45 protein-coding genes and 2 pseudogenes (1 of these 47 only partly in view) are annotated in these 57,671 nt (G+C 28.5%); 39 read left to right on the plus strand and 8 right to left on the minus strand.

Features of this window, described 5'->3' with window-relative positions; genetic code table 11:
- Positions 1-846, plus strand: the final stretch of a protein-coding gene (locus tag I2E98_RS04500) for a cation-transporting P-type ATPase (RefSeq protein ID WP_195467772.1). 1,806 nt of this gene lie to the left of the window's left edge; 846 of the gene's 2,652 nt are visible here — the last part of the coding sequence; its start codon lies off the left edge, out of view; the stop codon is at positions 844-846.
- A 105-nt stretch (positions 847-951) separates the two neighbouring features.
- Here I2E98_RS04500 and abc-f read toward each other — a convergent pair whose 3' ends face one another.
- The 3 genes from abc-f to I2E98_RS04515 all read right to left on the minus strand — a co-directional run bounded on the left by abc-f (position 952) and on the right by I2E98_RS04515 (position 4,298).
- Positions 952-2,868 carry a ribosomal protection-like ABC-F family protein gene (abc-f, locus tag I2E98_RS04505; RefSeq protein ID WP_195467773.1) on the minus strand — a complete coding sequence of 639 codons (1,917 nt, stop codon included), beginning with the start codon at positions 2,866-2,868 and terminating at the stop codon, positions 952-954.
- A gap of 98 nt (positions 2,869-2,966) precedes the next feature.
- Positions 2,967-3,584 (minus strand): DUF4397 domain-containing protein, encoded by a 618-nt coding sequence (locus I2E98_RS04510; protein ID WP_195467774.1) that lies wholly within the window; start codon positions 3,582-3,584, stop codon positions 2,967-2,969.
- A gap of 9 nt (positions 3,585-3,593) precedes the next feature.
- Positions 3,594-4,298 (minus strand): hypothetical protein, encoded by a 705-nt coding sequence (locus I2E98_RS04515; RefSeq protein ID WP_195467775.1) that lies wholly within the window; start codon positions 4,296-4,298, stop codon positions 3,594-3,596.
- Between the two features lie 167 nt (positions 4,299-4,465).
- On the opposite strand from I2E98_RS04515, the gene I2E98_RS04520 reads away from it, so the two are divergent.
- On the plus strand, positions 4,466-5,761 hold the full coding sequence (locus tag I2E98_RS04520) for an aminotransferase class V-fold PLP-dependent enzyme (RefSeq protein WP_195467776.1): 1,296 nt from the start codon (positions 4,466-4,468) through the stop codon (positions 5,759-5,761).
- A 354-nt stretch (positions 5,762-6,115) separates the two neighbouring features.
- Here I2E98_RS04520 and I2E98_RS04525 read toward each other — a convergent pair whose 3' ends face one another.
- Positions 6,116-7,333: a 6-phosphofructokinase gene (locus I2E98_RS04525; RefSeq protein ID WP_195467777.1), complete on the minus strand. Its 1,218-nt coding sequence runs from the start codon at positions 7,331-7,333 to the stop codon at positions 6,116-6,118.
- Between the two features lie 239 nt (positions 7,334-7,572).
- Here I2E98_RS04525 and I2E98_RS04530 point away from each other — a divergent pair, with 239 nt between their 5' ends.
- Both I2E98_RS04530 and I2E98_RS04535 read left to right on the plus strand, forming a co-directional pair.
- Complete coding sequence (locus tag I2E98_RS04530; RefSeq protein ID WP_195467778.1) at positions 7,573-8,130, plus strand: manganese efflux pump; 558 nt, start codon at positions 7,573-7,575, stop codon at positions 8,128-8,130.
- A 194-nt stretch (positions 8,131-8,324) separates the two neighbouring features.
- The gene (locus tag I2E98_RS04535; protein WP_195467779.1) at positions 8,325-9,524 is read left to right on the plus strand and encodes a dicarboxylate/amino acid:cation symporter; all 1,200 of its coding nucleotides are present in this window, start codon (positions 8,325-8,327) and stop codon (positions 9,522-9,524) included.
- Between the two features lie 105 nt (positions 9,525-9,629).
- Here the strand turns inward: I2E98_RS04535 and I2E98_RS04540 are convergent, their stop codons facing one another.
- On the minus strand, positions 9,630-10,223 hold the full coding sequence (locus tag I2E98_RS04540) for an ATP-dependent Clp protease proteolytic subunit (RefSeq protein ID WP_195467780.1): 594 nt from the start codon (positions 10,221-10,223) through the stop codon (positions 9,630-9,632).
- 187 nt (positions 10,224-10,410) lie between these two features.
- Between I2E98_RS04540 and aat the strand changes: the two genes are divergently transcribed.
- From aat to I2E98_RS04580, 8 genes are all read left to right on the plus strand, one after another.
- A complete protein-coding gene (gene aat, locus I2E98_RS04545; protein ID WP_195467781.1) occupies positions 10,411-11,061 on the plus strand; it encodes a leucyl/phenylalanyl-tRNA--protein transferase in 651 nt (216 codons plus the stop codon).
- Positions 11,062-11,178: 117 nt separating this feature from the next.
- On the plus strand, positions 11,179-11,508 hold the full coding sequence (locus I2E98_RS04550; protein WP_195467782.1) for a DUF1648 domain-containing protein: 330 nt from the start codon (positions 11,179-11,181) through the stop codon (positions 11,506-11,508).
- A gap of 195 nt (positions 11,509-11,703) precedes the next feature.
- Complete coding sequence (gene asnB, locus I2E98_RS04555; protein WP_195467783.1) at positions 11,704-13,575, plus strand: asparagine synthase (glutamine-hydrolyzing); 1,872 nt, start codon at positions 11,704-11,706, stop codon at positions 13,573-13,575.
- Between the two features lie 191 nt (positions 13,576-13,766).
- Complete coding sequence (locus I2E98_RS04560) at positions 13,767-14,447, plus strand: ABC transporter ATP-binding protein (RefSeq protein WP_195467784.1); 681 nt, start codon at positions 13,767-13,769, stop codon at positions 14,445-14,447.
- Positions 14,447-16,957: an FtsX-like permease family protein gene (locus I2E98_RS04565; RefSeq protein WP_195467785.1), complete on the plus strand. Its 2,511-nt coding sequence runs from the start codon at positions 14,447-14,449 to the stop codon at positions 16,955-16,957. The genes I2E98_RS04560 and I2E98_RS04565 overlap by 1 nt, the downstream gene beginning before the upstream one ends.
- Positions 16,958-17,051: 94 nt before the next feature.
- On the plus strand, positions 17,052-17,756 hold the full coding sequence (locus tag I2E98_RS04570; protein WP_195467786.1) for a response regulator transcription factor: 705 nt from the start codon (positions 17,052-17,054) through the stop codon (positions 17,754-17,756).
- Between the two features lie 3 nt (positions 17,757-17,759).
- Positions 17,760-19,007 carry a HAMP domain-containing sensor histidine kinase gene (locus I2E98_RS04575; protein ID WP_195467787.1) on the plus strand — a complete coding sequence of 416 codons (1,248 nt, stop codon included), beginning with the start codon at positions 17,760-17,762 and terminating at the stop codon, positions 19,005-19,007.
- A gap of 11 nt (positions 19,008-19,018) precedes the next feature.
- A complete protein-coding gene (locus tag I2E98_RS04580; RefSeq protein ID WP_195467788.1) occupies positions 19,019-19,288 on the plus strand; it encodes a hypothetical protein in 270 nt (89 codons plus the stop codon).
- Positions 19,289-19,332: 44 nt separating this feature from the next.
- On the opposite strand, the gene I2E98_RS04585 is transcribed toward I2E98_RS04580, so the two are convergent.
- On the minus strand, positions 19,333-19,773 hold the full coding sequence (locus tag I2E98_RS04585) for a hypothetical protein (RefSeq protein WP_195467789.1): 441 nt from the start codon (positions 19,771-19,773) through the stop codon (positions 19,333-19,335).
- 394 nt (positions 19,774-20,167) lie between these two features.
- On the opposite strand from I2E98_RS04585, the gene I2E98_RS04590 reads away from it, so the two are divergent.
- The 14 genes and pseudogenes from I2E98_RS04590 (at position 20,168) to I2E98_RS04655 (ending at position 39,523) form a co-directional block, all read left to right on the plus strand.
- Positions 20,168-20,566 (plus strand): DUF6762 family protein, encoded by a 399-nt coding sequence (locus tag I2E98_RS04590; RefSeq protein ID WP_195467790.1) that lies wholly within the window; start codon positions 20,168-20,170, stop codon positions 20,564-20,566.
- A gap of 43 nt (positions 20,567-20,609) precedes the next feature.
- Positions 20,610-22,406 (plus strand): oligoendopeptidase F, encoded by a 1,797-nt coding sequence (pepF, locus tag I2E98_RS04595; protein WP_195467791.1) that lies wholly within the window; start codon positions 20,610-20,612, stop codon positions 22,404-22,406.
- Positions 22,407-22,408: 2 nt separating this feature from the next.
- Positions 22,409-24,031, plus strand: coding sequence for a rhomboid family intramembrane serine protease (locus I2E98_RS04600; RefSeq protein ID WP_195467792.1), 1,623 nt, complete (start codon positions 22,409-22,411; stop codon positions 24,029-24,031).
- A 185-nt stretch (positions 24,032-24,216) separates the two neighbouring features.
- The gene (locus I2E98_RS04605) at positions 24,217-24,744 is read left to right on the plus strand and encodes a phosphatase PAP2 family protein (RefSeq protein ID WP_195467793.1); all 528 of its coding nucleotides are present in this window, start codon (positions 24,217-24,219) and stop codon (positions 24,742-24,744) included.
- Between the two features lie 65 nt (positions 24,745-24,809).
- Positions 24,810-25,946, plus strand: a complete 1,137-nt coding sequence (locus tag I2E98_RS04610) for a glycosyltransferase (protein ID WP_195467794.1) — start codon at positions 24,810-24,812, stop codon at positions 25,944-25,946.
- Between the two features lie 235 nt (positions 25,947-26,181).
- On the plus strand, positions 26,182-27,528 hold the full coding sequence (gdhA, locus tag I2E98_RS04615) for an NADP-specific glutamate dehydrogenase (protein ID WP_195467795.1): 1,347 nt from the start codon (positions 26,182-26,184) through the stop codon (positions 27,526-27,528).
- 505 nt (positions 27,529-28,033) lie between these two features.
- Positions 28,034-29,602: pseudogene (locus tag I2E98_RS04620) on the plus strand (DNA topoisomerase IV subunit B); the annotation flags it as partial.
- Between the two features lie 790 nt (positions 29,603-30,392).
- A complete protein-coding gene (gene ltrA / locus I2E98_RS04625) occupies positions 30,393-32,276 on the plus strand; it encodes a group II intron reverse transcriptase/maturase (protein WP_195467796.1) in 1,884 nt (627 codons plus the stop codon).
- Between the two features lie 89 nt (positions 32,277-32,365).
- Positions 32,366-32,743, plus strand: a pseudogene (locus I2E98_RS04630) (DNA topoisomerase IV subunit B); the annotation flags it as partial.
- A 20-nt stretch (positions 32,744-32,763) separates the two neighbouring features.
- Positions 32,764-35,673, plus strand: coding sequence for a DNA topoisomerase IV subunit A (locus I2E98_RS04635; RefSeq protein ID WP_195467797.1), 2,910 nt, complete (start codon positions 32,764-32,766; stop codon positions 35,671-35,673).
- A 92-nt stretch (positions 35,674-35,765) separates the two neighbouring features.
- Positions 35,766-36,305: a DJ-1 family glyoxalase III gene (locus I2E98_RS04640; RefSeq protein WP_195467798.1), complete on the plus strand. Its 540-nt coding sequence runs from the start codon at positions 35,766-35,768 to the stop codon at positions 36,303-36,305.
- 157 nt (positions 36,306-36,462) lie between these two features.
- Positions 36,463-38,217 (plus strand): single-stranded-DNA-specific exonuclease RecJ, encoded by a 1,755-nt coding sequence (recJ, locus tag I2E98_RS04645; protein ID WP_195467869.1) that lies wholly within the window; start codon positions 36,463-36,465, stop codon positions 38,215-38,217.
- A 150-nt stretch (positions 38,218-38,367) separates the two neighbouring features.
- Complete coding sequence (locus tag I2E98_RS04650) at positions 38,368-38,823, plus strand: LytTR family DNA-binding domain-containing protein (RefSeq protein ID WP_195467870.1); 456 nt, start codon at positions 38,368-38,370, stop codon at positions 38,821-38,823.
- 1 nt (position 38,824) lies between these two features.
- Complete coding sequence (locus I2E98_RS04655; protein ID WP_195467799.1) at positions 38,825-39,523, plus strand: hypothetical protein; 699 nt, start codon at positions 38,825-38,827, stop codon at positions 39,521-39,523.
- A 64-nt stretch (positions 39,524-39,587) separates the two neighbouring features.
- Here I2E98_RS04655 and I2E98_RS04660 read toward each other — a convergent pair whose 3' ends face one another.
- Positions 39,588-39,770: an alpha/beta-type small acid-soluble spore protein gene (locus I2E98_RS04660; protein WP_195467800.1), complete on the minus strand. Its 183-nt coding sequence runs from the start codon at positions 39,768-39,770 to the stop codon at positions 39,588-39,590.
- A 300-nt stretch (positions 39,771-40,070) separates the two neighbouring features.
- Here I2E98_RS04660 and I2E98_RS04665 point away from each other — a divergent pair, with 300 nt between their 5' ends.
- From I2E98_RS04665 to I2E98_RS04705, 9 genes are all read left to right on the plus strand, one after another.
- Positions 40,071-41,150 (plus strand): undecaprenyldiphospho-muramoylpentapeptide beta-N-acetylglucosaminyltransferase, encoded by a 1,080-nt coding sequence (locus I2E98_RS04665; protein WP_195467801.1) that lies wholly within the window; start codon positions 40,071-40,073, stop codon positions 41,148-41,150.
- A gap of 140 nt (positions 41,151-41,290) precedes the next feature.
- The gene (locus I2E98_RS04670; protein ID WP_195467802.1) at positions 41,291-41,722 is read left to right on the plus strand and encodes a flavodoxin domain-containing protein; all 432 of its coding nucleotides are present in this window, start codon (positions 41,291-41,293) and stop codon (positions 41,720-41,722) included.
- 150 nt (positions 41,723-41,872) lie between these two features.
- Entirely contained in the window at positions 41,873-45,391 is a 3,519-nt protein-coding gene (gene nifJ / locus I2E98_RS04675) for a pyruvate:ferredoxin (flavodoxin) oxidoreductase (protein WP_195467803.1), read from the plus strand.
- 218 nt (positions 45,392-45,609) lie between these two features.
- Complete coding sequence (locus tag I2E98_RS04680) at positions 45,610-45,936, plus strand: DUF1292 domain-containing protein (protein WP_195467804.1); 327 nt, start codon at positions 45,610-45,612, stop codon at positions 45,934-45,936.
- A 276-nt stretch (positions 45,937-46,212) separates the two neighbouring features.
- Positions 46,213-47,040, plus strand: a complete 828-nt coding sequence (locus tag I2E98_RS04685) for a PHP domain-containing protein (RefSeq protein ID WP_195467805.1) — start codon at positions 46,213-46,215, stop codon at positions 47,038-47,040.
- A 13-nt stretch (positions 47,041-47,053) separates the two neighbouring features.
- Positions 47,054-48,247 (plus strand): pyridoxal phosphate-dependent aminotransferase, encoded by a 1,194-nt coding sequence (locus I2E98_RS04690; RefSeq protein ID WP_195467806.1) that lies wholly within the window; start codon positions 47,054-47,056, stop codon positions 48,245-48,247.
- Positions 48,248-48,309: 62 nt separating this feature from the next.
- Positions 48,310-48,948 (plus strand): HAD-IB family hydrolase, encoded by a 639-nt coding sequence (locus tag I2E98_RS04695; RefSeq protein WP_195467807.1) that lies wholly within the window; start codon positions 48,310-48,312, stop codon positions 48,946-48,948.
- A gap of 27 nt (positions 48,949-48,975) precedes the next feature.
- Positions 48,976-49,773 carry an aminotransferase class IV gene (locus tag I2E98_RS04700; protein WP_195467808.1) on the plus strand — a complete coding sequence of 266 codons (798 nt, stop codon included), beginning with the start codon at positions 48,976-48,978 and terminating at the stop codon, positions 49,771-49,773.
- 71 nt (positions 49,774-49,844) lie between these two features.
- Positions 49,845-50,015: a YvrJ family protein gene (locus I2E98_RS04705; RefSeq protein ID WP_195467809.1), complete on the plus strand. Its 171-nt coding sequence runs from the start codon at positions 49,845-49,847 to the stop codon at positions 50,013-50,015.
- 44 nt (positions 50,016-50,059) lie between these two features.
- Here the strand turns inward: I2E98_RS04705 and I2E98_RS04710 are convergent, their stop codons facing one another.
- A complete protein-coding gene (locus I2E98_RS04710; protein ID WP_195467810.1) occupies positions 50,060-51,697 on the minus strand; it encodes a putative manganese-dependent inorganic diphosphatase in 1,638 nt (545 codons plus the stop codon).
- A gap of 279 nt (positions 51,698-51,976) precedes the next feature.
- On the opposite strand from I2E98_RS04710, the gene I2E98_RS04715 reads away from it, so the two are divergent.
- From I2E98_RS04715 to I2E98_RS04730, 4 genes are all read left to right on the plus strand, one after another.
- Positions 51,977-54,526, plus strand: coding sequence for a calcium-translocating P-type ATPase, PMCA-type (locus I2E98_RS04715; RefSeq protein ID WP_195467811.1), 2,550 nt, complete (start codon positions 51,977-51,979; stop codon positions 54,524-54,526).
- A gap of 187 nt (positions 54,527-54,713) precedes the next feature.
- A complete protein-coding gene (thrC, locus tag I2E98_RS04720; protein ID WP_195467812.1) occupies positions 54,714-56,183 on the plus strand; it encodes a threonine synthase in 1,470 nt (489 codons plus the stop codon).
- Positions 56,176-57,075, plus strand: a complete 900-nt coding sequence (gene thrB, locus I2E98_RS04725) for a homoserine kinase (protein ID WP_195467813.1) — start codon at positions 56,176-56,178, stop codon at positions 57,073-57,075. The genes thrC and thrB overlap by 8 nt, the downstream gene beginning before the upstream one ends.
- Before the next feature lies 1 nt (position 57,076).
- The gene (locus tag I2E98_RS04730; protein WP_195467814.1) at positions 57,077-57,514 is read left to right on the plus strand and encodes an ACT domain-containing protein; all 438 of its coding nucleotides are present in this window, start codon (positions 57,077-57,079) and stop codon (positions 57,512-57,514) included.
- Positions 57,515-57,671: the final 157 nt, after the last annotated feature.

Here is a 57,671-nt window from a genome sequence, read left to right on the forward strand (position 1 = left end):
CAAGAATTAAATCTTGTATGTGGTATGACTGGTGATGGTGTTAATGATGCTCCTGCATTAAAGAGAGCTGATGTTGGTTTTGCAATGGGTAGTGGTACAGATGTAGCTAAAGAGGCAGGTTCAATAGTAATATTAGATGATAACTTTAAATCAATTGAAAATGCTATTTTATATGGTAGAACAATTTATAATAATATTTTAAAGTTTATAAAATTCCAATTAACTATAAATGTTGGAGCTGTTGCTGTATGTGCTATTGCACCATTCTTTGGAATTGAAGAGCCGTTAAAAATTACTCATATACTTTGGATTAACTTAGTTATGGATGGTCTTGGAGCATTAGCTTTAGGTTCTGAACCAGCACTTAAGAAGTATATGCTTGAAAAACCTAAATCAAGAACTCAAAGTATAGTTTCAGGTAAAATGATGAATCAAATTATTTTTGCTGGAGCTTGGGTAACTATATTAAGCTTTGTATTCTTAAAAGCTCCATATTTTGTAGAAATGTTTACTAATACTGAAGAGCATATGACAGCATATTTCTCAATGTTTGTACTTTGCGCAGTATTTAATGGATTTAATGTAAGAAGTGAAAATGCTAATATATTTGAACATATAAATGAAAATATGAGTTTCTTAAAAGTAATGGGAATAATAGTAGTAGTTCAAGTATTACTAACAATTATTGGTGGTGAAATGTTTAGTTGTACACCAATCTCTATAAGTCATTGGGGAGTTATAATACTTATGGCAATTACAATTATCCCGGTAGATATGATAAGAAAAGCTATAGTAAATACTTTTTCTAAAAAAACAGTTAAACAAAATGTAGTAGAAACTGCATAAAATGATATAGAAGAAGTTGTGCAAAGATGTGTAAAATAATTTAAGTTTTAGTTTGAAATAAAATAGTAAAAAGTCGGCAATGCCGACTTTTTATTTAATTATTAATTAAACTAGGTTTTCCCATTCTTCATAAAGTTGAGCAATAGTCTCCTCTAAATTTTTTATTTCACCATTAACTCTTTGACTTTCAGAAGGATTAGAATAAATAGATTCTAAACAAAGCTGCTCTTGTAAATTAGTTAATTCATCTTCCTTCTCAGAAATTGCTTTTTCAAGGTTTTTAATTTTAAGTTGAAGAGCTTTAGCTTCTTTTTCAGCTTCACGCTTTTTCTTCTTTTCATCTTTAAGCTGAGTTTTAGTTTTTCCATTAGCTAATTCTTCATAATCCTCAAAACGTGTAGGATTAAGTTTCTTTTCTTGATAGTAACTATAATTTCCAAGGTACTCAGAAACGCCATCTTCTTTAAGTTCAAGTATACGTCCAATTACTTTATTTAAGAAATATCTATCATGAGATATAACCATTAAAGTTCCATCATATTCTAATATAGCATCTTCTAAGGCTTCTCTAGAGATAATATCAAGATGGTTAGTGGGCTCATCTAGTAGAAGAAGATTAGATTTAGAAAGCATAAGCTTCAATAAATTTATTCTGCACTTTTCACCACCACTTAAAGTATTTATAACTTTAAATACATCATCACCAGTAAATAAGAAAGATGCTAGATAGCTTCTAAGCTTAGAAGTTGTTAAGTTAGGAAATTCATCCCAAACCTCATCTAATATTGTTTTATCTAAATTTAAATCTGATTGTTCTTGATCATAATATCCAACATTTACGTTAGTACCTAATACTTTAACACCTTTATCAGCTTGAACTTTATCCATTATTATTTTGAAAAGAGTAGTTTTACCTCTACCATTTTCACCAATTAAAGCAACTTTTTCCCCACGTTTTAAGTCAATATTTAAATTGGTGAATAATGTTTTTTCACCATAAGACTTAGCCATATCTTCTATATGTAAAACATCATATCCACTTTTTATAGAGGCTTCAAATTTAATTTTAGAACCCTCTTTTTCATGAGTTGGAGCTTCAATTCTTTCCATTCTATCTAATGCTTTTTCTCTACTTTCAGCAGCTCTTATACTTTTTTCTCTATTAAAAGAGCGGAACTTTTCAATAATTGCTTCTTGTCTTTTAATTTCAGCTTGTTGAAGATTATAAGCTTTAAGCTTTGCTTCATAGTTCTTTTTTCTAAGATCTATAAATTTAGAATAAGGAACATTATAGCACTCAACTTTTCCAGCAATAACTTCAAAAGTACTAGTTGTTACTGAATCTAAAAAGAATCTATCATGAGATATTACTAAAACAGTTCCTTTATAATTCTTCATATAATCTTCTAGCCAGCTAATTGCTTCTAAATCTAAGTGATTAGTAGGCTCATCAAGTAAAATAATATCTGGCTTACGTAATAATAATTTACATAAGGCAACTCTTGTTTTTTGTCCACCACTTAAAGTATTTATAGATTTATAAAAATCATCTTCAGTAAAGCCAAGACCTTTTAATACTCTTGATATTTCACCCTTATAGACATAACCACCTTTATGTGAATATATATCTTGAAGGGTAGTATAATCCTTTATAAGCTTGTCATGATATGAGGCATTATTTTCATCGTAAGGTTCATTCATTTTTATTTCTAAAGATGAAAGTCTTTCTTCAATATTTAGGAGTTCCTCAAATACAGAAAGAGTTTCTTCATAAATATTTTTATCAGAGTCTAATGCTAAATTTTGTGATAAATAACCTAAAGTTTTATTTTTATCTATAAATATTTCACCAGAATCTTGAGATATTTCTTTAGTTATTATTTTAAAAAGGGTTGATTTTCCTTCACCATTAGCGCCAATAATTCCAACCTTATCACCTTCATTAATTGAAAAGGTAATATCTTTAAGGACATCGCGTATTCCGTAACTTTTGCATATATCTTTACAACTTAGTATTATCATAATTTCCTCCAGTTAGACGAAGTTTTCCTTATAATTATACTATTATAGTAAATCTATATCAAATTAAAAAAGGAGATGTTTTTCAACAACTCCTTTTTTTAGATTGCATCATCTACAAAGAGATAGCCAAGTGGTGGTTTATCATTAAATAGTCCTATAATATAGATAGTATAGAATTTACCACCATCTAAGGTAATATTTTTGATATATTTTGTAGTTATTTGAGAAGAGCCTAAAAGCACTTCGAAATTATATATTCCTGGTGATAACTGATAATATCCTGTAGTTTCTAAATACTCCGCTTCATTAAATAGAGTAATACCATTAGGTAATGCTAAACTAAGCAAAGGGGCATTTGAAGATAAGTTAATAAATCTCAAGAATGCTTGGGATTTACTTACAGGGATATTATCATCTTTTAATCTAAATAAATATAAATTATTAGCTAGCGCAACTATTGAGGCTGTATAGTTAGCATTAGCTATTAATTGAACATTTTGACTTAATAAAGGCTTGTCATAAGTGCTAGCTTTGAATAGTTGAAATTCATATTCTCCAGATGATAATTGACTATATTTAGATATTTTTCCAAAGGCTAAGTTACTTGTTATAAGAGAGCCATTTAGATAAACATCAACATTTGGGGCATTAGGTACTGCATGAAGAATTCTTACACTAGTCTCAATTCGAGGAAGTGATTTTGAAAATTGTTCCATATAAAGCACCTACCTTTTATAGTTATCAAGAGAGATTTTTATTATCTTTTTTATTAACAATTTAGTAATAGGATAAGGAATCCTATAGGCTTTCATAGTTGCTAATATTCCAGGATTATCTTTTTCTATTAAAGAGAATATTTCATTAACCTCATCCTCTGTAGAATTATTTTTCCTAGATTCAGATGAAGAAAAGTCTAATGAGATATCAAAATTTCTTAAAACCTCTAGGATGTTAACAGAATCATCTATATATCTTTCATTAACTTTTTCCTCATTATATGAATAAAGAAAGCTATCATCTAGTTCACTTGGATATTCTAATCCAGTAGTATTGCTGTTATTTATAGTAGTATTATTGTTTGATTGATTATTTGTATTATTACTTTTTTTATTTAAAGATGTATTTGAATCCATAGTTGGTATATTCTTAGGATAAGGTGTAAGTGGAGCTAATTCAACCATTGGATTTGTGGTCAATGGTACTGGAGTCGGATTAATATTTAAATTCGGAAAACCTAATGATATAGTACCTAAAGTTTTAGTTAGAGAAATTCCTTCTATATCAAATTGTAATGGAAATTTTGTGCTATTAGGTGCTAAAGATGAGTCGATATTTAAAGGTATAAAAGTTAAATCATCATCATTATTATATTTTTCATTATTATATTTTTCAGTATTATTTTTTTCAGTATTATTTTTTTTGGAACTCATTATTACCCTCCAAATAATAATTTAATAATAATATATGTATTTTAAACACATATGTTACTTTATAGAATATGACTATAAAGAGAGGTATATTACAATTAAATAATATAATGTGTTTAAATAATCACAATAGATAAATAAAGGAATATATTATAGAGGAGGGGATTATTATGCATAAAGAAAATATAGATGATTTAAGAAAACTATTTATAGGGTTGGATAAAAAGGTTAATGTAGATGGAAAAGGAAGATTAATTCCTATAAATTTTGATAATGCAGCTACCACTCCACCTTTTAAAAGAGTTATGAAAAAGGTATTAGAAACTAGTGAGTATTATGGATCAATTGCAAGAGGGGATGGTAAAAAATCTCAATATTGCAGCGATTTGTATGAAAATTCTAGAAAATATATATTGGAATATTTTAACGCACCAGAGGATATATATACAGCAATTTTTGTTGCTAATACTACTGATGGATTAAATAAATTATCTAATATTTTAATTGAGGATAAGAATGATATAGTTATTACAACTAGAATGGAACACCATTCAAATGATTTACCTTGGAGAAGTAAGTGTGACTTAAGACATGTTGAAGTAGATAAAGATGGTAGAGTTAGAATAGAAGAAATAGAATATCTATTAGATAAGTATCAAGAAAAAGTTAAATATGTTACTATAACAGGTGCATCTAATGTTACTGGTTACGTAAATGATATAAAAAGAGTAGCAAAGGCAGCTCATAAATATGGAGCTAAAATAATTGTTGATGGTGCTCAATTAATTCCACATAAAAAAATATCTATGATACAAGAAGATATTAATGAGAATATAGATTTTTTAGTGTTCTCTGGTCATAAGGTATATGCACCTTTTGGAAGTGGAGTTATTATTGGTTTAAGGGAAATATTTAATGAAAAAGAACCAGCTTCAAAAGGAGGTGGAACTGTTCAAATTGTACTTGATGATCGACAACTATGGTTAGATACACCAGAGAAAAATGAAGCAGGAACACCAAACCTTTTCGGTGCTATAGCAATAGCAGAAGCACTTAGAGAAATGGATAAAATAGGATTTCAGACAATTGAAAATAATGAGAAGGAATTGCTAGTATATTTAATTAAAGAATTAAAGCAATTTGAAAAGATAACACTATATGGGGATAATGAAAATATAAATGATAGATTGGGAATTTTAGTATTTAATATTGATGGAATGACTTATGAAGAAGTTGGAGAAGCACTTGCTAATGTAAGAGGAATAGGGGTTAGACAAGGGGGATTTTGTGCACATCCATATACAAGAAGAGTTCTTGGAATAGCAGATAATGATTTGCAAAGATATATGAGTGAGGTTGGAACCCCAGGACTAGTTAGGGTAAGTTTAGGAATATACAATAGCAAAAAAGAAGCTAATATATTCTTAGATACAATTGAATATCTCTGTAGACGCTATGCAAAATAACTAAATTGTTCGTTAAGGCTTAAATGCCGTGATGCCGAAAAATTGATTATATAATCTCCGTGAAGGAATATAATTTCACTAAGAATTTATATTATTATTTCCATAAAATCTGCTAAAGCTTCGAAAGTCATTTCATTCCCTCAGCTTCTTAACGCAGATTTTATTCTAATAATAATTAAATTCTAAAGTTCATTATATAATTTTCCCTCCGATAATATAATCAATTTTTCTATATCACTGGCTTTTAAGATAAAAGATACAATTTTCTGAGCGATCCCCTTTAAAGATAACGACTTCTGCTATATTTAATAAGAAAAATCATTAATTTTTAGTATCCACGTGGGGAACAATATTTTATTTGTTAAAGACTTTAAATGATGGCATTGGTGTAGCTGAAATTATATCTGGAATTTCAGAAACTAGAGGAGCTATATATTCTAAAGCTTCTTCTTTTAAGTTATTTCCAGCTTCATTTATCCATTCAGTAGGGAAGTACTTAACATTATTAGCAACCTTATTAGCTTCGATTAAGAAGTAAGAAGATTTGTAAGGTGCGTTATTTTCTCTTTTTATTCCAATCATATATCCACATTTACCAAGACTAGCTTGTCTTAATGCTTCATATCCAACTTCATAAGCTTCTTCTAAATCTATATTAGAAGCACAGTGCATAGCACATCTTTGAAGAACTCCAAGTTCTAAAGATTTAACTCTACTAGTTATACCAGAAGATATTATTAAGTTCTTTAAGTAAGTACCAACACCACCTAATTGAGCATGACCAAACTTATCATGAGCTTGAGCGTGAGCCTCAGCAACAAATTTTCCTTCAGCAGTTCTTATTCCTTCAGAAACAACTATATAAACCTGATTTTGCTCCTCAAATTTATTTTTAACATCACATAAGAACTTATCTACGTCAAAAGCAGCTTCAGGTAAATAAATAAAATCTGCAACTTGTTTTCCGTTTAATTTAGCTAATGCAGCAGATGCAGCTAACCATCCAGTATCGCGGCCCATAGTTTCTAAAATAAATATTCCATTGTTTATGTACACAGATGAATCAAGGTAAGTTTCAAGTACACTTGTTGCAATAAATTTAGCTGCACTACCAAAACCTGGTGTGTGATCAGTGTACATTAAATCATTATCGATAGTTTTAGGGATACCTATAAACTTAACATCTATTCCAGTTTCTTTTGCATAAGCACTTAGTTTAGCTGTAGTATCCATAGAATCATTACCACCAACATAAAAGAAAGCTTTAATATCATTAGCTTTTAAGATTTCAAGTAGTCTATCATATTCTTCAGTAGATTCTTCAAGTTTTTTCATTTTATATCTACAAGAACCTAAACCTGATGAAGGTGTATATCTAAATCTGTTTATATCATCTTGAGAAAATGATGAAAGTTCTATTATATTACCATTTAAAATTCCTTCAATTCCATTTAAACCTGCATAAACTTTGTCAAAAACCCCTAAAGTGTTATTTGCTTCAACTAATCCAACAACACTTGAATTTATAACTGCTGTAGGACCGCCAGATTGTGCTATGATACAGTTTGCCATTAAAATACTCTCCTTTAAAGTTCAAATTAATTAAAATTTATAAATTAAAAAATATACATTAAATACTAGAAAATAGATATTAATGTGATATACTATTTCGCTTGTTATTGAATACAATATATACTATACAACAAAATAATATTAAATAAAAGATGTAAAAAAATAAAATTTACAATATGAATCATAGGTTGATAAAATTAATAATAAGATTATACAAATAATGTAAGCGTGGGGGGAATATGAATTTAAAAGATATAATTATAGTTGGAATTGCTTTAGCAATGGATGCTGTTGGAGTAACTGTTAGTATAGGGGTAAATCCTAAAGTTATACGTAGAAATAAAATAGCCTTCATTATGTCTTTTGCAATATTTCAGTTTTTATTCTTTCTTTTAGGAGGGATAGGAGGACATTTATTTGAAAAATATATAACCACTATTCCTAATATAGTTGGAGGTGTGGCTATAGCTATAGTAGGTATATTAATGATAAAGGAAGGGTTTGAAGATAATGAAGATAATGAAACATTATTATTAAAGAGAGAGATGGTGATAATACTTGGAATATCTGTTAGTATCGATGCTTTTGTTGTAGGCTTTACAGGGTTTAATTACATAAGTAGCGCTTTAAAGATGATAGGGGATTGTTCCATTGTAGGATTGATAACTTTAATACTATGTTCATTTACATTTTATTTATGCAGATATATAAGAAAAATCGGATTTATAGCAAAATATGCAAGTTTTTTTGGAGGAATAACATTAATTATCTTTGCAATAAAAATGATTTTCTTTTAAAAAAGTTAGCTACTTAAATATAAGGTGTTGAAAGTTAATAAATCTATAGTAATTATAAATTAGCATTATTATAGATTTTTTTACATTATAGATTTTTTTACAAATTAATTTGACAATAGTCAAAAAATGGGTTATAGTGAATTTAACGAAAGGACAAGCGTTCTTCTGTGAAGGACAATAAAGGGGGTAATTTAATGAAAAAACTATCTTTAATTACAAGAATAGTATTATGTTTAGTATTAGGAATTGGAGTTGGATTATTATGTGGGGCAAATAATATTCAATTTCCAGTAAAGATACTAGCGACTTTTAGTGGTTTATTTGGGAGCTTCTTATCATTTATAATTCCTTTAATTATTATTGGTTTTATAGTTCCAGGAATAGCATCATTAGGAAGCAAGTCAGGAAAAGGTCTTATAATAACTACGATAATAGCATATATTTCTACATTAGTAGCTGGATTTGCAGCATATTTAGTTGGGATAGGAATACTACCTAATTTAATAAAAAGTGAAGTTTCATTAAGTGAAGCAGGAAAATCCATAGAACCATATTTTAATATAGAGATACCAGCAATAATGGGAGTAATGTCTGCATTAGTATTAGCATTTCTACTTGGTATAGGTTTATCAAAAATTAAAAATAGTACAATGTTAAAAGTAGTAGATGAATTTAATTCAATCGTTTTAATGGTTGTTACTAATGTATTAATACCATTAGTTCCAATTTATATTGGATGTGTTTTTGCAAAGTTAAGTTATAGTGGTGAAATATTTAATACATTAAAGTCTTTTGGAATAGTATATGTAATATTATTTTCATTACAATTAGCATATATAGTTCTTCAATATTCTATTGCAGGAGCTATTAAAAAGGAAAATCCATTTAAATTAATAAGAAATATGATTCCAGCATACATGACTGCTGTAGGAACTCAATCCTCAGCAGCAACAATTCCAGTAACACTTCAATGTGTTAAAAAGAATGAAGTTAGTGAGGAAGTTTTAGATTTCGTTGTACCCTTAGGAGCAACAATACATTTAGCAGGTGATACTATTACTTTAGTTCTTACTTCTATGGCAGTTATGTATATGAATGGACAAACTCCTACTTTTGGAATGATAATGCCATTTATATTTATGTTAGGAGTTACAATGATTGCAGCACCAGGAGTACCAGGGGGAGGCGTTATGGCTGCCTTGGGATTACTTGAATCAATGCTTGGTTTTGGAGCTATAGAAAAACCGATTATGATTGCATTACATGCAGCACAAGATAGTTTTGGAACTGCAACTAACGTTACTGGAGATGGTGCTATAGCTATTGTTGTGGATTATATTGTAAATAAAAGAAATAATAAAAAAGAAGAAAAGAGTAAATTAAAAGCAGTTTAAAATAAATTTATGAGTAAATAAGTATTTAAACAAAAAATAGAATGAAAATGAAGTCATTTATAACTACTATTACTAAGTTACAAATGACTTCATTTTTGATTAGAATTATTCTAGTTGAGAATGACTTGATATTATTTTATTAACTATTCCGTACTCTAAGGCTTCTTCTGCATTGAGCCAATAGTTTCTATCGGTATCTTTATTAACTTTTTCTATAGGTTGACCTGTAGCTTCGCTTATAATACTATTAATTCTTTTGCGAACTCTTAATATTTCTTTAGCTTCAATTCCTATATCTGTAGCTTGACCATTAAAACCACCTAAAGGTTGGTGAATCATGTATCGAGTATTAGGAAGTGAATATCTATTTTCTTTATCTGCAGCAAGGTATATTGTTATTCCAGCACTTGCAACCCAACCAGTTCCTATCATTATAACTTTAGGTTTAACAAATTTAATCATATCATGAATTGTATCACCAGATTCTACATGGCCACCTTGGCTATTTATAAAAATTTTAATTGGATCATTACTCATTTCTTCAAGGATTAGAAGTTGAGCACAAACTTTTTCGGCTAAGGCTTGATTAATTTCACCAGAAATGATTATTGTTCTTGATTTTAGTAGTTTTTCCATAGCTATATCAGGTAAATCCTTTGTATTTTCTTTTTTTTCAGTTTCATTGTTATAAAGAAACATGTTATTTCCATCCTAAATATTAAATGGATAAATTCTCCTAATTAATATAATATCATTAAATTTTAATTGATGGTAGTTAAAAGTGTGTATAAATTAGATAAACTATAAATTGAAATTTTTATCTTTTATACATTTTAATATTATGATACTTTAAGATTATTAAATATTTGATTGAAAGGAAGATATTATGCCAATATATCAATTAACTGATGAAATAATGTTTCCAAATCCAGAATTAGCTGAAGAGGATGGATTATTAGCCATAGGTGGAGATTTAAGATGGGAAAGACTTGTATTAGCTTATTGTAATGGAATATTTCCTTGGTACAATGAGGATGATCCGATATTATGGTGGTGTACAAAGCCTAGATTTATTATAAAACCAAATGAAGTAAGAATATCAAAGTCAATGAAAAGAGTTTTTAATAGAGGTGAATTTAAAGTTACTTTTAATAATGATTTTGAAGGTGTAATAAGTAATTGTAAAGCACTTAGAGAAAAAGGTGAAGGAACATGGATTACTGATGATATGAAAGAAGCTTATATAAACTTATTTAATAAGGGATTTGCTTTAAGTGTTGAAGTATATAAGGAAAGTAAACTTGTAGGGGGGCTTTATGGAGTTAAAATAGGAAGATGTTTTTTTGGTGAAAGTATGTTTTCAATAGAAACAAATGCATCTAAAGTAGCTTTAATAAGTATTTGTAAAAAGCTTGAAAGGGAAAATTATTTATTTTTAGATTGTCAAATGCATACTAATCACTTAGAGAGTATGGGAGGAAAGTTTGTAAGTTGGGGAGAATTTAAAAGTATGTTACAAGAAGGAATTGATTTATAATTCTTATTAGAGTGTAATTAAAATAAATAACTTAGAAATATGAATTTGGTTTACGTTATTTTTCTATTGCTAATTAATATAATATAGAGTAATTATAGTATTTATGGAGGGGTAATAATGGATAAATGGAAAAGTGAATATCCATATAAAAATATAAATAAGTGCCTTGATATAGTAGGATTAATTTTAGTTATGGCTTTAATAATTATAACCTTTATTTATTGGAGCAAAGCACCTGATATAGTGCCAACTCATTTTAATTTTAATGGGGAGATTGATGCATATGGTTCTAAAAATACATTATTTATATTACTACCTATAGTAATAATATCTTATATAGTGCTAGCTATATTATCTAAGTATCCTCAAGTCTGTAATTATTGTATTGAAATAACCCCTATAAATAAGGATAAACAATATTCTTTAAATAATAAAAGGATGAAGTGATTTAAAATTACTTCATCCTTTTTTGAAAATTAAAGGTTTTATTAATCTTTTCTTAATATGAGATTAAGAAAAGATTAATAAAAAAATTAAAATTAATAATGGAAAACATGAAATGAAAATGAAAAATATGGCAATAATAATTAGAGAAAATAATTATATTATTTTAAAATTTTAATAAAACTAGGGGATGATAAAATGTGCGGTTATATATCCATATATTATAAAAATAAAAAAGCTGATGAATTACTTATAAGACAATTAACAGAAAAGATAATTCATAGAGGGCCAGATGATACAGGATATTTCATAAAAAATAATATTGCATTTGGATTCGATAGATTAAGTATAATAGATTTAGAAGGTGGTAATCAGCCATTTAAAAAGGAAAATAGAACAATTGTATTTAATGGCGAAATATATAATCATAAAGAATTAAGAACAGAGCTAAGAAAAAGTAATAAATTTATTACTAATTCAGATACTGAAGTTCTTTTAACATCATATATTAATTATGGTGAAAAATGTTTAGATAAGTTACGAGGAATGTTTACATTTATTATATATGATGAAGTAAGAAATATAATATTTGGTGCTAGAGATCATTTTGGAATAAAGCCTTTATATTATATAAATAATGAAGAGTTTATAGCATTTTCATCTGAATATAAGGCTTTAATAAAATTAATTGATAAGGTAAATGTAGATGAGGCTGTATTGCAAAATTATTTATCATTTCAATACACACCAAAATACAACACTATTATTAATGAAATTAAAGAGATTCCTAATGGAACATATTTTACAATAAAAAATGGAGATATAGAATTTAATAGATATTATAATTTAAAATTTAATAATAAAGATATAACTGAAAAGGATATTTATAATATTATAGATGATTCAGTAAAGCATCATATGATAGCAAATGTTGAAGTTGGAACATTTCTTTCAGGTGGAATAGATTCTACTATTGTTACAGCATTAGCAGCAAAAATTAATCCTAAAATTAAGACCTTTTCTATTGGATTTGATGTAGAGGGATACAATGAATTATCTGTAGCAAAGAAAACTGCAGATTATTTAGGTGTAGAAAATATAGCAGTAAATGTATCAGAACATGATTATATAAGAGCCCTTCCAAGGGTTGCTTATTATATGGATGATCCATTAGCGGATCCGTCTTGTGTTGGAATTTATTTATTATCACAAGAAGCTAGAAAACATGTGAAAGTAGTTTTATCAGGAGAAGGATCGGATGAATTATTTGGTGGATATAATATTTATAAGGAATATTATAGTCTTAAGCCTTTTTCATATTTGTCAGATAATATAAAAGATAGGATTAATAAGTTAGCTAAATTACTTCCTGATATAAGAGGAAAAAGTTATTTGTTAAGAGGAACTACTAAGTTAAAGGATAGATACATAGGAAATGCTAAAATATTTAGCGATGAAGAAGTAAAAAATATAATGTGCAATTATGATGAGAACAATACTTTTAGTAGTATTTTAACAGATTTATATGAAGAATGTAATATAAATAATTATGATAATGTTACAACAATGCAATACATAGATATTAATACATGGCTAGAAGGTGATATTTTATTAAAGGCAGATAAAATGTCTATGGCACATTCCTTAGAGCTAAGAGTACCATTTTTAGATAAAGAAGTTTTACAATGTGCTAAAAGCTTAACATTAGATCAAAAGGTAAGCAAACATAATACAAAGGTTTTATTAAGGGAAGCATTTAAAGATATAGTACCACCTTATATGAAAGAAAAGAAAAAATTAGGTTTTCCAACTCCTATAAGAGTATGGTTAAAGAATGATTTAGGAAAGTATGTTAGAACAATAATTACTAATGCAAATGTTGATAAATTAATAAATAAAAAATATGCATTAAATTTATTAGATGAGCATATTCAAGGTAAAAAGGATAATTCACGAAAGGTTTGGACTGTATTTATGTTTTGTTTATGGTATGAATTATATATAGAAGGAAAATCCATAAATGAATTAGAGATATATAACGAACAGGGTAATGACTACAAATTAGCATAAATAATATTGGGTATTAGTTAAAATTAAAAATTTTAATATATTAATATGAATTAAGTGAAGTGGAAGAAGAAAATCTACTTCACTTTTATTATGTTTAATATTAATAAATTGTAATAATTTAATTTATATTAATGTAATATTCGAATTTTATACTATGGTTATAATAGAAAATCAAGTGGAGGACGAGTAAGATGGCACTTATAGAAGTTAAGAATTTATGTAAAGTATATGGTAGTGGAGAAACAAAGGTAGAAGCCTTAAAGAATATAAATTTAAATATTGAGCAAGGTGAATTTGTAGCAATAGTTGGACCATCAGGTTCTGGTAAAAGTACATTATTACATTTATTAGGTGGAGTAGATAAACCTAGTTCTGGAGAAGTAATAATAAAAGAGGAAAGTATTTATAAATTAAAGGAAAAAGAATTGTCAATTTTAAGAAGAAGAAAGTTAGGGTTTGTATTTCAATTTTTTAACTTAATACCAGTTTTAACTGCAGAAGAAAATATTGAAATGCCAGTTCTTTTAGATAATGGAAAGATAGATAAAAATTATATGAATGAGCTTTTGAAATTATTAGGATTAGAAGAAAGAAGAGATCATCATCCATCAGAGTTATCAGGAGGACAGCAGCAAAGGGTTTCTATAGGAAGAGCTTTAGCTAATAAGCCATCAATTATTTTAGCAGATGAACCTACAGGAAATCTTGATTCTAAAAATTCAAAGGAAGTATTAGAACTTTTAAAATATTGTGCAAAAAAATATAATCAAACATTAATTTTAATTACACATGATATTAATATAGCAAAATCTGCAGATAGAGTTATTACTATTGAGGATGGACAAATAACTACTGATGAGGTGATTAAATAATGAGAAGTTATAGTGATATTACTTTAAAGTATTTAAAGAAAAATAAGAAGAGAAGTATATTTACTATTATAGGTATAATACTTTCATTGGCGCTTATTAGTGGAGTTGGATTTTTAGGCTTAAGCTTTAGAGACTTTATGTATGATAGGGCTATTAGGGGAGATGGAGATTATGAGTTTGCTTTTTTCGATGTTGATAAAAGGGTAATTTCTATATTAAGAAATGATGTAGATTTAGATAAAGTTGGAGTTAGTGCAAATGAAGGGAGTGGATCTTATAGGATAGATGGAAATGATGATAGTGAAATTTTTATTATTAGTGAGGATACAATTACTTTAAATGAAATATTTAATCATGAATTAACAGAAGGAAGATTGCCTAAGGAAAGTTCGGAGTTAATTATAGATAGTAAGGCTAAAGAATACTTAGGATTAAGTATAAACGATAAAGTTAAGTTTGAAGAAATAACTTATAAAGATGGTAAAGAAGTAAAGACTAATAACTTTAAAGAGTATACTATTGTTGGATTTTCAAAAGAGAGCTTTATCTCAGATGGAACATGGTTTAATGCAGTAACTTATTTAGATGAAATAAAAAATAATAAAAGTTATGATATTAAATTTACAGTTAAAGATATCAAAAACAAAAGAGACGTGGCTATGAGTAAAGCAAATAGGTTAAAATTAGATGAAATTAAAATGTATAGTAATAATGAGTTATTATCATTGCGTGGACAAACAGAGTATACAGGAATTAATACTGTAATTAATGGAGTAGTTGTATTTGTAATAGGAATAATTGTAGTTGCTACTATATTTTTAATTTACAATGCAATAAATATTTCTGTGACAGAGAGAATGACTGAATTTGGAATATTAAGAAGTATAGGGGCAACTCCAAGTCAAGTAAGTAGATTAGTTATTAGGGAATCTTTAGCTTTATGTTTGATGTCAATACCTTTTGGAATAGTATCAGGATTTATAGGTGTATGGACTACTGTTAAGTTATTAGAAAGCAAGATAACAATGATGATTGGAGATGGAGAGGGAATATTAGCAGTTAAATTTTATCCAAGTATAATATTATTTACTACAATAATAGGAACAATAACAATATTTATAGCATCTTTTGGTCCAGCAAAAAAAGCTGGAAAGGTATCTCCTATAAATGTAATAAAAGGTAATACAAGTAATGAGAAAATAAAATATTATAATGGTAAAATTATTAGAAAAATATTTGGTGTTGAAGGTTGGATTGCCTATAAAAATATAAGAAAAAATTCTAAGAGATTTATAGTTACAATTCTTTCATTAAGTATATCTTTAATAATGTTTATTACTTTTACAACTTTAAATATGAAGAGAATAGAGGAACTTAATTATATAAATAAAAGCAGTATAACTCATGGTGAAGTTTATGCAAATAGTGAAAATAGTAGTGAAATAGAAGATAAATTAAATAAAATTGAGGGAATAGGGGAAAAGTTTATTCAAGCAAGAACAGGAGTATCATTTTTAGCTTTGGATTTAAATTTAATTTCAGATGAGTTTAAAGAAAAGTTTTCTTACGAGGTAGATGAATTTTTAAGTAATGTTCAAATTTATGGATTTGATGATAATTCATTAAAAGAAATAGGTATCACGGATGGTTTAAAAGAAAATGAAGTAATATTAGTTAATAGTAGAGCTCAGTATGATGAAAATGGTAAACTAGAAAGTATTGATATAACTAAATTAAAAGAAGGCGATACATTTAAAGTACCAGTAAGTAATTTTGATAAATTTAGTGATGAAAATGATACTGATAATTTATTAAAAGATAAGGCAGAAGATAAATGTATAGAATTTAAGGTTAAGAAAGTTATTGATAAAGATCCATTTGAACAAGGGTATAATTATAATTTTACAATAATAATGGGATATAACGATTACGAAAAAGTTACAAGTGAGTTATATTTAAATAAATGGATAAAGTTTAGATATAGTGATATGAGTAATAAAGAATTAACAGAAGAAGCATCAAAATCAGTTCGTGAAATTGCAGATAATTATGGAGTAACTTTTAATGATTTAAATGAAGATAATAAGATGCAACAACAAATGTGGACTGTTATAAATGTATTTGTTTATGGTTTTATTGTTATGGTAAGCTTAATAGGAATAGTTAATGTTATAAACACTATTTCACTTAATATACTTCTAAAGAAAATGGAGTTTGGAACATTAGGGACTATAGGGATGACTAGAATGCAGTTAACAAAGATGGTATTACTAGAAGGTATTCTTCATGGAGTATTTTCATCTGTAATTGGAGGGCTTTTATCTGTAGGACTAGTGTTAATAGCACTTAAAATAATAGATTTTGGTTTTACAGTTTCAACTAAAATATACTGGCAGCCATTTGTAATAGGATTTGCAATTAATTTAATAATAGTTCTTATAGCTTCATTAATTCCTTTAAATAAGCTTAAGAAGATGAATTTAGTAGAAACTATAAGAAATGTTGAGTAATAATAGTTAAAATTGGTATAATTAAATATAAAATTAAAAAATAGGAGCAGTTATCATCTGCTCCTATTTGGTATGAATAGGGGGAATTAATATTATGGTAAAAATATTATTTATAGAGGATGATTTACCATTAGCATTAGGAATGGAATATACATTAAAACAAGAAGGGTTTGATGTAGTTCATACTAAGAATTTAAGTGAGGCTAGAGATAAATATAAAAATAATGAATTTAACATAATACTATTAGATGTAATGCTACCAGATGGAACAGGATATGAACTTTGCAAAGAAATAAGAGAAAATAGTGAAATACCTATAATATTTATGACTGCATGTGATGAAGAAGGTAATATAGTTATGGGATTAGATATGGGGGGAGATGACTATGTGACTAAGCCTATAAGAGTTAAAGAATTAGTATCTAGAATAAATGCAGTTTTAAGAAGAAAAAGAGTAGAAACTAAAAAAGAAGAAAATAGTAATAGGATTATAAGTGGAGATATAGATGTTGAATTACTAAAATATAAAGTCCATAAAAAAGGACAAGTTATTGATCTTACAACTATTGAATATAAACTATTATTGCTTTTAATAAAGAATAAGGGAAATGTATTAGAAAGAAATTTATTATTAGAAAGGCTATGGGATACTGATGGTAATTTTGTTGATGGAAATGCCTTAACAGTTTACATAAAGAGGTTAAGAGAAAAAGTTGAAGATGATATAAAAAATCCTATATACATAGAAACAGTAAGAGGAATAGGATATAGATGGGCTAAAGAAGCTAAGGAGGTATAATATATGAGGTTACTTAAAAATAAGGAAGTAAAACTTATTATAATAACTAGCCTTATAACCTTTTTAGTATTTTTAACAGCTTTTATTTTTATAACATACAATTGGTTTAATGATATAAATAAAAAATATATTGATCAAAATACGGCTTTAGTTGGAGTAATAATTGAAAATAATCCTGAAATTGAAGAAGAAATAGTTCCAATAATAACTAAAGGAAATATAAATGAGTACTATGAATTAGGAAACAATATTTTAGATAAATATTATTACAATGAAAATTTAAATCCAATAAAAAATCCAATTCTTAAGGATAGTTATAGCAATTTGAAGTTAACTATAATATTATTATGGATATTATTTTTTATAGTAGCTATGATATTAATTTTAAAGATTATTTCACCAATATTTAATAATATAAAAAAGTTGGGTGAAAGAGCTGATGAAATGGTTGAAGGAAATTTTAATTCTACAGAACTTAAATTTGAGGAAGGTGACTTTTATGTATTTTATAATAAGTTTATTCATATGGGAGAAAGACTTGAAAATGCATTAAAAGATTTAAAAGATGAAAAAATAAATTTAAAAGATATAATAAATGATATATCACATCAATTAAAAACACCACTTTCAGCTTTAATAGCTTATAATGATATATTAAAAAATCATGAAAATATGGATATTGAAACAAAAAGCAAATTTATAGAAATGACGTCTGAGCAATTAGATAGAATGGATTGGCTTATAACAACACTACTTAAATATGCAAGAATAGAAAGTAATGCAGTAAGTTATAATAAAGAAATGATACCAATTAGTGAAAGTATAAGGTATGCTATAGAACCATTAAAAGTAAGTGCTAATAATAAAAAACAAAGCATAGAGTTAGACTTTAATAGTGAAGGATATTATTTTCATGATAAAAAATGGATTGCTGAAAGTTTAAGTAATATAATAAAAAATGCTATAGAACATACTGATATTAATGGTAAAATCAAAATTACCCTTGAAGAAACACCCATGTCTATTAGTATTACAATAAGTGATAATGGCGAAGGTATTGAAAAATCTGAACTTAAAAATATATTTAAGAGATTTTATAAGGGTAAAAATTCTATAAATCCTAAGAGTATAGGAATTGGACTATCATTAAGCAAAAAGATAATAGAAGCACATGGTGGTAGTATAACGGCAGAAAGTGAGCTTGGAAAAGGAACAAATTTTAATATAATATTATTGAAAGTAATAGTATAAGGAGAAAAAATATGACAAAAGATAAAATTGAAGAATTAAAAGAAAGTTTTGATACATTAGTAGAGTTAGGAATAATTTTTCACTATGGTAGTGAAGAGATAGAACAAGGAGAAATTACTGAAATTGAATTTACTGAAGATGATACTGTTAAATTGGAATTAGATGAATATACTGAAGTTGAAGTTGATTTACAAGATTTTATAGAAAATCACTCAAAGGAAGGAAATAACTATCATACTTGGAATGCAAGTAGGGAATTTGATAATTTATTAGAGTCATAATAATAAAATGCGCATCGATAAAACGGTGCGCATATTTTAATTTGCTATTCAGATATAATGTTTTCTTCTGTATCTGTATTAGGAAGAGCTTGATCATCTTTAAGTCTAACGGATTCCATATGCCAGTGGCCTTTATCATCTTCAATAAAAGTTCCTATTAAATATGTTTTTTTATAGGGTTTTTCATAGGCAAAACCGTATGCTTCAATTTCTATTTTATTATCAACCTTCGATATTACGGACATAGATTCTACCTCTATTAATCTAAGAGACTTATCTTTCCAATGAGTAAAATAATAATCAACTGAATAAAGAAAATTAGAACATCTATAAGATACATACATATTTTTTATGGAGGTTCCTATAATAAATAATGTCAACAATAGAATGCCTATTGCAATAATTTTTCTATTTCTTTGTATTTTCTTTTTTTTATGATTGATTTTAATTAAATTTTGTTTTTTTACTGCAGAAACAGTGTTCATACGCTAACCTCCACAAAGAAATCTTTAAGGAAACTCCTACTATCTTTGTTGTAGGAGTACACTAAAGTGTACCTTTAACTTACCAAATTAAAATTTGGAGTTGCAGGCAAGTTCCATTAGCTAAATCAAGATTTAGAATCTCACTTATAATTATATATTACCATATTATGTAAATAAGTAAAGAAAATATTGTATATTTGGAATACTAACCATATAATTAAGATAAAACATTCTTTGTTTTAGGATGTGCATTTTACCAACTTTAAATAAACATTTTTAAATAAAATAATAAAAGTTTTATAATTATGTTTACTAAAATTAAATTCATAAAATGAATTTCAGTTTATGAATAGAAAAATACGGATAAAGATAAGACGAAAAGGAGAATATTATTATGGATTATTCAAGCTTAATATTAATGGAAAGAGACAATGAAACAGGATTTGTAACAAAAGAACTTGGAAGTTATAAGGTTTCAGAAGGAGCAGAACATATAAAAGGTTTTTATGTTAAAGGAGATAATGTTTATATAAAATTTGATACAAATAAGGATGTTGAAGAATGGGAATACTCTGCAATATATGATGTATTTAATATGGAGTTATTTGAAAATGAAGGGTTTGAAATTGAAGAAGTTGAGGATGAATATAATCCAACATTTTTAATTAATTTTAAATATAAGGATGATCATGAATACATTGAAGAAAAATTATCTCTTTCTATAGAGTTAATAGAAGAAGCTATGGAAAAAGCCTTTAATGATATTGAAGGTAAAGAAGAAGAATACCAATAAAAATAGAAAGGAGAGGCCTATATAGATAGGCTGAAGGTGGGCTATGGAAAGTAAGGTTTTAAAGAAAAGAGAGGAAATACAAGAACAAGATAAGTGGAGTATTAATGAAATATACTCTAATGATGAGATTTGGGAAAAAGAATATAAAGAATTACAAGAAGAAGCACCAAAACTTAAAGAGTTTGAAGGAAAGCTTGGAGACGGAGAAACTTTAATAAGATATTTTGAAGTAAATGAAAAGGTATCAAGAAAAGCAGAAAAAATTTATATTTATGCACATTTAAGATGTGATGAAGACACAAGTAATACAAAGTATCAAGCAATGATGAATAAAATTGATGCTTATATGGCTGAGTATGCTACTTATACAGCTTATGTGGTGCCAGAAATTTTATCTCTTCCAGATGGAATAATAGAAAAACAAATGGAAGAATTAAAGGGACTTGAACCATATAAGTTCTTATTAGAAAATATTCTAAAAGAAAAACCACACGTATTAGATAAAAAAGAAGAAGAGTTACTTGCTGCAGCTTCAGATTGTTTAGATGCACCATCATCTATACATAATATTATGACAAATGCTGATATGAAGTTCGGTAATATTAAAGATGAAGATGGAGAAGAAGTTGAGTTAACAGAAGGAAACTATTCTTCATTTATTAAATCAAAGGATAGAGAAGTTAGAAAAGAAGCATTTAAGGGATTATTCAAAGAATATAAAGCTTTTGAAAATACATTAGCAACAACTCTTTCTAGTTCAATAAAAGTATTTAATTTTGGAGCTAAAGTAAGAAATTATAATAGTGCATTAGAAGCATCATTAAAACCAAATGATATTCCTCTAGAAGTATATACTAATGCTATAAAAACTATAGATGATAATCTTTCATCACTTCATAGATATGTAGGATTAAAGAAAAAATTATTAGGTCTTGATGAGATGCATATGTATGATTTATATGTTCCTGTAATTGAAATTCCTAAGGAAAGAGTAGAATTTGATGATGCAGTTAAAATGGCAATTGAAGGATTACAACCTTTAGGAAAAGAGTATTTAGATATATTCCAAGAAGGAATTAACGGTGGATGGATAGATAAATATATAAATAAGGGAAAACGTGGTGGAGCATATTCATGGGGTGGATATGATACTAAACCTTATGTTTTATTAAATTATAATTATGAACTTAATGATGTATCAACTTTAGTTCATGAAATGGGTCACTCAATTCATTCTTATTATTCAAGAAAAGAACAAAGTTACTATTATGCAGGTTATACATTATTCTGTGCAGAAGTTGCTTCAACTACTAATGAAGCATTATTAATTCATCATTTAATAAATAAAGAAACTGATAAAAAGAAAAAGTTATATTTAATAAATCAAGAGTTAGAGCAAATAAGAACTACTGTATTTAGACAATTAATGTTTGCTGAATTTGAACTTTATACACATGAAAGCTTTGAAAAAGGTATTCCATTAACAGCAAAGGACTATAATGCAAAATGGCATGAATTAAATGTTAAATACTTTGGACCAGAAATGGTAGTTGATTCTGAAATTGATGTTGAATGGTCAAGAATACCACATTTCTATAGTGACTTCTATGTATATCAATATGCAACAGGATATGCAGCTGCATCTGCATTTGCTAAGAGTATATTAGACAAACAACCTAATGCAGTTGAAAAATATGTTGGATTCTTAAAGAGTGGCGGAAGTGATTATCCAATAGAAATTTTAAAGAAAGCAGGAGTAGATATGACAACATCTAAGCCATTAGAAGCAACTATTGATAGATTTAATGAATTATTAGATATGTTAGAGAAAGAAATTTAATTATGAACAAAGTAGAAAATACTTTATTTAGTGAGCTAACAAAGCAAGCTGGGTTTTATATAAAGGATTATTATAGTGAAACTTTAAAAGAGAATAAATGGATAGCTATAATGGAAAATGAAGATTTTATTTATGCTGTAGTAGTATGTAAAAATAATGAAGAAAATTTTATATATTATGAAGCAATGAGTTTTTTAGAAAAGGTATATTCTAAAAAAATATCCCTAAATATAGTTATATGTACAGAAGAAAGCTATGAATCATTAATTCAGCAAAGTTATAATAAATTAATTTATTCAGAAAAAGAAAAGCAAGTAGTTTACAGCGATAATAGCTGTAAACCACTTGTTTCTATACTTAATTATAGTATGGAAAAGCAAAAGACAAGTAATTTTAAAGTAAAATACAAAGAAAGCCTAGTTACGTATATATTAATATGTGTAAATATTTTAATTTTTATAATTACAGCTTTTTTATCTAAAAGTATATATAATATTAATTCATATACACTTATAGAATTAGGTGCTAAGGTAAATGTTTTAATTAATAATGGACAGCCTTGGAGGTTAATAACATGTACATTTTTACATGGTGGACTAGCACATATAGCATTTAATATGTATGCACTTAAAATTATTGGATCAGAAGTAGAATATGTATATGGAAAAATTAAATATATAGTTATATATTTAATTTCAGCTTTAGGGGGCAGTATATTTAGTTATTTATTTAATGCTAATTCAATAAGTGTAGGAGCATCAGGAGCAATATTTGGACTTTTAGGAGCTATGATTATTTTTGGAATAAGACATAAAAATAAAATTGGAAAAGCATATATAATAAACTTATTTAAAGTTTTACTCATAAATATATTTATAGGAGTTACACTAAGTAATATAGATAATGGTGCTCATATTGGTGGGTTAATATTTGGATGTATTTCCGCTTTAGCAGTAAAAGATAAAAAATATGGTAATTTACAAAGGAGTATGTTGATGAATTTATTAGAGGATAAGGCTTTAAGATTAAATTTAATATCAATGGTATTATTAGTTGTTACAGCAATATATGATTTTATTTTTAGGGGTGGAGAAAAGCTTTTTAGAATAGGATTAATGGCAGCTACTTTATGGATAATGTATTTTGTTTATAAAAAAACCTTTTTAAGAAAAGCAAGAATAAGTTTTTATTTGATTTATTCTTTTATTATTGGGGCAATGTATTTAGGAAATGTATTTGATTTTTATATAATTATTCCTATGTATGATAAAATATTGCATTTATTATCAGGACTTATTATTGGATTGATAGGATATATATTATTTTTACACGTAAGTAATGGAAATATAGATAATTCATTTAAAAGATATATGCCTATGTTATTTTCTGTAATATTTTCCATAGCAGGTGCTGCAGTGTGGGAAATATGGGAATTTTCAACTGATCAATTGCTAGGATTTGCATCTCAAAATAATAGTTTACATGACACTATGTGGGATATAATATGCGGAACCATTATGGGGATAGTTGCTAATGTTCCTATTTACTTATATTATATAAAAGGAAAAAAAATAAAATTTATTGAAAATATAAATAAACAAATAAATGAAAGTAAAAATAAGTAGAAATAGTATTACTATTTCTACTTATTTTTTATGGTTTTAAGAAAATATTAAGAAAATAGTAGATAAATGTTAATAAAGAATTAAGTTTCTATAATAAAATTGTTATATAATTAAGAGTATAATGAAAGAAAAGATAGAGTATGCAAAATACTAAAGATGGAAAAATAAAAATAGGAGAGTGGAGAATGTTTAATTTTTTTAAAACAATAGATAATAAAGGTTTAAAGTACATAAGTGAGAAATGCAAAAATAGAACATTTGATAGAATAATGCCTATTATAACCATTATGGGGAATTTAGGAATAATATGGTTTATTATATCAAGTTTAATGTTCTTAAAGGTTGAATATAGAATTATTGGTGTTGGTGTTATTTTAGCTTTAATATTAACTACAATAATTGGTGAAGGTATAATAAAACACATAGTTAGAAGAAATAGACCATTCCAAAATAAAGAAGAAAAGTTATTAATAAATAAACCTATAACATACTCATTTCCATCAGGACATACAGCATCTTCATTTGCAGCTTTAGCAGTTTTTTTACAAATGAATGGAAAGTTAGGATTAATAATGAGTCCTATTGCAACATTAATTGCATTTTCAAGAGTTTATTTAAAAGTACATTATCCAACGGATGTAATTTTTGGAATGCTTTTAGGATTTACTTGTGGTATAACTGTAGTTTCTTTTTTAGGGAGAATGGTTTTTTAATATTTAAAATTATGTGATATAATAGTAAATTGATTATAGAAATTATATTGTTAGGGGGACCTTAAATGAATATTCTTATTTTGTCAGCATCGACTGGTGGCGGACATATGAGGGCATCTAAAGCGATAGAGGGTTATATGACCCAAAAAAATAAAGATATAAATGTTAAAATAGTAGATAGTTTATTGTATATAAGTCCAATATTAAATAAAACAGTAACAAGTGGATATGTTTATTTAGCAACTAAGACTCCTAGATTATATGGAAAGCTATATGATTTAACTAATAAGGATCATAAGTTAGCTAACTTTGTAACTAGACTTAACAATATATTTGCAAATAAGTTATTACCGTTAATAGATGATTTTAAGCCAGACGTTATTATAACAACACATCCATTTCCAACTGAAATGGTATCAAGATTAAAGTCTAAAAGAGAAATAAATATACCATTAATATGTATAATGACTGATTATGCACCACATAAGGCATGGATAAATGATAAGGTAGATGCATATATTGTGGCTAATGATGATATGGTTGCTAAAATGGCTTCAGAGGGAGTAGATGCAAGATGTATTTATCCTTATGGAATACCTGTAGATGAAGTGTTTTTTGAAGAGAAAGAAAAACAATTAGTAATTGAAGAATTAGGTCTTAATAAAAACTTACCAACAATATTAATGATGGCAGGAAGTTTTGGAGTATCAAATGTTTTTGAGGTTTATGAAAATATAATCGATATAGATTTAGATTTTCAAATAATATTAGTTACAGGAAGAAATCAAAAGCTATATAAGCATTTTGAAGAAGTAATAGGTAATAGCCCTAAAAAAACAAAGCTTATATATTTTACAGATGAAATTAATAAATTTATGCAAGCATCAGACATAATAATTACAAAACCAGGAGGATTAACAGTTACAGAAGCATTAGCTTGTAATATTCCAATGGCAGTTTTTGATGCGATTCCAGGGCAAGAGGAAGAAAATGCAGAGTTTTTATTAAAGCATAATATGGCTGTAAGAATTAAAGATGGAAATAGCTGTAGAGAAGCTATTGTAGAATTATTAAAAGACGGTGAAAAACTAGAGGATATGAAGGAAGCTTGCAAGTCTTTTGATAAAAATGATTCTACAAAGAACATATTCCTATTAATTAATGAATTAATAGAAAATAATTTTATAATGAATGAGAAATAGTTTGAAAAAGTTGTGCTTAATAATATTGCACAACTTTTTTATATTTTTTTTAAAATTATCTTTTAAAATTATAAAAATAGGATTATTATATTAATTAGGATTACTATATTAATAAATATATTAATATAAATTTATTAATATAAGAAAAAAATCATATAAATAATACATTTATATGTAAAAAAAATCCAAAAAATATTAATTATAAATGGTAATAAAAATTAAGGGGGAAAAACTTATGACAGGAAAAGAATATGTTTTAAGTGTTTTAGAGCAAGTAGAAAAGAGAAACAATAACGAGAAGGAATTCTTAGACGCTGTAAAAGAAGTTGCACTTTCATTAGCACCAGTTTTTGATAAGCATCCAGAATATATTTCAGAAGGATTATTAGAAAGAATTGTAGAACCTGAAAGACAAATTATGTTTAGAGTTCCTTGGATAGATGATGAAGGAAAAGTACAAGTTAATAGAGGATATAGAATTCAATTTAACAGTGCTATAGGTCCTTATAAAGGTGGATTAAGATTCCATCCAACAGTTAATTCAAGCATAATTAAATTTTTAGGATTCGAGCAAATATTTAAGAATTCATTAACAGGACTACCTATTGGTGGGGGAAAAGGTGGTTCAGATTTTGATCCAAAAGGAAAATCAGATAGAGAAGTAATGAGATTCTGTCAAAGTTTTATGGCTGAATTATGTAAGCATATAGGGTTAGACACAGACGTACCAGCAGGAGATATTGGTGTTGGTGGTAGAGAAATTGGATATATGTATGGATACTATAAAAAAATAAGAAATGCTAATGACCAAGGTGTTTTAACAGGAAAAGGATTAGCTTATGGTGGAAGTTTAACAAGAACTGAAGCAACAGGATATGGATTAGTTTATTTTACTGAAGAAATGATGAAAGATAATAATCTTTCATTAGCTGGAAAGAAAGTTGTAATTTCAGGTTCTGGAAATGTTGCTATATATGCAACTCAAAAAGCAACTCAATTAGGAGCTAAGGTTATTGCGTTAAGTGATTCAAATGGATATATATATGATGAAAATGGGGTTAATCTTGAGGTAGTAAAGGAAATTAAGGAAGTTAAGAGAGGAAGAATCAAAGAATATTTAGAGTATGTTCCTTCTGCTAAATATTTTGAAGGTTGTAGAGATATCTGGACTATAAAATGTGATGTAGCGCTTCCATGTGCAACTCAAGGTGAAATAGATGAAAAATCAGCTAAGATTTTAGTTGAAAATGGAACTAAGGTAGTGGCTGAAGGAGCTAATATGCCAAGTACATTAGAGGCTATTGAAGTGTTCCAAAGCAATGGAGTATTATTTGGACCAGCTAAGGCTGCAAATGCAGGTGGGGTTGCTTGTTCAGCTTTAGAAATGTCTCAAAATAGTATGAGAATGTCTTGGAGTTTTGAAGAAGTAGATGCTAAGCTTAAAAATATTATGATTAATATTTATAATAATTCAGCAGCTGCTGCAAAGGAATATGGTGAAGAAGGAAATATCTTAATGGGAGCTAATATAGCTGGATTTAAGAAAGTTGCTGATGCTATGATGGCACAAGGTATAGTATAGTTAATTAGAGTTAATAGCTTAGAAAATTAGGGATTATTATAAAAATCAAATTGCTTTATAGTTTAAATAATTATAAGGTAATTTGATTTTTTATTTTAATTGTATTATAAAAAATTAGAAATTTAAGTTTACCAATATACACTTAAAATATCCAATAAAGTGAAGAGATGTAAGTAAAATAACTTGTAAATTTAAATAATGAGGATAAGATATAAATAAGTTATGCTTATTAAAAATGAAAAAATATGGAGTAAATATTTAGAAATTAAAGAAGAAAAAATTATTAAAGTAGTTACTAATAATATAAAAATGGATTATAATTAAATACCGTAAAAATATAGCAACTTCAAGGGATTTTTTAAACATGCTTTTAAATAAACACAGAAGTATGATAGAATTAAAAACGTTAATAAAGAACATTAGTTTGATTTTGATATTATGAAATTGTATAATTATATCTAAATTATTACTTAAATGTGAATAGGTTATAATTTTGGAGGTTTATATGAATAATGAAGTTAATAGTAAATATGATGTAACGGATTTGACATCTTTAGAGAAACTTGAACCAGTTAGAGTTAGACCAGGTATGTATATAGGGTCTACAGGAACAAAGGGATTACATCATTGTATATGGGAGATATTAGATAACTCAATAGATGAAATATCTAATGGTTTCGGAGATAAAGCCACAATTATTATAAATAAAGATAAGAGTGTAACTGTTATAGATAATGGTAGAGGAATACCAACAGGTATCCATCCTGTTAAGAAGAAATCAGGGGTGGAAATGGTATTTACCGAATTACATACTGGCGGTAAGTTTGATAATAAAAACTATAAAACATCAGGAGGGCTTCATGGAGTTGGAGCAGCAGTAGTTAATGCACTTTCTAAATGGCTTGAGGTCGAAGTACATCAAAATGGAAATATATACAGACAAAGGTTTGAATATGCTTACGATAAAGATCTTAAAAAAGATATGCCAGGAACTGCAGTTACAGCATTAGAAATTATAGGAAAAGCGAAAGACACAGGAACTAGAGTTACATTTAAACCAGATGGGGAAATTTTTTCAACAACTGATTTTAAATTCGATATTATAGATGAAAGATTACAAGAGCTTGCATTCCAAAACAAAGGAATACGCCTTGAACTTATAGATAAAAGAAAAGATGAAGAAATTAAAAAGGAATATTATTCTGAAAGGGGTTTACTTGACTTTATAGATTACTTAAATGAAAGTAAAACTACTATTCATCCTACACCAATTCTTTTTGAAGGTGAAAGATCAATAAATAACATTTCAATGTATGGGGAAGTTTGTATGCAATTTACAGACTCTACAACTGAATATATTGCAAGTTATGTTAATAATATTCCTACTACAGAAGCTGGAACTCATGAATCTGGATTTAAAACTGGTATGACAAGAGCTTTTAAAGAATGGGCAAAGAAGTTAGGACTTGTTAAGGAAAAGGATAAAGAGTTTGAAGGCGATGACTTAAGAGAAGGTATGACAGCTATAGTTAGAATTAAGATTACAAATGCTGTATTTGAAGGTCAAACTAAGACAAAATTAGGAAGTTCAGAAGCTTATACTATGATGAATGATTTAGCATATACTAAGCTTTGTGAATGGATAGAAGATAATAAAGAAGTTGCAACAAGTCTTATAAATAATGCTCTTGCTGCAGCTCAAAGAAGAGAGAAAATTAAAAAGATAAATGAAGCTGAAAAGAAAAAGATAGGTAAGGGAACTGCGCCACTTGCTGGTAAGGTTGCAGTATGTACATTAAAAGACAATACTGTAAATGAATTTATTGTAGTTGAGGGAGATTCTGCCGGAGGTTCTGCAAAACAAGCTAGAGATAGAAGATTCCAAACTATAATGCCTTCAAAAGGTAAAATAATGAATACAGAAAAGCAAAAACTTGAAAATGTACTAGCATCTGAAGAACTTAAAATATTTAATACAGCTATAGGAACTGGAACTTTAGATAATTATAAAGAAGAAGATTTAAAGTACGATAAAATTATAATAATGAGTGATGCTGATGTTGATGGATTCCATAGTGCGACACGTTGCTAATTGAAAAGATTAGCCGCTAATTCAATGAATTAGAAGAACTAACACATAAAAGAGTTGTAGAATGAAGGAGTAACGTCCTGAAATGCACCCCTAATACTCCGACATGCAGGGATTTAAGTAGATAATGAACTGTGTGAAGCTCGGTGAAGTCGGCTGAGAGTACGCCCTAACATGGTATCTAAGATAGCATAGAGGAACAGCGAACCAGAGGTGGTCGAGTGTATGATAGGTCGGGGGTCCATAAAATGCCCATGGTGAGAATGTTATCGACGTGAGTTAGATAACTGACGAACTTCCGAATGTACGGTCCTATAAGCCCGATGCAACAGAAATGTTGTGCACACCTAAGTTGTGTGGTTTTGTGAGGAAGAGTAAAAATTGTGGATATGAAAATCCTTATGTTGTTACAGGCAACATCATGCAAGACAGGATTAAAGGAAGCACCTAAAGGTATATGTACGGATATTTAGTGTTGGAACGTGGAAAGTCAGGAACATGGAGGAGCTACTTCCGATGAAATGTTGAAATGGAAAGGTATATTACTATAACATTTCTTAATCTTGATGAGAGTAGTGCCACAGTACCGTTTGAAACAGCCCTAATAGGCTGCGTAGGGATAGGCACAAGTCATATTAATACTTTTACTATATCCCAGCTTAAAACGCTGGAGAAACGATTCTGAATTGATTAGGTTCGAGTAAGACTAAAAGAGGCGAAAAACGACGTAAGGAGTAATAGCCAACTAAGGACGCATTCTAAAGAAGAGACACAAATGAAAAAGAAAGTCTCACTTAGGAATAATGAGTATTATCAAACTCAAGAGATGTTTGATAGACTCTATGCTGAAAGTAAAGCAAATAAAAAATTTAAAAACCTGATGCCATTGATTGTAAGTGAAGAGAATATAATATTAGCTTACAGAAATGTTAGGAAAAATAAGGGTAGTAAAACGGGTGGTACAAATCACCATGATATCCGAGATATTTCGAAAGTCAGCGTTGAGGAAATAATAAAATATGTAAGACTCAGATTGGAAAATTATGAACCACATATGGGTAGAAGGAAGGAAATTCCAAAGGGTAACGGTAAAACAAGACCTTTAGGAATCCCAACAATCGAAGACAGACTTATTCAACAATGTATTAAACAAGTTCTTGAACCAATATGCGAAGCTAAGTTTTATCAACATAGCTACGGCTTCAGACCTAATAGGTCAACAAGTCATGCTATATCAAGGGCTATGACGTTAATGAACAAAGCCAAACTACATTACGTAGTGGATATTGATATTAAGGGATTCTTCGATAATGTTAATCACTCCAAACTGATAAAACAGATGTGGAATCTGGGCATACAAGATAAAAACTTAATATGTGTTATAAAGAAAATGCTAAAAGCAGAAATTCAAGGCGTTGGAGTTCCTGAGAAAGGTACACCACAAGGCGGAATACTGTCACCATTACTCGCAAACATAGTTCTCAATGAACTTGATTGGTGGATTAGTAGCCAATGGGAGACCTTCCCGACAAAAGTCACGTATAGCAAATTGAGAAAACATAAATCGGGAAAAGTTTACTTAGACCATTCGAATAAATACAGAGCACTAAAGGAATCCTCCAAACTTAAAAGGATGTTTATTGTCAGATATGCTGACGACTTCAAAATATTCTGCTCAAGCTATGAACATGCACAAAAAATCTTTATAGCAACGAAACAGTGGTTATCTGAAAGACTCCAATTGGAAGTAAGCCCTGATAAATCTAAAATTACCAATTTGAGAAAAAATTATACAGAATTCCTCGGATTTAAATTGAAAGTAAAGCCTAAGGGGAAAAAATATGTTTGCACATCGCATATTGCAGATAAGCAAATAGAGAGAATTAAAAGTAAACTAAAAGAAGAAATTAAAATTTTAAGAGCTAATCCCAATAGATTAGGAGTAATAAAGTATAACTCCGTAGTCATGGGGCAGCACAATTATTATAAGATAGCAACAGAAGTTAATACAGACTTCAAAAAAATCGCTTTTAGTGTCTTACGAAAACAATATAATCAACTACGGTTAAGAATGAAGACAACAAAAAATGTGGATGGAACACAAAACCTCAAACAGTATAGTAGATACAAAATACGAACCTATACTTGTAAGGTTACCAATAATAAGAAGGAAACAATTTACTCCTTGATTCCAATCCAAGCTATAACAAATGAAGCTCCTATGAATTTCAACCAAGATATATGTAACTATACTATAACTGGTAGAGAGATAATTCATAAAAATCTTGGTATAAACTGGAGGACGTTAAGGTATCTTAGAGATAATCCAGTTAAAAATCAATCCATAGAATATAATGATAATCGGATATCATTATACACTGGACAATTAGGACTTTGCTTTGTTACCAAGCTACCACTGGAAATAGGAAACATGGAAGTTCACCACAAAAAGTCACGAGCTATGGGTGGAACGGATGATTATAAAAATCTTGTATTTCTAAAAACAGAAATACATAAGTTAATTCACAGTACGCATCCTGAAACTCAAGAGAAGCTTATGACTAACATTCAATTAACTGAAGCGATGATTAAAAAAATAAATTCATTACGAAAGAAATGCGGTAATAAGGAATTGGATAATAGAAAAGTAAAGATATGATGGAACGCCGTGTGCGGTGAAAGTCGCACGCACGGTGTGGAGCGGGGGAAAATCTGGAGATAATTTCAAAGGATTACCTATCGCTATTTAGAACTTTATGGATGACTTATATTTATAGATATATGAGACCACTTATTGCAAATGGTCATCTTTATTTAGCACAACCACCTTTATACAAAGTTTATAAAGTTGTAAAAGGTAAGGAAGTATCAAAATATGCATATAGTGATGAAGAATTAGAAAAGGTTAAAAAGGAAATAGGAAAAGGAGCTTTGATTCAAAGATACAAAGGTCTTGGAGAAATGAATCCAGACCAGCTTTGGGATACTACTTTAAATCCAGAAACTAGAACTCTTTTCCAAGTTACTATTGAGGATGCAGCTAAGGCAGAAAAAATGGTATCACTTTTAATGGGTGATGTTGTTGAGCCAAGAAAAAATTATATGTATAAGTATGCAGAGTTTTAGGAATAGAAAGGAGTTAAATTATGGCTAAGAAGGTACATGACATTCCAAGAGATAATAATATATTAAGAATACCTCTTGAAGAGGCTATGCCGGATAACTATCTTCCATATGCTGTTGAGGTTGCAAAGGATAGAGCTCTTCCAGATGTAAGAGATGGATTAAAACCAGTTCATAGAAGAATACTTTATGGAGCATATCTTTTAAAGGCTTTTCCTGATAGACCTTATTATAAAAGTGCAAGAATAGTTGGGGATGTACTTGGTAAATTCCACCCACATGGTGATTCATCAGTTTATGATGCAATGGTACTTATGGCACAAGATTTTTCAACTAGGGAGCCTTTATTTGATGGGCATGGTAACTTTGGATCTATGGATGGCGATGGAGCAGCTGCCATGCGTTATACAGAAGCTAGATTATCTAAAATGGCTATGGAAATGCTTAGAGATATAGATAAGGACACAGTTGATATGGTTCCAAACTATTCAGATAGTGAAATGGAACCTAAGGTATTGCCAGCGAGATATCCAAATCTTTTAGTAAATGGAACATTTGGTATAGCTGTTGGGCTTGCAACTAATATACCACCTCATAATTTAGGAGAAGTTACTGATGGAGTACTTGCTTATATAGATAATCCAGAAGTAACAACTAAAGAACTTATGGAGTATATTAAGGCACCAGATTTACCTACAGGTGGTGTTCTTATAGGTAAAAATTCTTTATTGTCTGCTTATGAAACAGGAGAAGGAAAGGTTACTTTAAGAGCAAAAACTAATATAGAAAAACTTGAGAATGGTAGATATGGAATAGTAATTACTGAATTCCCTTATAGAAGAAATAAATCAAAAATACTTCAAACAATATCAGAAATGACTGGTGATAAGAGACATCAAAAAGCTTTAGAAGCAATTACTGATATTAGAGATGAATCAGATAGAAGTGGTATTAGAGCTGTTGTTGAACTTAAAAAGGCAGCAGATTATAATACTGCAGATAAAATATTAAAGTACTTATTTAAGAAAACAGATTTACAATGTAATATAAGTTTTAATATGGTAGCACTTGCAAATGGTAAGCCACAAACTATGGGATTAAAGACTATAATAATGCATTATGTTAACCATCAAAAAGATATAGTTACAAAGAGAACTATAAAAGAACTTGCGATGGCAGAAAAAAGATTCCATATAGTTGAAGGGTTTATTAAAGCAATTGATGTTTTAGATGAAATTATTAAAACTATTAGAGAGTCAAAATCTAAAAAAGATGCAGGTATAAATTTAGTTGAAAAGTTTGGATTTACAGAAATTCAAGCAGAGGCAATATTAGAGCTTATGCTTTATAGATTAACAGGACTTGAAATAAAGGTATTCCAAAAAGAGTATGCAGAGCTTGAAAAAATTATAAAGAGATTAAGAAAAATATTAGCACATGAAAATGAGCTTTTAAAAGTTATAAAAGCTGAATTAAAAGAGATAACTGATAGATTTAGGAATCCAAGAAGAACTATGATAGTAGAGGATGATAGTGAGGCTAAGATTGATTTAGAAGAACTTATTGTAGTCGAAGATGTAATGATTACTTTATCTAAAGATGGATTTATTAAGAGAATTCCAGTAAAAACTTATCAAAGATCAAATGCTAAAGCGGAAGATATAGAATATAGAGAAGGTGATGAATTAAAGTTCTTATTTAAATCTAATACTACAGAAAACATTCTTTTATTTACTGATAAAGGAAATATGTATCAAGTTAAAGGTATAAATATTCCAGAAGGTAAGTGGAAAGAAAAAGGAGAAAGAGTAGATTCAATAATTAAGACTTTAAATTTAGATGATGAAAGTATTGTAGAAGCATTCTCAGTTGGAATATTAGACGGAAGTAAAAGTGTTCAATTTATAACTAATAGGGCTATAATAAAGAAGAGCACTTTAGATAAATTCCAAACTAGTTATAGTAAAATTCAAGCACTAAAATTAAAAGACAATGAATATGTATTAAACATAATTTTAATAGACAGTGAAGAAGAAAAACAATTCTTAGAAGTAAAAACTAAATTAGGATTAAAGTTTAGTTTAGAATTACCTAAGATAGAAGATACACCAAGAAATATTTTAGGAACTCAATTATTTAATTTAATTGAAAGTGATGAAATTATAAGTATAAAATACGTAGATGAATTCAAGTTTATGACATTTAGTGTTGGAGTAACTGCAAAAGGTACGTTAAAGGGATTTGCAAAAGCAAAGTCTAGTGATAGACTAAAGGTTAATACAGATTCTTTAAGCACATTATTATTATTTACTGACAAAGGAAATATGTATAAAGTGCCATCATTCTTAATTTCTAATGTTGTTAAAGAAGAAATTGCCTTAGAAAATATAATTGATGGATATTCTAAAAAAGAAAAGATAATTGATATATATTCAGTAAAGAGTTTTAATGAAAAAAATATGGTTTACTTCTTTACTAAAAAGGGTATGATAAAGAAGACTTCACTTAAAGAGTATGATATAAACTATTCTTTATGTCAGGCATATAAATTTAAATATGAGAATGATGAAGTAATTTCTGTATGTATAGAAGAGAATGATGGAGAAATAGTAATTGTAACTAAGAAGGGTATGGCAATTAGATTTTTAAGTGAAAGTGTAAATGCTATGGGAAGAATTGCTTCCGGGGTTACTGGAATAAGCTTAAAAGAAGATGATGAAGCAATTTCAGGAAGTATACTTTCAGGAATAAATAATAAAGATGAAATAGCTATAGATGACAATAGAGATAAAGATATTACTTTAGTAACGAAGAATAAAGAAAAAAAATTAGTAAATATAAAGGACATTAGAATTCAAAACAGAGCTGGAAGAGGAACTAATGTTATGGTTATTAATTTAGATGATGAAATAATAGAAGTTCAATATAGTTAGAGAGTTTGAGTTAGTAATTAGTAGAGGAGTTTTATCTGTAATTCGTAATTATTAACTCTTAACTATAAATTAAATTTAAGGGGTGTATAAAAGTGAAGGTTGCAGTTTTATTAGCAGAAGGTTTTGAAACTATTGAAGCATTAACAACAGTTGATATTTTAAGAAGAGCAGGTGTTACTTGTAATACTATTGGAACAAAGAGTTTAGAAGTAACTACATCTCATTCAATAACAATAAAAGCTGATAAAGTTTTAAATGAAGAAGTTTATGATTATGATGCTGTTGTATTACCAGGTGGAATGCCAGGTGCAGTAAACTTAAGAGATGATGAAAAAGTTAATGAACTTGTAAAGAAATTTTATGATGAAGGTAAGATTGTAGCTGCTATATGTGCAGGCCCAATAACTTTTGGGAAGATTGGAATAGTTAATGGTAAAAATGCAACATGTTATCCTGGTTTTGAAGATCAATTAGTAGGATGCAATTATAAAGAAGAACTTGTAGTTGTTGATGGAAACATTATTACAGGAAGAGGACCAGCAGCTGCAATACCATTTGCATTTGAAATATTAAATCATGTAGCACCAGAAAAGGTAGAGCAAATTAAAGAAGGAATGCTTTTTAATAGTTAGAAGAGTATTAAGTGATAAGTTAAGGAGGAAACTCCCTATGGAGTTTATTCAATATAATTTTTAGTAAAGTCAGCGATAGCTGACTTTATTCATTAACTTGAAACTTTAAACTTGTCACTTATCACTAAATAAGCGGGGTGGTTTTTTGGAAAAATGGATGGTTAGAAATGTTAAATTTAATACAGTGAAATTAGCGCAGGATTTAGGTGTTAGTGAAGTAGTAGCAAAACTATTAGTTAATAGAGGAATATATAATTTAGATATTGCAAAGGAATTCTTAAATTCATCAATTAATAATTTATATAATGGATTAGATATGCTAGGTATGAGCGGTGCAGTTGAATTAATGAAAAATAGTATTTTAAATGGTGAAAAAATACTAATAGTAGGAGATTATGACGTTGATGGTGTAATAAGTACTTATATATTGTATACCGCTATAAAAAGGTGTGGTGGAGATGTTAACTTTCATATTCCAGATAGAATTAAAGAAGGGTATGGGATAAATGAAAGTATAATAAGAAAAGCTAGTGAGGATAAAGTTGACATAATAATAACATGTGATAACGGAATAGCAGCTATAGATCAAGTTAAGTTAGCAAAAGAGCTAGGGATAAAGGTGATTATTACTGATCATCATGATGTACCTTTTATTGAAGAAAATGAAGAAAGAAAATATGTAGTTCCAGATGCTGATTTCGTAATAAATCCTAAGCAAGAAAATTGTAATTATAAATTTGATAAGATTTGTGGTGCTGGAGTAGCCTATAAATTTATAGAGTGCCTTTATAAAGAGTTTAATATTGATAAGGAAGAACTTTATGATTTGCTACAATATGTAGCCATAGCTACTGTATGTGATGTTGTTGATTTAATTTCTGAAAATAGAATAATAGTTAAAGAAGGATTAAAGAGGATAAATAACACTAGTAATATAGGGCTTAGAGCTTTATTTAAAGAAACTGGTTTAGAAGATAAAGAAATAACTGTTTATTCTTTAGGGTTTGTTATAGGACCAAGTATAAATGCATCTGGTAGGCTTGAGCAAGCAGAATGGGCATTGAAAATGCTTTTAAGTGATAATGAAATAGAAGCTAAAGAGTTAGCAGAAAAGCTTAATGATTTAAATAAAGAAAGACAAGAGTTAACTAAAGAAGGTTTAGAAGAAGCTATTGAAATAATAGAAAAAAATAATATGACTAAAGATAAAGTATTGGTTGTATATTTAGAAGATGTTCATGAAAGTATTGCAGGGATAATTGCGGGTAGAGTAAGAGAAAAATATAATCTTCCTACAATTATTTTAACAAAAGCACATGATGGAGCTAAAGGTTCAGGAAGATCTATTGAAGAATATAATATGTTTGAAGAATTACTTAAGTGCAAAGACTTATTAGGTAAGTTTGGCGGTCATCCAATGGCAGCAGGAATGTCTATACCAAATGAGAACATAGATGAATTTAGAAATAGATTAAATAATGTTACAACGTTAACTGATGAGGATATAATTCCTAAGGTTTCAATTGATATGGGGTTATCATTAAGTCAAATAAATTATGAACTAATAGATCAAATATCATTATTAGAACCTTATGGAAAAGCAAATCCTAAGCCTACTTTTGGAATGAAAAAGTTAAAGGTAGTTGAAGCAAGAATATTAGGTAAAAATAGAAATGTTCTTAAATTAAAATTAACAGATGGTAGATTATATATAGAAGGAATATATTTTGGTGATATAGAAGGATTTGAGGAGAGTATAAAGTTAGAATTAGGTGAAGATGAGTATAATAAAGTATTTAGTGGTGCATCTAATAATCTTTATTTAGATATAATTTGTATGCCAGATATTAATGAGTTTAATGGAAATAAAAAGGTTCAGTTAGTTATAAGTAATTATAGAATTTCAAAATAATTTCTTTTTAGTAGAGGGAGGCAGAGATGTTTCCTTTTATATTAGTTAAAAAAATTAACCTCTTAGGATAAAAAATTGACCTCTTACTTAAAGTCCGTTTACATGAAAAAATAGTTAGAATATAATTTTGGTATGGAGGACAGAGTGAAGATGAAAATACGAATAGAGTTAGAGAATGAAATAGAGGAAAATGAAGTTATTATTAAATGTAGTGAATTAAGTGAAGAAATAACAAAAATTCAAAGGGTAATTTCGGAGTTAATAGCGGAGAAAAAAGAAATGATATTTTATAAAGATAATACAGAATATTATATATGTATAGATGATGTATTATTTTTTGAAACAGAAGAAAGTTTAATTTATGCACATACATTAAATGAAGTGTATCAGGTTAAGTATAGGCTTTATGAATTAGAAGAGATTTTACCAAGGAGTTTTGTTAGAGTATCTAAATCTACAATTTTAAATATTAATCATATTTATTCAATAACTCGTAATATAACATCTTCCAGTTTAGTAGAGTTTAAAAACACACATAAGAAGGTATATGTATCTAGATCCTATTATAAGGTTTTAAAATTAAAATTATCAGAAAAGAGGCGATAATATGAAAAAAAGAAATATATTTTGGGGTATATTATTTGTTTTAGGTGCAATTGGTTTAATAGTAGGAAAGATGGGATTTTTATCTGGTGTTAATCCATTTAGTTTAGGTTTTTCAGTAATTTTATGTGTAATTATTATAAATAGTTTATTTAGATTAAATTATGCAGGAATATTATTTCCAATAGCTTTTCTTTGTATAATATATGATAAACAGCTTGGAATAACTTCACTTACTCCATGGACAGTTTTAATTGCAGCTCTTTTTGGAAGTATTGGTCTATCAATGATTTTTCCTAAGAAAACTAAATTTTATGAAAAAAAGTCATATTGGAGGGTTGAAGAAGGTGAAAATATAAATATTGAAGATGAAGCTAATATAAAAATTTCTTCAGCTTTTTCAGGGGGGACAAAATATATAAATACTGATAAATTTGTAAGTGCTGATATTAGTTGCAAGTATTCAGGTCTTGAGATATATTTTGATAATGCAATAATGGCAGAAGATACAGCGCTTCTTAGATTAGATGTATCTTTTTCTGGATTAGAAATATATATTCCAAGGAGTTGGAATGTTGAAAATAGAACTAATGTGTTTTTAGGTGGAATTGAAAATAAAAAGTATGGGGATAAGGTATATACTAATACTTTAATATTAACTGGAGATGTTAGACTTTCAGGAGTAGAGATACATTATATATAGTTTATAAAATAAATAATAGGATGCTTATAAGCATCCTATTATTTATTTTATTATTTATTGTTTATTATTTTAATCCGTTTTCGTATTGTTCAACCATACGTTTAACCATTTCTCCACCAACGCTACCGCATTGTTTAGAAGTTAAGTCACCGTTGTAATCTGTGAAAGGAACTCCCATTTCACTAGAAACTTGGTTCTTGAATTTAGCTAATTTATCTTTAGCATCTGGTACTAAGTTTTGTGCCATTTAAATTCACCTCCTTATATCTTTATGTTAATAGCTTATCCAATTAGATAGTTTGTATTATATTTAATTAGAGGAAAAGGTGGAAAAATACTGGGTTAGTGGTAGAATATATAGGGATGGTTAACTATTTACAGCTTAAATTTGGTAAATATCTAATAGACCTTAGAATTAAGAGTTGAAATTTGGTTAAAATCTTAATAAAAGTCTTCAAGGCAAATATTAAAAATTTGTGTAAAACTATATTATTTTAATAAATACAATTAATAATATAGATACATTAATAATCAATGAGGTGTTTTAATGAGTAAGTATAAGATTATAATGACTGGTGGGGGAACAGCAGGGCATGTAACTCCAAATTTAGCTTTAGTTCCAAAGTTAAAGGAGAAAGACTTTGAAATAAAGTATATAGGGAGTTATGAGGGAATTGAAAAAGAAATTATAGGTGATGCAGGTATACCTTATTATTCAATTTCATCAGGAAAATTAAGAAGATATTTTGATATGAAAAATTTTTCTGACCCATTTAAGGTTATGAAGGGGGTTCTTCAAGCAAGTAAAATTTTATCAAAAGAAAAACCAGATGTTATTTTCTCAAAGGGTGGATTTGTTGCTGTACCAGTAGTTATAGCTGCATCAATGAAAAAGATACCGGTAGTATCTCATGAGTCAGATTTAACACCAGGACTTGCAAATAAATTATCTGCTCCATTTTGTGATAAATTATGTGTAACTTTTAGAGAAAGTTTAAATTATATAAAAGATGGTAAAGGTGAATTAACAGGTACTCCAATAAGGGAAGAGATATTAAAAGGAAGTAGAATAAGAGGAAAAGAAATTTGCAACTTTAAGCAGGATAAAGAGGTAATTCTAGTTATAGGTGGTAGTTTAGGTGCAAAGAATATAAATGATGAGGTTAGATATCATATTAATGAAATATTAAAGAACTTTAACGTGATTCACATATGTGGAAAAGGAAATTTAGATAAAGCATTAGAAGGACTAGAGGGATATAAACAATTTGAATATGTTAAGGAAGATTTACCACATTTACTTAAATATGCTGACTTTATAATTTCTAGGGCTGGAGCAAATGTAATATTTGAATTATTAGCGTTAAAAAAACCAACACTATTAATACCGTTATCTAAGAAAAGTAGTAGAGGAGATCAAATATTAAATGCTAATTCTTTTGCAAAAGAAGGATATTCATTAGTTTTAGATGAAGATGAAATGATAGAAAAGCATAATTTGATGGAAAAACTTTCAGAATTACAATTAAGAAAAAATGACTTTGTAAAAAATATGAGTAATAGCCAAATGAAGAATGGTGTTGATGCAATCATAAATGTAATTATGAATAGTATCAAGAAAAAATAATTCAGCATATAAAAGTATTCATTAAAAATAAATTTTAAAATATAGATGTAAATAACTTGAAAAAAAATTCTAGTGTTATATAATGAAATTGATGGAAAATCTAACATAATAGACCAAACGAAAGTAGAAGAGGTGCTAAAATGAAAAAAGTTTCAATAATATATTGGAGTAATGGTGGAAATGTCGAAATTATAGCAAATGCTATATGTGAAGGAGCTAGTATAGGAGATGTAGAAGTTGAAACGAAGCATGTGGCAGATGCATCTACTGAAGATGTTTTAGAAGCAGATGCAGTAGCTTTTGGAAGCCCAGCAATGATAAACGATGATATAGAAGAAATAGATATGAAACCTTTTATTAATAGTTTAAAGGAATTAGAGATTAGAAATAAACCTTTAGTACTATTTGGATCATGCGGATGGCGTCACACCAAGTTTATTGATAAATGGGAAAATTATATGGAAGACTATGGATTTAATGTTTTAGGAAAATTAACAGTTAGAGATTCTGTAGAAAAGGATGATCTAATAAAAGCTAAAGAGTTAGGAAAATTATTGACTTTAGACATATAGTTTAAAGTTAGATCATATCTACTAAATAAAAAAATATAAAGTTTATGTAAGCAACAGTGGTATATTATTGAAATTAAATATAGTTTATTTCGATATATACCATATTCTTTATATGCTTAAATTAAAAAAAAGGGAAGCGAGGTAGAGAAGATGAGAAAAATGAAGACTATGGATGGTAACACTGCTGCTGCACACGTGTCATATGCGTTTACAGAAGTAACTGCTATTTATCCAATAACTCCATCATCACCAATGGCAGAGCATGTTGATGAATGGGTTGCACAAGGTAGAAAAAATATTTTTGGACAACCAGTAAAGGTTATGGAAATGCAATCAGAGGGAGGAGCAGCAGGGGCTGTTCATGGAGCATTACAAGCTGGAGCTTATACAACTACATATACAGCTTCACAAGGTTTATTATTAATGATTCCTAATATGTATAAAATAGCTGGAGAAAGACTTCCAGGGGTTATACATGTATCTGCTAGAGCACTAGCAACATCTTCATTAAATATATTTGGAGATCACCAGGATGTTATGGCAGCTAGACAAACTGGTTTTGCTATGCTTGCTGAAGGTTCAGTTCAAGAAGTTATGGACTTATCTGCAGTGGCTCATTTAACTGCAATTAAAACTAGAATTCCATTTATGAACTTCTTTGATGGATTTAGAACATCTCATGAAATTCAAAAAATTGAAGTTTTAGAATATGATGAGTTAGCTAAATTAGTTGATTGGGATGCAGTAAAAGAATTTAGACAATCTGCTTTAAATCCGGATCATCCAGTAACTAGAGGAACAGCTCAAAACCCTGATATATACTTCCAAACAAGAGAAGCTGTAAACAGATTCTATGATGATATTCCAGAAATAGTCGAAGGATATATGGCTGAAATAACTAAATTAACAGGAAGAGAATATCACTGCTTTGATTATTATGGAGCACCAGATGCTGATAGAGTAATTATTGCAATGGGTTCAGGAACTGACGTTGCTGAAGAAACTGTAGATTACTTAAATGCTAGGGGTGAAAAGGTTGGTGTTGTAAAGGTTAGACTTTATAGACCATTCTCAGTAGAAAAATTATTAGCTGCAATTCCAGATACAGTTAAAAAGATTGCAGTTTTAGATAGAACTAAGGAACCAGGATCAATTGGTGAACCATTATACTTAGACGTAGTAAGTGCATTTGCTGGCAAAGAAAATGCTCCAGTTATAGTTGGTGGTAGATATGGATTAGGTTCAAAAGATCCAAACCCTTCAGATATAGCTGCAGTTTATGCTAACTTATCTAAGGACGAGCCTAAGAATGGATTTACAATTAGTATAGTTGATGACGTAACATTTACATCACTTGAAACAGTAGAAGATATAGATGCTACACCAGAAGGAACTAAGGCTTGTAAGTTCTGGGGATTAGGTTCAGATGGTACTGTTGGTGCTAATAAGAGTGCTATTAAGATTATCGGTGATCATACTGATATGTATGCTCAAGGATATTTCTCATATGATTCTAAAAAATCAGGTGGTATAACAGTTTCTCACTTAAGATTTGGTAAGAAGCCAATTAAATCACCATATTTAATAGATAAAGCTGATTTTGTAGCATGTCACAATCAATCATATGTTTATAAATATAATGTATTAGATGGATTAAAGAATAACGGTAAGTTCTTATTAAATACAATTTGGACACCAGAAGAATTAGATGAAAGATTACCAGCAGAAATGAAGAGAACTATAGCTGAAAAGAATATAGAATTCTATACATTAAATGCTGTTAAGATAGCTCAAGAAATTGGCCTTGGTGGAAGAATTAACATGATAATGCAAGCTGCATTCTTTAAGATTGCTAATATAATACCTGTTGATGAGGCAGTAACATACTTAAAACAAGCTGTTGTTACATCATATGGTAAAAAAGGTGAAAAAGTTGTTAATATGAATAATACTGCTATTGATGCTGGTATTGAATCTATAGTAAAAATAGAAGTTCCAGCAGCATGGGCAAATGCAGTAGATACAGAAGTAGCTACTACTAAAGAAGCTCCAGCATTTATTAAAGATATAGTTGAACCTATGAATAGACAAGAAGGTTTTGGATTACCTGTTTCAACATTTGTTAAACATGGTATGGAAGATGGTACTTTCATGGCTGGTACAGCTGCATATGAAAAAAGAGGAATTGCAATTAATGTTCCAGAATGGATACCAGAAAACTGTATTCAATGTAATCAATGTTCAGTAGTATGTCCTCATGCAGCAATAAGACCATTTTTATTGACTGGTGAAGAAGCTGAAAAAGCTCCTGATTCAATGAAGACTACTGATGCTAAGGCATTAAAGACAGAAGCTCCATATAAGTTCTCAATTGGTGTTACACCTCTTGATTGTACTGGATGTGGAAACTGTGCTGAAGTATGTCCAGCTAAGAATAAAGCTTTAGTAATGAAGCCACAAGATAGTCAACATGATCAAATAGAGGCTTGGGATTATGCAACAACAGAAGTATCTGCTAAGAAGAACCCAATGAATAAGAATACATTAAAAGGTAGTCAATTCGAACAACCACTTCTTGAGTTCTCAGGTGCTTGTGCTGGATGTGGAGAAACTCCATATGCTAAACTTGTTACTCAATTATTTGGTGATAGAATGATGGTAGCTAATGCTACAGGATGTTCTTCAATTTGGGGAGGATCAGCTCCTGCAACTCCATATACAGTTAATCATAATGGACATGGTCCAGCTTGGGCAAATTCATTATTTGAAGATAATGCTGAATATGGATTAGGTATGTTCTTAGGAGTTCAAGCTATAAGAGATAGAGTTGCTGAAAATGTAAAAATTGCATTAGAAAGTAACTTAGCAGATGAAACTAAGGCTGTATTAAAAGAGTGGTTAGATAATAAAGAAGAAAGCGCTGGAACTAGAGAAAGAGCAAATGCTTTAGTTGCTGCACTTGAAAATTGTGATGCTGAAATAGCTAAGACTATTTTAAAGGACAAAGAGTTCTTCGTTAAGAGATCTCAATGGATCTTTGGTGGAGATGGTTGGGCATATGATATTGGATACGGTGGACTTGACCATGTTCTTGCATCAGGAGAAAACGTAAATGTATTAGTATTTGATACAGAAGTTTACTCAAATACTGGTGGACAATCTTCTAAAGCTACACCAACAGCTGCAATTGCTAAATTTGCTGCATCAGGTAAGAGAACTAAGAAGAAAGATTTAGGTATGATGGCTATGAGTTATGGTTATGTATATGTTGCTCAAGTTTGTATGGGTGCAGATAAAAACCAAGTTCTTAAAGCTATAGCAGAGGCAGAAGCTTATAATGGACCATCATTAATAATAGCTTATGCTCCATGTATTAACCATGGTATTAAAGCTGGAATGACAAATTCACAAGCAGAAGCTAAAAAAGCTGTAGATTGTGGATATTGGGCATTATATAGATATAACCCAACATTAAAAGGAACTAAGAACCCATTTACTTTAGATTCAAAAGAACCGAAGGGTGACTTTAGAGAATTCTTAATGGGTGAAGTTAGATATGCTTCATTAGCTAAGGCATTCCCAGAAGCAGCAGAAGCTTTATTTGAAAAGACTCAAGCAGATGCAATGGAAAGATTGGAAAATTACAGAAAACTTGCTAATCAAGAATAGTAATAAATTAACAAAAAAAGAGGTGAAAACCTCTTTTTTTATTTATATTTTACAAAAAGCTTTTAAATTTTTATAAAAAAAATATATTTTTCTTTTATTTTCCTAAGAATAAGGGTACAATTATAAAGACTAGTTAAGTTAAGCAATATTAATAAAATAAATTTTTATATTTATTTTAAATTCATATTGGTTAACTTATTATTAAGGAGGAATATAAAATGGAAAATGAATTAAATAAATGCGGCGAAGGCTGCGGATGCGGACATGATCATGATAGCCACGGATGTGGAGATAACTGTGGATGTGGAGAACACGAACATGAGCACTTTGTTGTAGATTTAGAAGATGATAACGGAAATGTTATATCTTGTCCAATAGTTGATGCATTTGAATTTGAAGAAAATGAATATGTATTAGCTCAAAATCCAGAAGATGAATCAGTATATCTATTCAGATCAACTGAAGAGGGAGAACTTATAGTTCCAGAAGAAGCTGAGTTTGATAAAGTAACTGAATACTATACTAACGTTTTAGCTGACGAGTAATAATTTGGAGAGATTGCACAAAAAGATTTGTGTGGTCTCTTTTTTTATAATTTAATTAATATTATTGATAATTTAATTCGTTGTTTTCAATTTACATTTCATAAGTAAGGTGATATATTTTTATTATGGGAAATATTGCTTGGTTTTTAATATAATATTAAAATTTATTTTAAATTTTAATATTATACTGTAAGTTAGAATAACAATTTGAGAAGTAACTTAAACTAAGTAAAAGTTATAAATGAAAATTTCACTTGAAAAGAAAAGGTGAATAAGATGAAGTATGCGGATTTACATATTCATTCAAATTATTCTGATGGAATAAAAAGTCCAGAAGAAATAATTGATTCAGCAATAAAAGATAATATTAAATACATTTCTATAACAGATCATGATTCTATAGCAGCACAGTATATTACTAAAAATAATTATGAAGAAATAAATATAATTCCAGGCATAGAGCTTAGTAGTGAATATAGAGAAATGGAATTGCATATACTTGGATATTTTATGGATATTGATAATAAGCACTTGCAAGAAGTTGTAAATGAATTAAATATTCAAAGAATAAAAAGAGTAGAAGAGATATTATTTAAGTTAAAAAAATATGATATTAAATTAGAATTGGAAGATTTAGCTATAGATATAGATGCAACAGTAGGAAGAAGTCATGTAGCGAATGCAATGGTTAGAGAGGGTTACTTTGATAACTATAAAAGTGCTTTTAGAAATTTTTTAGTTCAAGGAAAACCGGGATATGTTAAAGGATTTAGATTGAATTATAGAGATTGCATAGATGTAATTAATAAGTCTGGTGGAGTAGCTGTTTTAGCTCATCCAGGCCAAATATATAGAAAAATTGAAGTTGAAAATATTTTAAAGGAATTAAGATGTTTTGGCCTTAAAGGTATAGAGGTATATCATCCAAGCCATTCACAAGGAGATATAAATAAATTTTTTAATTTATCTAAAAAGTATAAGTTATGCGTAACTGGAGGAAGTGATTATCATGGTAAAGCCTTAGGTTATGATAATTTATCTATAGGTAGTTGTGGTTTAAATGAAGACTATTTAGAAAAGTTTATTAAATTTAATAAGAGATAATGGGGGCAGATCAATGGAATTATCAAGAAAAGCACAAAGAATCGAAGCGTCAGTAACTTTAGCAATAACAGCAAAAGCTAAAGAAATGAAAGAAAGTGGAATTGATGTAATTAGTTTTGGAGCAGGTGAACCAGATTTTAATACTCCACAAAATATAATTAATGCTGCTATAAAGGCAATGGAAGATGGTAATACAAAATATACAAATGTAAATGGAATACTTCCATTAAGAGAAGCTATATGTAAGAAATTTAAGGATGACAATGGTTTAATATATAACCCATCACAAATAGTAGTATCTACAGGGGCTAAACAATCACTTGCAAATGCATTTTTAGCTATATTAAATCCAGGAGATGAGGTAATTGTACCAAATCCATATTGGGTTAGTTATCCAGAACTTATAGGATTAGCAGATGGAAAAGCAGTATTTGTAGAAAGTAATGAAACATCTTCTTATAAGTTTACTAAAGAAAATTTAGAAAAGGCAGTTACTGAAAAGACTAAAGCTATTATATTAAATACGCCTAATAATCCAACAGGAACTATCTATAGTAAGGAAGAATTAATGGAAATAGCTGAATTTGCGAAAAAGTATAATCTTATAATAGTTTCTGATGAAATGTATGAGAAGTTAATATATGATGGAGAAGAGCATGTAAGTATTGCCAGTGTTTCAGATGATGCATATGAAAGAACTATTGTTATTAATGGTTTATCTAAATCTTATGCTATGACAGGATGGAGATTAGGTTATTGTGGTGCAACAGAAAAGATTTCAAAACTTATGACTAATATTCAAAGCCATATGACTTCTAATGTTTGTTCTATAACTCAATATGCAGCAGTTGAAGCTTTAAATGGTCCCCAAGATAAGGTTAAAGAAATGATTTCCGAATTCGAAAGAAGAAGAAATTATATGGTTAAGACTTTAGAAGAAATGAATAATTTAAGCATAATTAAACCACAAGGTGCATTTTATATTATGATAAATATTGATAAATGTTTAGGAAAAGAAATTAATGGAGAAAAAATTACTGATTCAATGGATTTTTCCGCTAAGTTATTAGAACATGAAAAAGTAGCAGTTATTCCAGGAAAAGCTTTTGGATTAGACAACTATGTAAGAGTATCTTATGCAACTTCAATGGAATTAATTGAAAAAGGGCTAGAAAGAATTAATAAGTTTGTTAATAAGTTAAAATAAATAAAAGGGGCTGAAGCATATAGAATGCTCAGCCTCTAGTAAGTTAAGCTGGAGGAAAATACGTGGAAAAATTAGCGATATTTGATATAGATTATACAATAACAAGAAAAGAGACTTTAATGGAATTTTTTAAATATATTGTATCTAAGGATATAAAAAACATAAAATTCTTACCAAGAGCTTTATATTCAGGAGCAATGTATGGCATTAAGGTTTATGATGAAAGAAGAGTTAAAGAGTGTTTTTTAAAGTTTATAGAAAACATAGATGAAGCAGAGTTAGCTAAGCTTACTAAATCATTTTATGATGAAAGAATAAGTAAAATACTTTATAAAGATGCAGTAGATATGATAAAGAAATTAAAAAAAGCAGGATATATGGTAATACTTATATCAGCATCACCAGAGTTCTATGTTAAAGAATTTTATGCAATAAAAGAAGTAGATTTAATAATTGGAACTAAGTTTGCATTTGAAGGTGGAAAATTCATAAGAAAAATGGATGGAAAGAACTGTAAAGGTGAAGAAAAAGTTAGAAGATTAAATGAGGTTTTAAAAGAAAAAAATATAAAAGTAGATTTTAAAAATTCATATATGTTCTCAGATTCATTATCAGACAAACCATTATTAGATCTTGTTGGAAATCCATATTTAATTAATTATAAAAAGAAACATGAAATAGAAATTTTAAGATGGAAATAAATAATCTTCAAAGGAAGTGTAATGTTAATGGAAGCGATAAATAAATTTTACTTAAATAATGGAATAATATATTCTATTAATGATTTTACTGATGAAGATTATAAGGAAAAGATAATATATGAGGTCTTAAGAGTTGTTAATGGAAAGCCAGTATTTTTAAAGGAACACTTAGCTAGAATGCAAAAATCATTTAAGCTTATAAATAAAGAATTTCCATATAGTGAAGAGGATATAGAAACTTTAATAGCTAAAGTTATTAAAAAGAATGATAATGCTATTGGTAATATAAAGATTACATATAATATAAGTAATGGTAATTTAAAAATATATTATATAATGCATTCGTATCCTGCTGAGGAATACTATGAAAAAGGAGTAAAAGTTATTCTTTATTATGGGGAAAGAGAAAATCCTAATTTAAAGATAGTTAGTACAGAATTTAGAGCGAAAATTGCAGAAAAAATGAAGGAAGCTAATGCTCATGAAGCACTTTTAGTAGATAGAAATGGTTTTATTACAGAGGGAAGTAAATCAAACTTTTTTGGAATAAAGGATAAAAAACTTATAACAGCTAAGGGTGAAGCAGTACTTAGAGGAATTACAAGAGATAAAATATTTAAAATAGCAGAATCATTAGGGATAGAAGTAGAGGAAAAAGAAATAAAGGCTACAGAAATAAGAGAACTAGATTCATTATTTATTTCAGGAACTTCAGTTGCTATATTACCAATATCTCAAGTTGATGATATAAAATTTAATGTTAACAATGAAATTTTAAGAAAAATTATGAAGAGATATAATGAACTTTTAGAAGGAAAATTATAAAATTGTTTTATAAAAAAATGATAGTTACTGGATATATATTAAGTGTAATAATTATTTTAGGGGGTAAATTTATGGAAATAAATGAACTTATTAATTTAATTGCTAATGTTGGTTTTCCAGTAGCTATTAGTGCATATTTACTAATACGATTAGAAAAGCAAATAATGACATTAACATTTTCAATAAATAAGCTGAATACCATAATTTCTACTAAACTTGGTATTGTAATTGATAATGAGTAGTAATCAAAAATGAGTGTATCATGGAGATACACTCATTTTTTATATTAAGATGTTATAGCATTAGTTATTGGAGGTACAACTTGTTTCTTTCTAGAAAGAATTCCAGGAAGGAATGCACCTTTATCTTTTAAAGTAATTTTAAATGCTTTTTCAACTATTTCAGGTTTAGCACCTGTAACTAATATTTCAGAACCTTCATTTAATATATCAGTTAATAATAACATAACCATTTCTAATCCAGCTTCTTTAGCCTTTTGATCCATATAATTTAACATTTCTTCTTTTAAAGGCATAAATCCTTCAATATCCATTGTATTAACTTGAGAAATACCTACTTTAGTACCTTCAATAGTAAATGGTTTGAAATCAGTATTGAAGATTTGCTCAACAGTTTTACCTTTTAATGAAGTACCTGCTTTAAACATTTTTTTTGCAAATTCTTCTATGTTTATACCAGCAATTTCAGCAAGTTTTTTGCAGATATACTTATCTTGTGGAGTGCAAGTTGGGCTTCTGAATAATAATGTATCAGAGATTATTGCTCCACAAAGAAGTCCTGCAGCTTTTCTTGATGGTCTAATACCATTTTCAAAGAAGCATTTAGCAACTATTGTTGAAGTACTTCCAACTGGTTCGTTTCTGAAGTAAATTGGATTATTAGTTTGAATATCAGCAACTCTGTGGTGGTCGATGATTTCTACTACTTCAGCATCTTCTAATCCATCAACAGATTGACCTCTTTCATTATGGTCAACTTGGATAACTTTTTTCTTGTGGTTAGAAATTAAGTGGTATCTAGAAACAGTACCAACAACTCTACCATTTTGATCTAAAACAGGATAGCTTCTAAATCTAGTTTCAGCCATAACTCCTTTTATGTCATCAACTAAATCATCAGTTGTGAAAGAAACTATATTTTCTTTAACCATTACATATCCAACAGGGATACTTTGAACAATAAGTCTTGAAGCTGTAAATGAATCATGTTGAGTAACTATTACAGTAACACCATGCTCTTTAGCTAAGCTTATTATTTTTTCAGATGGAGCATATCCACCAGTAACTATCATTAATGAAACATTAAGGTTGATTAATGCAGCTTGAGCTTCTTCTCTGTCACCAACAATAGCAATGTCACCTTCTTCTATGTGTTCAGTCATAGTATCAGGTTGCATAGCTGTAACTGCTATTTTACCAGGGAAGAATTTTATATCTTCATTTACATAACAAACTTTAGCAGATAAAGTATCAATTATGTTATCTAAAGTTGTATTACTTTTTGCTAATATTCTGTTATCCCAGATATCCATATAGCAAGAAGTTAAATTAGCTACAGATAGTACCCCTAATAAGTGGTTATTTTCATCAGCTACAGGTAAAGTTTTTATATTTTTATCTCTCATAATTGTCCAAGCTGTTTTTAATGAGATGTCAGGAGAAATAGGACTTATATTGTCAAATTGTAAGTCTTCCACTTTAAGCTTAACTGTGTTTAAGAATTTTGGTGCTTCAGCATCAAAATAATCTAATATAAATTGAGTTTCTTGATTTACATCACCAAGTCTGCAAGCAACAGTTTTAGTTTCACCAATCTTGTTTTTAAATTCAGAATATGCATAAGCTGCACATATTGAGTCTGAGTCTGGATTTTTATGACCAGTTACATAAATTATATCTTTCATGTAATATGCCCTCCTTAGTATATTTAAATAAATAAAGCAATTAAATTTTTATGTTATCAAAGATAACTTTTAACTTTTTAAACTAGCAAAATGCTATTCAAAAAATTTACTATCTTAATAGCTTTATACATATTTTCGCATATTACTATTCTATATTTCTAACTGAGATTTGTAAATAAAAATGTAAAGTATAATGAATAGAAATTTAACTTAATTATTCATAGTATTACATAAACATTAATATATATATACAAGAGTTCTTGATGAGGAGGAGAAAGAGTGATACAGGAAAAAGAATTTACTAGGGGATTAAGTAGTAGAGAAGCAGAAAAAAGAATTAAAACCTATGGTTTAAATGAACTTAAACATAAAAAGAAGAAGTCACCGATTTTGATTTTCTTAGCTCAATTCAATGATTTTTTAGTATGGGTATTGATAGGAGCCACTATTATATCAGGATTTATTGGGGACAAGGCAGATGCAATAACGATACTTATTATAGTAATTGTAAATGCAATATTAGGCTTTGTACAAGAATTTAGAACTGAAAAATCACTAGAAGCATTACAGGAGATGGCAGCACCCACTTGTAAGGCTATAAGGGATGGAAATATTAAGGTAATAAATTCAAGAGAATTAACAATAGGTGATGTTGTAATATTAGAAGCTGGGGATAGAATTCCGGCAGATGGAACATTTATTGATGCTGCAAATATGGTAGTAGATGAATCATTATTAACAGGAGAATCTGTAGGTATATCTAAAGATACAAACAAAGGAAAAAATGAAGGATACATGGGTACAATAGTTTTAAAGGGTAGAGGATTGCTAATGGTTGATTCCGTAGGTATGAAAACTGAAATGGGAAAGATAGCCAATCTTTTAGATAACATAGAAGAAGAAAAGTCTCCTTTAAGAGAAAGATTAGATTCCTTGGGTAAGATATTAGTTGTAGTTTGTGTTATAGTATGTATAATTGTTACTGTTCTTGGAATATTAAGGGGAAATAATATTACTGAAATGTTCCTTTTAGGTGTATCATTGGCTGTTGCCGCAATACCAGAAGGGTTGGCTGCTATAGTTACTGTTGCATTAGCATTAGGTGTAAGTAGAATGCTTAAGAGAAATGCATTAATTAGAAAATTACCAGCAGTTGAAACTCTAGGATGTACTTCAGTAATTTGTTCAGATAAAACTGGGACTTTAACTCAAAATAAAATGACAGTAAAAGAAATTTTAACAAATGGGAAAATTTATGAGTTAGATAAAGAAAAGTTATATGATTGTGAAAAGCTAAAAGAAGCTTTTGTATATTGTAATGATACAAATTATAATTATGATATTAAAGATATTGATAAAGCGGTTATGGGAGATCCTACAGAAACAGCTTTAGTTAAAGTGTTTTTTAAAGAAACAAAAGAAGCAGAAAGTTTTATTGCAAGAGCTAACAGATCATTTGAAATACCATTTGATTCTACTAGAAAAATGATGACTGTAATAATGAATGTAAATGGTAAAGAAACTTGTTATATGAAGGGGGCTCCAGAAAGAGTATTAGAGAGATGTAATTCTGTATTAGAAAATGGCAAAATAAAGCCGCTTACAGCTCAAAAGAAAAAGCAAATTTATAATTATATTGAATCTATGTCTAATAGAGCGTTAAGATGTATAGCAGCTGCCTATAAAGAGGAGCATGTAGTTAAAAATGATTCTGTTGAAGATAATTTAATATTCTTGGGAGTTGCAGGTAGTATGGATCCTCCTAGAATAGAAGTTAAAGATGCAGTATTAAAGTGTAAAATGGCAGGAATTAAGCCTGTAATGATAACAGGAGACCATAAAAATACTGCCTTAGCAATTGCAAAGAGCATTAATATTTGTACTACAGATGATCAAGCTATTACAGGTGATGAATTAGAAAAAATGTCTGATGAAGAGTTAGTAAAGAAAGTAGATAAATTAAGGGTATTTGCAAGGGTATCTCCAAATCATAAGTTAAGAATAGTGAGAGCTTTTAAAAAGAATAATAACATAGTTGCAATGACTGGTGATGGTGTTAATGATGCTCCTGCAATAAAAGAAGCTGATATAGGTGTTGCTATGGGCATATCAGGAACAGATGTTACTAAGGAAGCCGCATCAATGGTTTTAATGGATGATAATTTTGCCACAATAGTATCTGCTGTTGAGGAAGGAAGAATTATTTATGATAACATAAGAAAGTTTATTAGATACTTATTATCTTGTAATTTAGGTGAAGTGTTAACAATGTTCTTAGCATCATTATTTTACTTGCCAAATCCACTTACACCAATACAGATTTTATTTGTAAACTTAGCTACAGATGGATTACCAGCTATTGCATTAGGAATTGACCCTGCAGATAAAGATATAATGAGACAGTCACCAAGGGAAAAGAATGAAGGTATATTTGCAAGAGGTCTTTGGGAAAAAATTATTGTTAGAGGATGTCTAATTGGAATTTGTACTTTATTATCATTTATGGTTGGTAGATATTATGGAATGGATTTAGCAACTTGTAGAACAATTGCATTATGTACATTAGTTATGTCTCAACTTTTACATGTTTTTGAGTGTAGATCAGAAAGGCATTCTATATTTGAAATAAATGTATTATCAAATATATATTTATTAGGAGCAGCAATAATCTCAATTACAATGATATGTGGTATATTATATATTCCATTTTTAAGGGGAATATTTAATACAGTTGCCTTAAATTTAGGACAATGGTTATTAGTAATATTCTTCTCAGGAATAATTTTCTTAATAAATAGTGTGTATCTTCTTATAAAATCTAAAAAGTAAATTTAAATGGGCTATCTTTGATTAGATGGCCTATTTTTGTTAAAATGTACAAATTTAAATGTTTACAAGAAAAAAACAGTTGTATTTTATAGAAATACATGTTAATATTTTTATATGGTAATTCTTGCTTGAAATACAAATATAACACAGAAAGATGAAAAATAAATAAAGATATTGGAGGTGTAAAATGAGATTTATAAGCACTAGAGGAAAAGGGGAAGCTATTTCATCTTCTGAAGCAATTATAAAGGGGATTGCTGATGATGGAGGATTGTATGTTCCAATAGAGTTTCCAAAATTATATGATAATTTGAAAAAGAAAATGGGGCTTTCTTATGAAGAGTTAGCATATGAGATAATTAGGGAATTTTTTGATGATATTGGTGATGAAAATTTAAAAGAGGCAATAAGAAATGCTTATAATGATAAATTCTTTGTAAAGGAAGAGAAAAACTTTTTAGAATTATATCATGGGCCTACATCGGCTTTTAAGGATGCAGCACTTTTATTCTTACCACAAATAATGAAAGCTGCAAAGAAAAAAGAAAATATAGGCGAAGAAATAGTAATATTAACTGCAACATCTGGAGATACTGGTAAAGCTGCATTGCAGGGGTTTAGCAATGTAGATGGATTTAAGGTTGTAGTTTACTATCCTGAAAAGGGAGTAAGTACAATTCAACAAAAGCAAATGGTAACACAAGAAGGTAATAATGTAAAAGTAATCGGAATTAGGGGCAATTTCGATAATGCGCAAAGTGGGGTTAAGTCAATATTTGGGGACAATGAATTGAAGAAGAAATTAAAAGAAGAAGGATTTTTATTATCTTCAGCAAATTCAATTAATATTGGAAGACTAATACCACAGATTGTTTATTACTTTTATGGGTATTTTGATTTAGTCAATAAGCAAAAAATAAAAGAGGGCGATAAAATAAATATAGTGGTTCCAACAGGGAACTTTGGGAATATATTAGCAGCTTATTATGGGAAAAAAATGGGGCTACCTATAGGAAAGTTAATATGTTCATCAAATGAAAATAATGTATTAACAGACTTCTTAAAGACAGGAGTATATGATAAAAGAAGAGAGTTAATACTAACAGAATCACCATCAATGGATATCTTAATTTCATCAAATTTAGAAAGATTATTATTTGAGGCTAATAACAGGGATTCATTAGAAACTAAGAAGCTTATGGAGGAGTTGAATTCAAAAGGGGTATATTCAATTTCCCAAAATGCTAAAGAATTTTTAAATGATTTTTATGGGAATTATGCAAATATTAATGAAGTTTATGAAGCTATTAAATATGTTTATGATAATGAGCAATATTTAATGGATACACATACTGCAGTGGGCTATGTAGTATTAGAAAAATATAGAAAAGAAACTTCAGATTATAGACAGGCATTAGTTGCATCAACAGCTAGTCCGTACAAATTTCCAAGAAGTATTTGTAATGCCTTAGGAATAGATATTAGTGGGAAAAATGATTTTGAAATATTAAACATATTAAGTGATAATACGAACACTGATATACCTAATAATCTAAAGAACTTAGATAAAAAAGAAATACTTCATAAGGAAATATGTAATAAGGATAAAATGAAAGAGAGCTTACTTGATTTTTTAAGGAGAACTAAAAATGATTAAAGTAAGAGTACCAGCGACATCAGCCAATTTGGGGCCTGGATTTGATTCGCTGGGAATCTCCTTAAATATATATAATGAATATGAATTTGAACTTAAAGAGAATAAGGGGCTATTCTTTGAAGGTGTTGAAGAAGAATTTCAAAGTGAAGATAATATTATTTTTATGGCCATAAAGAAAGTTTTTGATAAATATGACTTTAAATTTAATGGCATAAGGATTAAAATAATAAAGCAAGATATCCCAATATCAAGGGGACTAGGTTCAAGCTCAAGTTGTATAGTAGCTGGGCTTATAGGGGCTTTTGCATTAATGGGCAAAGAAATAAACAGAGATGAGATATTAAGTTTAGCTGTTGAGATTGAAGGACATCCTGATAATGTATGTCCAGCTATTTTTGGAGGATTAGTTTCTACTATAATGGTAGATAATAAAAAGCCATTATATAATTGTGTAGAAGTTAAAGATGGAGTTAAGTTTATTGCATTGATTCCAAGATTTAAGCTTTCAACTGAAAAGGCTAGAGCGATATTGCCTAAAGAGGTTCCATTTAGAGATTGTATTTATAATATAGGGAGGGCTGCCCTTCTAATATCATGTTTCTCAAATGGAAATTATGCTTTGTTAAAGGAAGCCACTAAAGATAGAATTCATGAAAGGTTTAGAAGTAAACTTATTGATAATTTTGATGAAGTTTATAATAAATCATTAGAACTTGGAGCATTTAGTTGTTTTTTAAGTGGTGCAGGGCCAACATTAATGGCAATAGTAGATAATAAAGATATAAGCTTTGTAAGTGATTTTACAAATTTTATGAAAGAACAAAATATTAATTGGGATATTAAAGAGTTAAAAATAGATAAACATGGGGCAAAAATTTTGAAAGGTGAATAATATGAATGGTGATTATTTAGTTATTGATAAAAAGGTTTTGCCAGAGGTATTTGAAAAGGTAATTAATACAAAAAAGATCTTACAAGAAGGTAAGGTAAAGGAAATTACTGAAGCTACCAGGCTTGCAGGAATAAGCAGAAGTGTTTATTATAAGTACAGGGATTATGTTTTTGAGTTTTCTCAAATGTCTAATGGAAGAAAAGCAACTTTTAATATGATAATTGCGCATGAAAAGGGTGTACTTTCTAATATACTAAATTTTATTTCTGAAAAAGGTGGAAATATTTTAACTATTGATCAAGGTATTCCAATTAATAATTTAGCAAACCTAAGTTTAACTATTGATATATCAACGATGAAAATTGAATTAAGCAAAATGCTAGAAGAATTAAAAAGATTAGAATTTGTTGATAAAGTTGAATTTATTGCAATGGAATAAAAATTAGTGAGTTTGTTACTAAAATAGTAATGAACTCTTTTTTATATAAATTTATAGATATATTTCATAGAAAAATGATAGGAATACTAGATTTTATTCTATAAATTGTTTACTTATTGCAAAGTAAATGGTAGAATTTTAAATTAATATGAAAGAA

The organism is Clostridium sp. D43t1_170807_H7 (genome assembly GCF_015555905.1).
Taxonomy (GTDB): Bacteria; Bacillota; Clostridia; order Clostridiales; family Clostridiaceae; genus Clostridium.

Bases quoted from the DNA above. Each gene is read 5' to 3' on its own strand.
- abc-f (WP_195467773.1), bottom strand. From the start codon at position 2,868: ATGATAATACTAAGTTGTAAAGATATATGCAAAAGTTACGGAATACGC.
- I2E98_RS04510 (WP_195467774.1), bottom strand. From the start codon at position 3,584: ATGGAACAATTTTCAAAATCACTTCCTCGAATTGAGACTAGTGTAAGA.
- I2E98_RS04515 (WP_195467775.1), bottom strand. From the start codon at position 4,298: ATGAGTTCCAAAAAAAATAATACTGAAAAAAATAATACTGAAAAATAT.
- I2E98_RS04520 (WP_195467776.1), top strand. From the start codon at position 4,466: ATGCATAAAGAAAATATAGATGATTTAAGAAAACTATTTATAGGGTTG.
- I2E98_RS04525 (WP_195467777.1), bottom strand. From the start codon at position 7,333: ATGGCAAACTGTATCATAGCACAATCTGGCGGTCCTACAGCAGTTATA.
- I2E98_RS04530 (WP_195467778.1), top strand. From the start codon at position 7,573: ATGAATTTAAAAGATATAATTATAGTTGGAATTGCTTTAGCAATGGAT.
- I2E98_RS04535 (WP_195467779.1), top strand. From the start codon at position 8,325: ATGAAAAAACTATCTTTAATTACAAGAATAGTATTATGTTTAGTATTA.
- I2E98_RS04540 (WP_195467780.1), bottom strand. From the start codon at position 10,223: ATGTTTCTTTATAACAATGAAACTGAAAAAAAAGAAAATACAAAGGAT.
- aat (WP_195467781.1), top strand. From the start codon at position 10,411: ATGCCAATATATCAATTAACTGATGAAATAATGTTTCCAAATCCAGAA.
- I2E98_RS04550 (WP_195467782.1), top strand. From the start codon at position 11,179: ATGGATAAATGGAAAAGTGAATATCCATATAAAAATATAAATAAGTGC.
- asnB (WP_195467783.1), top strand. From the start codon at position 11,704: ATGTGCGGTTATATATCCATATATTATAAAAATAAAAAAGCTGATGAA.
- I2E98_RS04560 (WP_195467784.1), top strand. From the start codon at position 13,767: ATGGCACTTATAGAAGTTAAGAATTTATGTAAAGTATATGGTAGTGGA.
- I2E98_RS04565 (WP_195467785.1), top strand. From the start codon at position 14,447: ATGAGAAGTTATAGTGATATTACTTTAAAGTATTTAAAGAAAAATAAG.
- I2E98_RS04570 (WP_195467786.1), top strand. From the start codon at position 17,052: ATGGTAAAAATATTATTTATAGAGGATGATTTACCATTAGCATTAGGA.
- I2E98_RS04575 (WP_195467787.1), top strand. From the start codon at position 17,760: ATGAGGTTACTTAAAAATAAGGAAGTAAAACTTATTATAATAACTAGC.
- I2E98_RS04580 (WP_195467788.1), top strand. From the start codon at position 19,019: ATGACAAAAGATAAAATTGAAGAATTAAAAGAAAGTTTTGATACATTA.
- I2E98_RS04585 (WP_195467789.1), bottom strand. From the start codon at position 19,773: ATGAACACTGTTTCTGCAGTAAAAAAACAAAATTTAATTAAAATCAAT.
- I2E98_RS04590 (WP_195467790.1), top strand. From the start codon at position 20,168: ATGGATTATTCAAGCTTAATATTAATGGAAAGAGACAATGAAACAGGA.
- pepF (WP_195467791.1), top strand. From the start codon at position 20,610: ATGGAAAGTAAGGTTTTAAAGAAAAGAGAGGAAATACAAGAACAAGAT.
- I2E98_RS04600 (WP_195467792.1), top strand. From the start codon at position 22,409: ATGAACAAAGTAGAAAATACTTTATTTAGTGAGCTAACAAAGCAAGCT.
- I2E98_RS04605 (WP_195467793.1), top strand. From the start codon at position 24,217: ATGTTTAATTTTTTTAAAACAATAGATAATAAAGGTTTAAAGTACATA.
- I2E98_RS04610 (WP_195467794.1), top strand. From the start codon at position 24,810: ATGAATATTCTTATTTTGTCAGCATCGACTGGTGGCGGACATATGAGG.
- gdhA (WP_195467795.1), top strand. From the start codon at position 26,182: ATGACAGGAAAAGAATATGTTTTAAGTGTTTTAGAGCAAGTAGAAAAG.
- ltrA (WP_195467796.1), top strand. From the start codon at position 30,393: ATGAAAAAGAAAGTCTCACTTAGGAATAATGAGTATTATCAAACTCAA.
- I2E98_RS04635 (WP_195467797.1), top strand. From the start codon at position 32,764: ATGGCTAAGAAGGTACATGACATTCCAAGAGATAATAATATATTAAGA.
- recJ (WP_195467869.1), top strand. From the start codon at position 36,463: ATGGTTAGAAATGTTAAATTTAATACAGTGAAATTAGCGCAGGATTTA.
- I2E98_RS04650 (WP_195467870.1), top strand. From the start codon at position 38,368: ATGAAAATACGAATAGAGTTAGAGAATGAAATAGAGGAAAATGAAGTT.
- I2E98_RS04655 (WP_195467799.1), top strand. From the start codon at position 38,825: ATGAAAAAAAGAAATATATTTTGGGGTATATTATTTGTTTTAGGTGCA.
- I2E98_RS04660 (WP_195467800.1), bottom strand. From the start codon at position 39,770: ATGGCACAAAACTTAGTACCAGATGCTAAAGATAAATTAGCTAAATTC.
- I2E98_RS04665 (WP_195467801.1), top strand. From the start codon at position 40,071: ATGAGTAAGTATAAGATTATAATGACTGGTGGGGGAACAGCAGGGCAT.
- I2E98_RS04670 (WP_195467802.1), top strand. From the start codon at position 41,291: ATGAAAAAAGTTTCAATAATATATTGGAGTAATGGTGGAAATGTCGAA.
- nifJ (WP_195467803.1), top strand. From the start codon at position 41,873: ATGAGAAAAATGAAGACTATGGATGGTAACACTGCTGCTGCACACGTG.
- I2E98_RS04680 (WP_195467804.1), top strand. From the start codon at position 45,610: ATGGAAAATGAATTAAATAAATGCGGCGAAGGCTGCGGATGCGGACAT.
- I2E98_RS04685 (WP_195467805.1), top strand. From the start codon at position 46,213: ATGAAGTATGCGGATTTACATATTCATTCAAATTATTCTGATGGAATA.
- I2E98_RS04690 (WP_195467806.1), top strand. From the start codon at position 47,054: ATGGAATTATCAAGAAAAGCACAAAGAATCGAAGCGTCAGTAACTTTA.
- I2E98_RS04700 (WP_195467808.1), top strand. From the start codon at position 48,976: ATGGAAGCGATAAATAAATTTTACTTAAATAATGGAATAATATATTCT.
- I2E98_RS04705 (WP_195467809.1), top strand. From the start codon at position 49,845: ATGGAAATAAATGAACTTATTAATTTAATTGCTAATGTTGGTTTTCCA.
- I2E98_RS04710 (WP_195467810.1), bottom strand. From the start codon at position 51,697: ATGAAAGATATAATTTATGTAACTGGTCATAAAAATCCAGACTCAGAC.
- thrC (WP_195467812.1), top strand. From the start codon at position 54,714: ATGAGATTTATAAGCACTAGAGGAAAAGGGGAAGCTATTTCATCTTCT.
- thrB (WP_195467813.1), top strand. From the start codon at position 56,176: ATGATTAAAGTAAGAGTACCAGCGACATCAGCCAATTTGGGGCCTGGA.
- I2E98_RS04730 (WP_195467814.1), top strand. From the start codon at position 57,077: ATGAATGGTGATTATTTAGTTATTGATAAAAAGGTTTTGCCAGAGGTA.